Origin of the sequence: Streptomyces sp. NPDC049879, assembly GCF_044461265.1 — a bacterium.
Classification (GTDB): domain Bacteria; phylum Actinomycetota; class Actinomycetes; order Streptomycetales; family Streptomycetaceae; genus Streptomyces.
In genome coordinates, this window is the sequence record NZ_JBITKT010000003.1 from 651,019 (window position 1) to 706,129 (window position 55,111).

The 55,111-nt window shown below is 73.7% G+C and carries 57 protein-coding genes and 1 riboswitch (2 of these 58 running past the window's edge); of the genes, 34 read left to right on the forward strand and 23 right to left on the reverse strand.

The window, feature by feature from the left end; genetic code table 11:
• The 3 genes in view from ACIBPC_RS13830 to ACIBPC_RS13840 are tightly spaced (each overlapping or abutting the next) and all read right to left on the reverse strand, a layout consistent with a single transcriptional unit that may run on beyond the window.
• Positions 1-106: the 5' portion of a carbohydrate ABC transporter permease gene (locus tag ACIBPC_RS13830; protein ID WP_398843980.1), read on the reverse strand. 788 nt of this gene lie to the left of the window's left edge; only the first 106 of its 894 coding nucleotides appear in the window; the start codon lies at positions 104-106; the stop codon falls past the left edge of the window.
• A complete protein-coding gene (locus tag ACIBPC_RS13835) occupies positions 103-1,095 on the reverse strand; it encodes a sugar ABC transporter permease (RefSeq protein ID WP_362963041.1) in 993 nt (330 codons plus the stop codon). The genes ACIBPC_RS13830 and ACIBPC_RS13835 overlap by 4 nt, the downstream gene beginning before the upstream one ends.
• On the reverse strand, positions 1,092-2,471 hold the full coding sequence (locus tag ACIBPC_RS13840) for an extracellular solute-binding protein (protein ID WP_362963039.1): 1,380 nt from the start codon (positions 2,469-2,471) through the stop codon (positions 1,092-1,094). Before ACIBPC_RS13840 ends, ACIBPC_RS13835 begins: the two co-directional genes overlap by 4 nt.
• A 132-nt stretch (positions 2,472-2,603) precedes the next feature.
• On the opposite strand from ACIBPC_RS13840, the gene ACIBPC_RS13845 reads away from it, so the two are divergent.
• The 3 genes from ACIBPC_RS13845 to ACIBPC_RS13855 all read left to right on the forward strand — a co-directional run bounded on the left by ACIBPC_RS13845 (position 2,604) and on the right by ACIBPC_RS13855 (position 7,037).
• A complete protein-coding gene (locus tag ACIBPC_RS13845; protein ID WP_398843984.1) occupies positions 2,604-3,890 on the forward strand; it encodes an enolase C-terminal domain-like protein in 1,287 nt (428 codons plus the stop codon).
• 98 nt (positions 3,891-3,988) lie between these two features.
• A complete protein-coding gene (locus tag ACIBPC_RS13850; RefSeq protein WP_362963035.1) occupies positions 3,989-5,575 on the forward strand; it encodes a beta-xylosidase in 1,587 nt (528 codons plus the stop codon).
• A gap of 265 nt (positions 5,576-5,840) precedes the next feature.
• Complete coding sequence (locus ACIBPC_RS13855) at positions 5,841-7,037, forward strand: ROK family transcriptional regulator (RefSeq protein WP_362963033.1); 1,197 nt, start codon at positions 5,841-5,843, stop codon at positions 7,035-7,037.
• 18 nt (positions 7,038-7,055) lie between these two features.
• Here the strand turns inward: ACIBPC_RS13855 and ACIBPC_RS13860 are convergent, their stop codons facing one another.
• The 3 genes from ACIBPC_RS13860 to ACIBPC_RS13870 all read right to left on the reverse strand — a co-directional run bounded on the left by ACIBPC_RS13860 (position 7,056) and on the right by ACIBPC_RS13870 (position 9,525).
• Entirely contained in the window at positions 7,056-8,162 is a 1,107-nt protein-coding gene (locus ACIBPC_RS13860) for a SagB/ThcOx family dehydrogenase (protein WP_398843987.1), read from the reverse strand.
• 22 nt (positions 8,163-8,184) lie between these two features.
• The gene (locus tag ACIBPC_RS13865) at positions 8,185-9,264 is read right to left on the reverse strand and encodes a hypothetical protein (RefSeq protein WP_398843989.1); all 1,080 of its coding nucleotides are present in this window, start codon (positions 9,262-9,264) and stop codon (positions 8,185-8,187) included.
• Positions 9,265-9,378: 114 nt separating this feature from the next.
• Positions 9,379-9,525 carry a hypothetical protein gene (locus tag ACIBPC_RS13870; RefSeq protein ID WP_362963027.1) on the reverse strand — a complete coding sequence of 49 codons (147 nt, stop codon included), beginning with the start codon at positions 9,523-9,525 and terminating at the stop codon, positions 9,379-9,381.
• 368 nt (positions 9,526-9,893) lie between these two features.
• On the opposite strand from ACIBPC_RS13870, the gene ACIBPC_RS13875 reads away from it, so the two are divergent.
• The 18 genes from ACIBPC_RS13875 (at position 9,894) to mnhG (ending at position 29,177) form a co-directional block, all read left to right on the forward strand.
• The gene (locus tag ACIBPC_RS13875; protein ID WP_398843991.1) at positions 9,894-10,814 is read left to right on the forward strand and encodes a JmjC domain-containing protein; all 921 of its coding nucleotides are present in this window, start codon (positions 9,894-9,896) and stop codon (positions 10,812-10,814) included.
• Positions 10,811-12,193, forward strand: a complete 1,383-nt coding sequence (locus ACIBPC_RS13880; RefSeq protein ID WP_398843993.1) for an MFS transporter — start codon at positions 10,811-10,813, stop codon at positions 12,191-12,193. The genes ACIBPC_RS13875 and ACIBPC_RS13880 overlap by 4 nt, the downstream gene beginning before the upstream one ends.
• Positions 12,190-13,116, forward strand: coding sequence for a hypothetical protein (locus ACIBPC_RS13885; protein WP_398843995.1), 927 nt, complete (start codon positions 12,190-12,192; stop codon positions 13,114-13,116). Before ACIBPC_RS13880 ends, ACIBPC_RS13885 begins: the two co-directional genes overlap by 4 nt.
• Complete coding sequence (locus ACIBPC_RS13890; protein WP_398843997.1) at positions 13,113-14,474, forward strand: radical SAM protein; 1,362 nt, start codon at positions 13,113-13,115, stop codon at positions 14,472-14,474. The genes ACIBPC_RS13885 and ACIBPC_RS13890 overlap by 4 nt, the downstream gene beginning before the upstream one ends.
• A 1-nt stretch (position 14,475) precedes the next feature.
• Positions 14,476-15,303: a S8 family serine peptidase gene (locus ACIBPC_RS13895; protein WP_362963017.1), complete on the forward strand. Its 828-nt coding sequence runs from the start codon at positions 14,476-14,478 to the stop codon at positions 15,301-15,303.
• The gene (locus tag ACIBPC_RS13900; protein ID WP_362963015.1) at positions 15,300-15,896 is read left to right on the forward strand and encodes a GAF domain-containing protein; all 597 of its coding nucleotides are present in this window, start codon (positions 15,300-15,302) and stop codon (positions 15,894-15,896) included. Before ACIBPC_RS13895 ends, ACIBPC_RS13900 begins: the two co-directional genes overlap by 4 nt.
• A 21-nt stretch (positions 15,897-15,917) precedes the next feature.
• Positions 15,918-16,937, forward strand: coding sequence for a radical SAM protein (locus tag ACIBPC_RS13905; RefSeq protein WP_398844000.1), 1,020 nt, complete (start codon positions 15,918-15,920; stop codon positions 16,935-16,937).
• The gene (locus ACIBPC_RS13910) at positions 16,934-17,893 is read left to right on the forward strand and encodes a radical SAM protein (protein ID WP_398844003.1); all 960 of its coding nucleotides are present in this window, start codon (positions 16,934-16,936) and stop codon (positions 17,891-17,893) included. Before ACIBPC_RS13905 ends, ACIBPC_RS13910 begins: the two co-directional genes overlap by 4 nt.
• On the forward strand, positions 17,890-18,648 hold the full coding sequence (locus tag ACIBPC_RS13915; protein WP_398844006.1) for an iron-containing redox enzyme family protein: 759 nt from the start codon (positions 17,890-17,892) through the stop codon (positions 18,646-18,648). The genes ACIBPC_RS13910 and ACIBPC_RS13915 overlap by 4 nt, the downstream gene beginning before the upstream one ends.
• Positions 18,645-18,833 carry an aroma-sacti cluster domain-containing protein gene (locus tag ACIBPC_RS13920; RefSeq protein ID WP_362963007.1) on the forward strand — a complete coding sequence of 63 codons (189 nt, stop codon included), beginning with the start codon at positions 18,645-18,647 and terminating at the stop codon, positions 18,831-18,833. Before ACIBPC_RS13915 ends, ACIBPC_RS13920 begins: the two co-directional genes overlap by 4 nt.
• Positions 18,834-18,877: 44 nt before the next feature.
• Complete coding sequence (locus tag ACIBPC_RS13925; RefSeq protein ID WP_398844009.1) at positions 18,878-21,769, forward strand: AAA family ATPase; 2,892 nt, start codon at positions 18,878-18,880, stop codon at positions 21,767-21,769.
• Between the two features lie 44 nt (positions 21,770-21,813).
• Positions 21,814-22,854, forward strand: a complete 1,041-nt coding sequence (locus tag ACIBPC_RS13930) for a DNA topoisomerase IB (RefSeq protein ID WP_398844011.1) — start codon at positions 21,814-21,816, stop codon at positions 22,852-22,854.
• Positions 22,855-23,032: 178 nt separating this feature from the next.
• Positions 23,033-25,912 (forward strand): Na+/H+ antiporter subunit A, encoded by a 2,880-nt coding sequence (locus ACIBPC_RS13935; RefSeq protein ID WP_398844013.1) that lies wholly within the window; start codon positions 23,033-23,035, stop codon positions 25,910-25,912.
• Positions 25,909-26,421: a Na(+)/H(+) antiporter subunit C gene (locus ACIBPC_RS13940; protein ID WP_398844015.1), complete on the forward strand. Its 513-nt coding sequence runs from the start codon at positions 25,909-25,911 to the stop codon at positions 26,419-26,421. Before ACIBPC_RS13935 ends, ACIBPC_RS13940 begins: the two co-directional genes overlap by 4 nt.
• The gene (locus ACIBPC_RS13945; RefSeq protein WP_398844018.1) at positions 26,418-27,929 is read left to right on the forward strand and encodes a Na+/H+ antiporter subunit D; all 1,512 of its coding nucleotides are present in this window, start codon (positions 26,418-26,420) and stop codon (positions 27,927-27,929) included. Before ACIBPC_RS13940 ends, ACIBPC_RS13945 begins: the two co-directional genes overlap by 4 nt.
• A complete protein-coding gene (locus tag ACIBPC_RS13950; protein ID WP_398844021.1) occupies positions 27,926-28,531 on the forward strand; it encodes a Na+/H+ antiporter subunit E in 606 nt (201 codons plus the stop codon). Before ACIBPC_RS13945 ends, ACIBPC_RS13950 begins: the two co-directional genes overlap by 4 nt.
• A complete protein-coding gene (locus tag ACIBPC_RS13955) occupies positions 28,528-28,794 on the forward strand; it encodes a monovalent cation/H+ antiporter complex subunit F (RefSeq protein WP_362962993.1) in 267 nt (88 codons plus the stop codon). Before ACIBPC_RS13950 ends, ACIBPC_RS13955 begins: the two co-directional genes overlap by 4 nt.
• Positions 28,791-29,177 carry a monovalent cation/H(+) antiporter subunit G gene (gene mnhG, locus ACIBPC_RS13960; protein WP_398844025.1) on the forward strand — a complete coding sequence of 129 codons (387 nt, stop codon included), beginning with the start codon at positions 28,791-28,793 and terminating at the stop codon, positions 29,175-29,177. Before ACIBPC_RS13955 ends, mnhG begins: the two co-directional genes overlap by 4 nt.
• A 6-nt stretch (positions 29,178-29,183) precedes the next feature.
• On the opposite strand, the gene ACIBPC_RS13965 is transcribed toward mnhG, so the two are convergent.
• On the reverse strand, positions 29,184-30,035 hold the full coding sequence (locus ACIBPC_RS13965; protein ID WP_398844028.1) for a helix-turn-helix transcriptional regulator: 852 nt from the start codon (positions 30,033-30,035) through the stop codon (positions 29,184-29,186).
• A gap of 140 nt (positions 30,036-30,175) precedes the next feature.
• Between ACIBPC_RS13965 and ACIBPC_RS13970 the strand changes: the two genes are divergently transcribed.
• A complete protein-coding gene (locus tag ACIBPC_RS13970) occupies positions 30,176-30,760 on the forward strand; it encodes a short chain dehydrogenase (RefSeq protein ID WP_398844031.1) in 585 nt (194 codons plus the stop codon).
• An 85-nt stretch (positions 30,761-30,845) separates the two neighbouring features.
• On the opposite strand, the gene ACIBPC_RS13975 is transcribed toward ACIBPC_RS13970, so the two are convergent.
• Complete coding sequence (locus ACIBPC_RS13975; protein ID WP_398844034.1) at positions 30,846-31,718, reverse strand: alpha/beta fold hydrolase; 873 nt, start codon at positions 31,716-31,718, stop codon at positions 30,846-30,848.
• Positions 31,719-31,842: 124 nt separating this feature from the next.
• Between ACIBPC_RS13975 and ACIBPC_RS13980 the strand changes: the two genes are divergently transcribed.
• Complete coding sequence (locus tag ACIBPC_RS13980) at positions 31,843-32,262, forward strand: MarR family winged helix-turn-helix transcriptional regulator (protein WP_398844373.1); 420 nt, start codon at positions 31,843-31,845, stop codon at positions 32,260-32,262.
• A 459-nt stretch (positions 32,263-32,721) separates the two neighbouring features.
• Here the strand turns inward: ACIBPC_RS13980 and ACIBPC_RS13985 are convergent, their stop codons facing one another.
• Complete coding sequence (locus ACIBPC_RS13985) at positions 32,722-33,708, reverse strand: winged helix-turn-helix domain-containing protein (RefSeq protein ID WP_398844037.1); 987 nt, start codon at positions 33,706-33,708, stop codon at positions 32,722-32,724.
• An 89-nt stretch (positions 33,709-33,797) separates the two neighbouring features.
• Between ACIBPC_RS13985 and ACIBPC_RS13990 the strand changes: the two genes are divergently transcribed.
• The gene (locus tag ACIBPC_RS13990; protein WP_398844039.1) at positions 33,798-35,090 is read left to right on the forward strand and encodes an MFS transporter; all 1,293 of its coding nucleotides are present in this window, start codon (positions 33,798-33,800) and stop codon (positions 35,088-35,090) included.
• Between the two features lie 232 nt (positions 35,091-35,322).
• Here the strand turns inward: ACIBPC_RS13990 and ACIBPC_RS13995 are convergent, their stop codons facing one another.
• The 5 genes from ACIBPC_RS13995 to ACIBPC_RS14015 form a co-directional block, all read right to left on the reverse strand.
• Positions 35,323-36,090, reverse strand: a complete 768-nt coding sequence (locus ACIBPC_RS13995; protein WP_362962983.1) for a DeoR/GlpR family DNA-binding transcription regulator — start codon at positions 36,088-36,090, stop codon at positions 35,323-35,325.
• A gap of 48 nt (positions 36,091-36,138) precedes the next feature.
• The gene (gene pdxA, locus ACIBPC_RS14000) at positions 36,139-37,140 is read right to left on the reverse strand and encodes a 4-hydroxythreonine-4-phosphate dehydrogenase PdxA (RefSeq protein ID WP_398844043.1); all 1,002 of its coding nucleotides are present in this window, start codon (positions 37,138-37,140) and stop codon (positions 36,139-36,141) included.
• Between the two features lie 4 nt (positions 37,141-37,144).
• Positions 37,145-38,359 carry a four-carbon acid sugar kinase family protein gene (locus tag ACIBPC_RS14005; RefSeq protein WP_398844046.1) on the reverse strand — a complete coding sequence of 405 codons (1,215 nt, stop codon included), beginning with the start codon at positions 38,357-38,359 and terminating at the stop codon, positions 37,145-37,147.
• Complete coding sequence (locus tag ACIBPC_RS14010) at positions 38,356-39,456, reverse strand: 2-keto-3-deoxygluconate permease (RefSeq protein ID WP_362962977.1); 1,101 nt, start codon at positions 39,454-39,456, stop codon at positions 38,356-38,358. Before ACIBPC_RS14010 ends, ACIBPC_RS14005 begins: the two co-directional genes overlap by 4 nt.
• Before the next feature lie 519 nt (positions 39,457-39,975).
• Complete coding sequence (locus ACIBPC_RS14015; RefSeq protein WP_398844049.1) at positions 39,976-41,094, reverse strand: serine hydrolase domain-containing protein; 1,119 nt, start codon at positions 41,092-41,094, stop codon at positions 39,976-39,978.
• A gap of 201 nt (positions 41,095-41,295) precedes the next feature.
• Here ACIBPC_RS14015 and ACIBPC_RS14020 point away from each other — a divergent pair, with 201 nt between their 5' ends.
• The 4 genes from ACIBPC_RS14020 (at position 41,296) to rfbB (ending at position 44,693) form a co-directional block, all read left to right on the forward strand.
• Positions 41,296-41,715, forward strand: coding sequence for a hypothetical protein (locus tag ACIBPC_RS14020; protein ID WP_398844052.1), 420 nt, complete (start codon positions 41,296-41,298; stop codon positions 41,713-41,715).
• 143 nt (positions 41,716-41,858) lie between these two features.
• On the forward strand, positions 41,859-42,767 hold the full coding sequence (locus ACIBPC_RS14025) for a S1 family peptidase (protein WP_398844055.1): 909 nt from the start codon (positions 41,859-41,861) through the stop codon (positions 42,765-42,767).
• Between the two features lie 62 nt (positions 42,768-42,829).
• Positions 42,830-43,621, forward strand: a complete 792-nt coding sequence (locus ACIBPC_RS14030) for an Fpg/Nei family DNA glycosylase (RefSeq protein WP_398844058.1) — start codon at positions 42,830-42,832, stop codon at positions 43,619-43,621.
• A gap of 79 nt (positions 43,622-43,700) precedes the next feature.
• A complete protein-coding gene (gene rfbB / locus ACIBPC_RS14035) occupies positions 43,701-44,693 on the forward strand; it encodes a dTDP-glucose 4,6-dehydratase (protein ID WP_398844061.1) in 993 nt (330 codons plus the stop codon).
• Positions 44,694-44,702: 9 nt separating this feature from the next.
• Here rfbB and ACIBPC_RS14040 read toward each other — a convergent pair whose 3' ends face one another.
• Positions 44,703-46,001 carry an aminotransferase class V-fold PLP-dependent enzyme gene (locus ACIBPC_RS14040; protein WP_398844063.1) on the reverse strand — a complete coding sequence of 433 codons (1,299 nt, stop codon included), beginning with the start codon at positions 45,999-46,001 and terminating at the stop codon, positions 44,703-44,705.
• A gap of 148 nt (positions 46,002-46,149) precedes the next feature.
• Positions 46,150-46,266: riboswitch (SAM riboswitch) on the reverse strand.
• Between the two features lie 177 nt (positions 46,267-46,443).
• Between ACIBPC_RS14040 and ACIBPC_RS14045 the strand changes: the two genes are divergently transcribed.
• Complete coding sequence (locus tag ACIBPC_RS14045; RefSeq protein WP_362962964.1) at positions 46,444-47,013, forward strand: hypothetical protein; 570 nt, start codon at positions 46,444-46,446, stop codon at positions 47,011-47,013.
• Between the two features lie 3 nt (positions 47,014-47,016).
• Here the strand turns inward: ACIBPC_RS14045 and ACIBPC_RS14050 are convergent, their stop codons facing one another.
• From ACIBPC_RS14050 to ACIBPC_RS14085, 8 genes are all read right to left on the reverse strand, one after another.
• A complete protein-coding gene (locus ACIBPC_RS14050) occupies positions 47,017-47,517 on the reverse strand; it encodes a YbaK/EbsC family protein (RefSeq protein WP_398844066.1) in 501 nt (166 codons plus the stop codon).
• A gap of 1,085 nt (positions 47,518-48,602) precedes the next feature.
• Entirely contained in the window at positions 48,603-49,085 is a 483-nt protein-coding gene (locus ACIBPC_RS14055) for a UTRA domain-containing protein (RefSeq protein ID WP_398844068.1), read from the reverse strand.
• A complete protein-coding gene (locus ACIBPC_RS14060; RefSeq protein WP_398844071.1) occupies positions 49,082-49,312 on the reverse strand; it encodes a winged helix-turn-helix domain-containing protein in 231 nt (76 codons plus the stop codon). Before ACIBPC_RS14060 ends, ACIBPC_RS14055 begins: the two co-directional genes overlap by 4 nt.
• Before the next feature lie 130 nt (positions 49,313-49,442).
• Entirely contained in the window at positions 49,443-50,111 is a 669-nt protein-coding gene (locus tag ACIBPC_RS14065; RefSeq protein ID WP_398844075.1) for a YdcF family protein, read from the reverse strand.
• Between the two features lie 80 nt (positions 50,112-50,191).
• A complete protein-coding gene (locus ACIBPC_RS14070) occupies positions 50,192-50,542 on the reverse strand; it encodes a hypothetical protein (RefSeq protein ID WP_398844077.1) in 351 nt (116 codons plus the stop codon).
• A 90-nt stretch (positions 50,543-50,632) separates the two neighbouring features.
• The gene (locus ACIBPC_RS14075) at positions 50,633-50,938 is read right to left on the reverse strand and encodes a 4a-hydroxytetrahydrobiopterin dehydratase (RefSeq protein WP_362962953.1); all 306 of its coding nucleotides are present in this window, start codon (positions 50,936-50,938) and stop codon (positions 50,633-50,635) included.
• A 24-nt stretch (positions 50,939-50,962) separates the two neighbouring features.
• Positions 50,963-51,505, reverse strand: a complete 543-nt coding sequence (locus ACIBPC_RS14080; RefSeq protein WP_398844080.1) for a GNAT family N-acetyltransferase — start codon at positions 51,503-51,505, stop codon at positions 50,963-50,965.
• Positions 51,502-52,797 carry a hypothetical protein gene (locus tag ACIBPC_RS14085; protein WP_398844082.1) on the reverse strand — a complete coding sequence of 432 codons (1,296 nt, stop codon included), beginning with the start codon at positions 52,795-52,797 and terminating at the stop codon, positions 51,502-51,504. Before ACIBPC_RS14085 ends, ACIBPC_RS14080 begins: the two co-directional genes overlap by 4 nt.
• 328 nt (positions 52,798-53,125) lie before the next feature.
• On the opposite strand from ACIBPC_RS14085, the gene ACIBPC_RS14090 reads away from it, so the two are divergent.
• The 5 genes from ACIBPC_RS14090 to ligD all read left to right on the forward strand — a co-directional run.
• Complete coding sequence (locus ACIBPC_RS14090; protein ID WP_398844084.1) at positions 53,126-53,527, forward strand: ATP-binding protein; 402 nt, start codon at positions 53,126-53,128, stop codon at positions 53,525-53,527.
• 86 nt (positions 53,528-53,613) lie between these two features.
• Positions 53,614-53,736 carry a hypothetical protein gene (locus ACIBPC_RS14095; protein ID WP_362962943.1) on the forward strand — a complete coding sequence of 41 codons (123 nt, stop codon included), beginning with the start codon at positions 53,614-53,616 and terminating at the stop codon, positions 53,734-53,736.
• A complete protein-coding gene (locus ACIBPC_RS14100; RefSeq protein WP_398844088.1) occupies positions 53,733-53,870 on the forward strand; it encodes a hypothetical protein in 138 nt (45 codons plus the stop codon). Before ACIBPC_RS14095 ends, ACIBPC_RS14100 begins: the two co-directional genes overlap by 4 nt.
• Positions 53,867-54,760 carry an SAM-dependent methyltransferase gene (locus ACIBPC_RS14105; RefSeq protein ID WP_398844090.1) on the forward strand — a complete coding sequence of 298 codons (894 nt, stop codon included), beginning with the start codon at positions 53,867-53,869 and terminating at the stop codon, positions 54,758-54,760. The genes ACIBPC_RS14100 and ACIBPC_RS14105 overlap by 4 nt, the downstream gene beginning before the upstream one ends.
• A gap of 21 nt (positions 54,761-54,781) precedes the next feature.
• Positions 54,782-55,111: the 5' end (the start) of a non-homologous end-joining DNA ligase gene (gene ligD / locus ACIBPC_RS14110; protein ID WP_398844092.1), read on the forward strand. It continues 657 nt past the right edge of the window; only the first 330 of its 987 coding nucleotides appear in the window; it begins with the start codon at positions 54,782-54,784; the stop codon falls past the right edge of the window.

The window sequence follows — 55,111 nt, forward strand, 5'->3', positions numbered from 1 at the left end:
GGCCGACGACGCTACGGGAGACGATCGTGCGCGGGTTGCGCGGGGCCCGCTCGGCGCGGGGGGCGCCGGGTGTACGGCGCGGGGTGGTGACGACGCCGGCGCTCATCCCAGCCTCCTCATGGCTCGCTGGTTGACGAAGGCGACGATCAGCGCCACCACGAAGAGGATCCAGCCGAGTGCGCTGGCGAGACCCAGGGTGGGGGCGAGTTCGTTCAGGAAGGCGAGGCGGTAGGTCTCCAGGCCGAGGACGTTGGTGGCGTCGCCCGGACCGCCGTTGGTCATGATCAGGAAGATCTGGAAGCCCTGGAGGGAGTCCCGCACGCCCAGCAGCACGATGACCGCGGTGATCGGGCGCAGCAGGGGCCACACGACGCTGAACTGCGTGCGCCACCAGCCCGCGCCGTCCAGCTGGGCGGCTTCCAGGAGGGAGCTGTCCATGGACTGGAGGCCGGTCAGGAACAGCAGCATCGCGACCGGGACCGCCGACCAGACCATGACGACGATCAGCGTCGGCAGGGCGGTGTCCGGGTTGCCGAGGAAGCCCTGCGGCTGGGACAGGGAGCCGAGGCCGAGGCTCTTCAGCAGCAGGTTCAGCGCGCCGTTGGGCTCCAGGATGTACTGCCACGCGAAGTAGACCGCGATGCCGGTCGTGACGTAGGGCAGGAAGTAGACGGAGCGCAGGAGGCCGCGCAGCCGCTTGACCGAGTTGAGGACGACGGCGAGGGGGAACGCGATGGCGACGGTGAGCACCGGCACGGCGATCATGACCCACAGCGTGTTCCACGCGGCGTCGTGCACGATCGGCGAGTAGACGGGGCTGCGCCACAGGAGGTCGGCGTAGTTGTCGAAGCCGACCCAGTTCCAGTCGGGCCAGAAGCCGTTCCACTGGGCGAAGCTCAGCAGGAAGCCGTAGCCGACGGTGTACAGGCCCATCACCGCGAAGAGGATCAGGGCGGGGGCGACGAAGGCGAATCCCCAGAGGGCTTCCTTGCGCCGCGCGCTCCGGGCGGCCGGGGTGGACGGGGGCTTGACCTTCCGGCCCTTCCCGCCGGGCCGGCCGGTGAGCCGGGGGGTGGGTGTGACGTCGACGCTCACCTTTGCTGCTCCGACCAGTAGGATTCGATCAGGTTTGCGAGGTTGCGACCGGCGTCGGCCGGATCGCCCTCGTCGAGTGGCGTGAAGTCGGCGAGCACCTCGCCGACGCGGCCGGAGTCGTACGCGTTGGGCCGGTAGCTCGTGTCGGCGGCGTGGTAGGCGTCCTCCTCCGAGCTGAGCGAGGCGGCCATGGCGCCGAGGACGGGGCCGACGGCCTCCTCCGGGTTCGGGCCGAGGTCGTTCGGCGGCAGGTCGAGGGCGTCGCGGGCGAAGTCCTCGGCCACGTCGGTGCCGGACAGGTAGCGCACGAAGTCGATGGCGCCGTCCTTGTTGTGGCTGTCCTTGGTGACGGACAGGCCGGTCAGGGCGAACGGCGCGAGGCCCATGTCGGGGATCGCGGCGCCCTCGGGCGGCGGCACGGCGAACGTCATCGCGTTGTCCGGGTCGAAGCCGTTCGCCTCCAGGAAGGCGAGGGTGAAGGTGCCGCCGATGTCGAACGTGGACTGCCCGTGGGCGAACGAGAGGTCGGCCTCGTCGATGGTGAGGGACTGCGTGCCCGGGGTCCAGTAGGGCTGGATGCGCCCGTACTCGGTCAGCGCGGCGACGCCGTTCTCCGAGCCCCAGTTGACGGCGGGGTCGTCGGAGAAGAGGTCGCGGTAGGGCTGGTCGCCGAGCATGCCGTAGGCCATCGGCTGGAGCAGCCACTCCAGGCCGGTGGACGGGGAGCGGAAGCCGTTGGCGACGCCGCCGTCGTCGGGGCGGTCCTGGCCGACCGCGTCGAGCATCTCCATGAACTCGTCCCAGGTGGCCGGGGGTTCGGTGTAGCCCGACTCGGCGAGGCGCTCCTTGTTGGCGTAGACGATGCCGAAGGTGCCGATGGTGAGCGGGACGCTGAACCGCTGCCCCTCCTCCACGCCGAGCCACTTGGAGCCGGGGGTGAGGGAGTTCTCGTAGTACTGCTGCGTGACGATCCCCTCGTTCGCCACCGCGGGCAGGTACTGGCCGGTCCACTCGTCGTCCACGACGCCCGACAGGTCTTCGAGCAGCCCTGCGCCGCCGAAGGTGAGGTCGTCGCCGTTGGAGTGGACCTCGAGGATGTCGGGGAGGTCGTTGGTCCGCGCGGCGGCGGCGACCTTCGTCAGGAACGCGTCGTCGGGCGTGATCGCCTGAATCCTGACGGTGATCCCGGTCTCCTGGCGGAACTGCTCGGCCGCCGCTTCGAGCGCCGGGACATGGGACTGCTTGAACGTCCACATCTCCAGCTCGTCGGGCGACCCGCCGCCCGTGCCGCCACACGCGGCGAGCACCGCGGTCATGGTGACGGCGGAGGCCAGGGCCACACATCGCCGCGCCAGGCGGCGGGGGTGTCCAGTCACGTCGTTGGGCCTTTCATCCTGGCGCCGTGCACGGGGCTCCGGCGTGCCCCGGAACCTAAATCGACTTGATGTACGGTGTCAATGCTCGTCACACGCCGAAATCTCGTCGAAACCCGATGTGGAGACGTCCCCATGGCACCTGAAACGTCCGGAACCCCTGTGCCGCTTGCCCTCGCGCCCTGGTCGGGAACCGACACGTCACCCCGGGTCACCGGCGTGCGCACCTTCGTCTGCGCCCCGCAGGGCTGCCCGTACGTGATCGTCCGCGTCGAGACGGACCAGCCGGGGCTCTACGGCCTCGGCTGCGCCAGCGACCCGCAGCGCACGGTGGCGATCCGCGCCGTGATCGACTCCTACCTCGGCCCGATGCTCACCGGGCGCGGGACGGACGACATCGAGGACATCCACCGGCTGCTGCTCAACAGCGGCTACTGGCGCGGCGGTTCGATGGCCTCCAACGCGCTGGCCGCCGTCGACGTGGCGCTGTGGGACATCAAGGGCAAGGTCGCCGGGCTGCCCCTGTACTCCCTGCTCGGCGGCCGTGCCCGCGAGGCCGCCGACGCGTACACGCACGTGGACGGCGACGACGCCCAGGAGATCGCCGACAAGGTGCTCGCCGCCGTGGAGCGCGGCTACCGGCACGTCCGCGTGCAGGTGTCGGTGCCGGGCTCCGACACGTACGGCGCTGCCCCGGCCGACGAGGCCGAGGCGCGGCGGCGCCGGCTGCGCGCGGGGACGTGGGACTCGACGACGTACCTGCGGCACGTCCCGCCGGTGCTGCGGAAGGTGCGCGAACTGGTGGGCGGCGGGGTGGAGCTGCTGCACGACGTGCACGAGCGGATGACGCCCGCGCAGGCCAGGAGCCTGGTGCACGCGGTGCAGGACGCGGAGCTGTTCTTCCTGGAGGACGCGCTGGCGCCCGAGGACATCGCCTACTTCCCGCAGTTGCGGGCGGCGGGCACGACGCCGCTGGCCGTGGGCGAGCTGTACGCCGACCCGTACCAGTACCTGCCGCTGCTGGAGCGGCGGGCGATCGACTTCGCGCGGATCAGGATCCCCACCCTCGGCGGGCTGACGCCGGTGCGGAAGCTGGTCGCGGCGTGCGAGATGTTCGGCGTGCGGACGGCGCCGCACGGCCCCGGCGACGTGAGCCCGGTGGGGATGGCGGCGAACGTGGCGCTCGACGTCAGCTCGCCCGCGTTCGGCGTGCAGGAGGCGGCGCGGTTCACGGACGCGACACTGGAGGTCTTCCCGGGCGCGCACGTCCCGGAGGGCGGCGCGCTGCGGCCGACGTCCGCGCCCGGCCTCGGCGTGGACTTCGACGAGGCGGCCGCCGGGCGGTACCCGGTGACGGCGCCGCTCGAACACGACCGGTGGGCGCTGCTGCGGAACGCGGACGGCAGCGTCCAGCGTCCCTGACGGCGGTCCCCCGTTCCCCCTCCTTCAATCCATCATCTTGATTTATCCTGTTCCCCGCGCCGGGCTTCCCGGCCGGGAGGACCAGCGAAAGGAACACCGTGTCCGCACCGATCACACTCGCCGTGGACGCCGCCGCCGACGGCACGCCCCTGGACCGCTTCTGGAGCCGGGTGGTCGGCGCGGGACGCGCCAACGAGGGCCTGCGCGCCGACTGGCAGCGGCAGTTGCGCACGGCCAGGCAGGAGTGCGGCTTCGACTACGTGCGCTTCCACGGCCTGTTCCACGACGACATGTTCGTCTACACGGAGCGGGAGGACGGCACGCCCGTCTACAACTTCCAGTACGTGGACGCCCTGTTCGACGCCCTGCTGGACGCGGGCGTGCGGCCCTTCGTGGAGTTCGGCTTCAGCCCGCGCGCGATGGCCCGGGAGACGGAGACCGTCTTCTGGTGGGGCGCGCACGGCGCCCCGCCCACCGACCTGGCACGCTGGGGCGCGCTGATCGACCGGATCGTGCGCCACTGGGTGGCACGCTACGGGATCGACGAGGTCAGCCGCTGGTACTTCGAGGTGTGGAACGAGGCCAACCTCTGGGGCTTCTTCCACGGCACCCGCAGCGAGTACTTCGAGATCTACCGCGCGACGGCGACCGCCGTGAAGGCCGTCGACCCCCGGCTGCGCGTGGGCGGCCCGGCGACGTCCAACTTCGTGCCCGACGAGCGGTTCGGCGGCGAGAACGAGGACGTGGACAAGCGGATCGTCGCCGGACGGGACGACATCGACACGCTGGACTGGCGGCCGGTGTGGGTGGAGGCGTTCCTCGACTTCTGCCGGCGCGAGGACCTGCCCGTGGACTTCGTCTCCACCCACCCCTACCCCACGGACTGGGCGCTGGACGAGCACGGGCAGGGCGAGAAGCTGACGCGCGGCAAGGACGCGACGCCCAAGGACCTGGCGCTGCTGCGCGAGATCGTCGCCAAGGGCCCGTACCCGGACGCGGAGATCCACCTGACCGAGTGGAACTCCTCCTCGTCGCCCCGCGACTTCACGCACGACACGCTGCCCGCCGCCGCGTACGTCGTGCGGTCGGTGCTGCACTCGATCGGCACCGTGGACTCGCTCGCCTACTGGACGTTCACCGACGTCTTCGAGGAGGGCGGCGCGGGCGACGAGATGTTCCACGGCGGCTTCGGGATGATCACGCTGCAGGGCGTGCCGAAGCCGACGTTCCACGCGTACCGCATGCTGGCCGCGCTCGGCGACACGCTGCTGGAGCGCACCGAGGACGCCGTGGCGACGCGCGACGCGGCCACCGGCGGGATCGCCGCGCTGGTGCACCACTACCCGGCGGAGGAGCCGCTGTCGGTCCCCGCCTCGTTCGACGACCGCTCGGTGGCGGACGCGACGCAGGCCAAGGGCGAGCCCCGCGACCTGGCGCTGACGGTGCGCGGCCTGGCCTCGGGGGCGCGTTTCTCCGTGGAGGTGCTGGACGGCGCGCACGGCGACGCGCTGAGCGCCTGGCGCGCGATGGGCGCCCCCGCGGAGCCGACGCGCGCGGAGACCGAGGAGCTGGCGCGGCTGGCGCGGGCCACCGACCGGTGGAGCGCGGTGGCCGACCGGGACGGCGTGCTGCGCCTCGAACGGACGCTCGCGCCCTGGTCGCTCCTGCTGCTGCGGCAGCTCTGACCATGCCGTCGCACGGCGCCCCCGGGGCGCGGACCGGCACCGGACCCGGCGGGGACGGCGGTAGATTGGCGCCGTCCCTCCCGGGCGGCGGGCCGGTCCGCGCGCCGGCGGGCGCCGTGCCGCCCGGCCGGGGCGCGCACCCCCGGTTCGGGCCGGGCGCGGCCCGCGGCTCGGCGGGAGGCCGCCGCGCCACCGACCCGCACCACCCGGCAGGCCCTCGGGCCGACGGGCGCACCGACCTTTCCGCGGCCTGGAGGACAGCGTGATGGGCACTCGACAGACAGCGATCCGGCGCGGCACCAACCTGCCGCGCATGGGGGACTTCAACGAGTCCGTGATCCTCGACGCGATCCGGCGCGTGCCGGACGGGCTGAGCCGCGTCGAACTCGCCGAGTCCACCGGCCTGTCGGCGCAGACGGTGTCCAACATCTGCCGCCGCCTGCTGGACCACGGGCTGGCGCTGGAGACCGGCAAGAAGAGCTTCGGCAGCGGCAAGCCGCGCACGCTGCTGCGGGTGAACGCGCGGGCGCGGTTCGCCGTCGGCGTGCACCTCGACCCGGCGGTGATCACGTACGTCGTCCTCGACCTGCTGGGGAACGTGGTGGCGCACCTGCGGGTGCCCACGCCCCGGGTGGCCGATCCCGAGCAGACGCTCGCGGGGCTCAGCGCGTCGATAAGGACACTCATCGACGAGTCCGGCGTGCCCGCCGACCGGCTGCTCGGCCTCGGCATCGCCGCGCCGGGACCGGTGGACGTGGCGGCCGGGCTGGTCGTGGACCCGCCGGAGCTGGAGGGCTGGGGGCGCGTCCCGCTGCGGGACTACCTCGCCGAGGAGACCGGCCTGCCGGTGGTGATGGACAAGGACGTCATCGCGGCGGCCATCGCCGAACGGTGGGCGGGCGCCGCCGCGCACAGCGGGAACTTCCTGTTCTTCTACCTGGGCACCGGCTCCGGCATGGGCCTGGTCGTCGAGGACACGGTGCTGCGCGGCGTCTCGGGCAACGCGGGCGAGGTCGGCGGCCTCGGCGCGGCCCTGACCACGCGCGGCATGGTGGACGAGGCGATCCATCTGGGCGTGCTCAGTCACGACTTCACGCCGATCGGGCCGCGCGACGCGGAGCGCAGCCTCGCCGAGCTGTGCCGCCTCGCGGCCGAGGGGAACGGGACGGCGGGCGACATCATCGACCGGCAGGCCGTCCGTGTCGGGCGGGGCGTGTGCGCGGCGGCGACGCTGGTGGACGCCGAGCTGATCGTCTTCGGCGGCCCGATCTGGCCGCACGTGGCGGACCGGTTCCTGCGGATCGTGCCCGCGCTGGTGGAGAAGTCGCCGTTCGTGAAGAGCCTGCACCCGACGCGGGTGACGAGCACCGAGGTGGGCGACGACGTGGGCGCGGTCGGCGCGGCGTGCCTGGTGCTGGACAGGACGCTGTCGGCGCAGCCGCAGTCGCTGCTGCTGGCCTGAGGGACGTGCCGCGCACGCTCAGAACGACGGCGGCGGCTCCTGCGGCGTGCGCACGGACAGCGGCATCCCGTCGGGCCCGCGCAGCGGCACGCCGCAGGCGAGCGCGAACGTCGTGAACTCGGCAGGCTGGTCGAGCCCGAGCAGGCCGTCCGCCTCGCTGTCGCGGATGGCGCCGGTGAGGGCGGCGCCGAGGCCGAGGGCGGTCGCCGTCATGGAGAAGACCTGCGCGACGTGCCCGACGTTCTGGAGCAGCAGCTTGTACGCGCGCGGATGCCGGTACTTCCACGACATCCGGTGCGCGACGGCGGCCGTCAGCACGCCGAAGGCGGCGTGCTGGAAGAACCCCTGGCGGTATGTAAGGTGTTCGAGGTCGGCGCGGCCCGCGTCGGGGGCGACGGGTTCGAGGCCGTGCCGCACCGGGTCGTAGTGGTAGAGCCCGGGGCGCACGCCCGTGACGTTCAGGGCGAAGACGAATGCCTCCGTCTCGTGCCGCGCCCCGCCGGACGCGGCGGCGCGCAGCTGGAGCACGCCCATCGGCCCGGCGTCGGCGAAGCGCAGCGGCGCGAAGCAGTAGTGCAGCATGTCGGAGAACGCGTCGAGGGTGATCGGCTCGTCCGCGAAGTCGCGGTGGGTGCGCCGCAGTTCGAGGACGTCGCGGTAGGGGGCGTCCATGCGCGTGCGCACGCGGGGCAGCAGCAGGACGCGGTCCGAGCGTGGCGCGCGGACGGCGGACGGGCGGGGGCGTGACTCGATCTCCGCCAGCACTTCCGCGAGGTGCTCGCGGTCGTCGGAGCGCGAGCCGACGAACGGGGTGTCGCGCGTCTGGCTGTGCAGGCTCCAGGCGGTGACGCCCCAGGCGTCCCAGGGGATGCCGGGGGCGGCGGCGGTGTCCTCCTTGGGCACGAGGAAGCCGTCGCGCGCCAGCCGGGCGACGGCGCCGGCCGCCGCTCCCCCGCCGTCGGCGGGCACGCCGTCGCGGGCGGCGAGGAGCAGTTCCACGACGCGCGGCTCGACGTGCAGCCGGGTCCGCAGGCGCGGGCTGGAGACGACCAGGCCGTCCGCCGTGGACTCGATCACCAACGGGTCCACGACGAACAGCAGTTCGCCACCGGGTGTGTCGGTCATGCTCGGGTCCCTCCCGGTCGTGTCATGCGGCGGCGCGCACGCCGTCGGCGAGCCGCTCGCGTACGGTGGCGGTCAACTCCGCCGGTACGGGCGCGCGTTCGTCGGGCGGCACGGGCCTCGGCGGGCGGCCGAGGCGTTCGCGCACCACGCCGTCGAGCACCGGGTCGGCCGGGGTCTCCGCGTGCCGGGCCAGCTCGCCGAGGAGCGCGGCGGCGGCGTCGGGGAGCGCCGCGCGCCGCGCGGTGAGCGCCAGGTGGCCGAGCCAGCGCAGCGGCGTGGCGGGCGAGGCGAAAGGACCTTCCAGCGCGTCCCGCCGCTCCGCCAGGGCGGTGACGAGCAGCCGCGCGCGGTCCCGTCCGGCCGCGCCGGGCGAGGCGGCCGAGGCGGCGGCGGTGTGCAGGAGCCGGACGTACGTCAGGCGCGCCGCGGTGGGCGAGGGCGCGTGGTCGAGCGCGGCTGGGGTGAGGACGGGCTGCGCGGCGGCGTCCACGAGCCAGGGCGCCTCCTCGGCGTGCTGCACGGTCCGCTCCGCCGGGATGCCGGGCCACAGGGCGCGGAAGCGCGCGGCGGCGGCGAGGAGTTGGGCGTCCCGCCGGTGGCGCCTGAGGATCTGGAGGGTGTCCTGCACGACGATGTTGCGCACCACGGCCCGCTCCAGCAGCCCGTCCTCGGTCAGGCGGCGGACGGTGGCGGTGTCGTAGGCGAGGTCGGGGAGTTCGGCGCCGCGCCCGGAGACGAGGGGTTCGAGGGCGGCCAGGTCGCGCAGCGCCTCGTCGGCGGTGGCGGGCGCGTAGCCCTTGAGCCGGATGAGGTTGACCTGCGGCTGGAGCGCCAGGACCGTGAAGCGCGGGCCGAGGGCGGTGCCGCGGCGGGCGCGCGCGTACGCGATCTGGTCGCGGCACAGGGCGCGGGCCTCTTCCGGGGCGCCGGTGCGGAAATGCAGAAGTGCCAGGAGATTGCACGCGCGATACAGTTCTTCGGGTTCACGGCTGATGAGGAGTTCCCGTACGGTGCGCAGCGCCGTGGCCCGTCCTGACGGTGGACGTCGTGTGTCGGAGAGGAAACCGAACGGTGTTTCGCCGTGGTTCGTCGTGCCGCCCAAGGGAATTCCTCCGCAAACGGTCGCGCCACATGGGGAAAAGCACGGTGCACCGGCCGTACGGCGGACGGCGATCCGTCGTACGACCGGCCCGGAAGTGTTCTTCAGAGGCCCGTGTCAGCAGCCGAAGTTGATGTCGAGGAACGGTGCCTCGACGGGCTGCGCCTCGCGGATGCCGTGCCCCTCGACGTCGTCCTCGGCCTGCTCGACCTCGGCCTGACCGGCCTCGATCTCTTCCTTGCTGGGCTCGTTCTGTTCGGTCATGACGTCCTCCGTCGACTCGCATCTGGTGGAGACTGACATGGTGCGGGGCGGCGCCATTGCGCTGTTGCGTGCGTGTCGCGGGGATTCCGATATCCGGACATGATTTCTTCCGGCTCTCCGTGTCCCCCCACACGACCGATCGCCGCCGGATACGGCGCAGTTCAGATTCCTCCCCGGAGGAAACACTGTCAAGCGGTTCGGTGGAAAGTGTGAAGACGACATCTGAGCCGGGTTTTCTCCATAGGGGCGCGTGCGCCGCCGAGTTGCACAGGGCCGCGTTCCTGTCAATGTGCCCGTCACCGCTTGTGGGCCCGCTTCCGTGGGCGTACTCTCCGAGAGATCCCGGGCCGGCTCCTTTGAGGAGGACCATGGACTGCCTGCTCCGCCTGGTCGACGACATCGCGATTCTCGAATCGGCCTGGGAACGCGAGCCCGTACTCAGCACCGGGCTCGGCGACTTCGGCGATCTGCTGTCCCTGGCGGACGTGGACGAGATGGTGTCGCGCGGTTTCCCGGTGGATTCCGTACGGTTGATCGCGGAGGGACGGCCTGTTCCGTCGCTTTCCGTCGCGGCGGACGGGCGCTATGGCCGTTCGGCGGCCGACCGTGTGACGGACGGGGCGAAAGTGGCGGCCCGCTTACGGGCGGGCGCGACACTCATTCTGGAAAACCTCAAGGCGCACTGCCCCGCCGTGGCGGAATTCGCCGCGGCGGTGTCCGAGGCGACCGGGTACGACACGTACTGCACCGCCTTCCTCACCCCGGCCGGGCACCCCGGCGTCGCCCCGCACCACGACACGGCGAGCGTCTTCGTGCGCCAGCTGTCCGGCACGAAGCACTGGCGCGTCAGCCGCCCCGTCGAGCCGTGGCCGCTGCGCGAGCACCGGGGGCGGCGGATGGAGGGCACCGAGGCCGTCGTCGAGACGACGCTGCGGGTCGGCGACTGCCTGTACGTGCCGCGCGGTTTCGTGCACGCGGCGGCGGCCGGGACCGAGCCCTCCCTCCACCTGTCGGTGGCGCTGCGCCCGGTGACCTGGGGCTTCCTGCTGCGGCAGGCGGTCGAACGGGCCGCCGAGGAGCGCCCGGAGCTGCGCGAGGCGCTGCCGCCCGCGTTCTCCGCCGCCGACCGCGAGGCGCTGCTGCGCGAGCGCGCCGGGGTCCTGGGCGCCTACCTGGACGGACTGGCCGGCTCGGACGGCGCACGGGAGCTGATGCGGCGCGCGGTGCCCGGCGCGCCGGTGCCGGGCGCGCTGCTGTCCGCGCTGCGCGCCGGCGGGGGCGACGGGTGAGCGCGACGGCCGAGGCCGCGCCGGGGTCGGAGACAGGTCCGGGAAAGGGGACGGGGACGGGGACGCTGTGGGGCAACCGCGGCTGGCAGCGGCTGTGGTTCAGCCAGGCCGTGTCGGTGCTCGGCGACCACGTCTTCAACACGACGGTCCTGCTGTGGATCGGCACCACGGTGGCGGCCGGCGAGCCGTGGGCCCCGGCCGCCGTCAGCGGGGTGCTGATCGCGGCGGCGGTGCCGGTGCTGGTGGTCGGGCCGCTGGCGGGCGTGTACGTGGACCGCTGGGACAGGCGGCGCGTCATGATGGCGGCCGACCTGCTGCGGGCGGTGTTCGTCGGCGTCCTGCTGCTCGTCCCGCTCGCGGGCGGTGACTGGCCCGCCTGGGCGCAGCTGACACTGATCTACGGCATGGTCGCGCTCAGTTCCTCGGCCGCGCAGTTCTTCAACCCGTCGCGCTTCTCGCTGATCGCGTCGCTCGTGGACGAGGAGCACAGGACGCGCGCGTTCGGCCTGCTCACCGCGACGACGGGGACGGCCGCGATCGTCGGACCGCCGCTCGCCGCGCCGCTGCTGTTCACCACGGGCGTGGAGTGGGCGCTCGTGGTGAACGTCTGCTCGTTCCTGGTGTCGTACGCCGCCATCCGCATGCTGCGGGTCCCGGCGGGGGCGCCGGACGCGCGGTCGGGCGGCGGCGCGTTCCGCAGCGAACTGGCCGAGGGCCTGCGCTTCTTCGTGCGCAACCGGGTGCTGCTCCTGCTGGTCGGGACCGTCTTCGTCTACATGCTGGGCGTCGGCGCGCTCAACGTGCTGAACGTCTTCTTCGTCACCGAGAACCTCCACACGGACGCGAGCTGGCTCGGCACGCTGAACGCCGCGTTCGGCGTCGGGAGCATCGCCGGATCGCTGCTCGCCGCGAAGTACGCGCACCGCCTCGGGGAGACGCGGGTGTTCGCGTTCGGCATCGCGCTGACGGGCGTCGTGATCCTGGTGTATTCGCGGCAGTCGCAGTTGGGTGTCGCGCTGGCCGTTCTCGCGCTCGCCAGCATTTCCATCGCGGCCGTGAATGTAGTGGTGGGGCCGCTGGTGCTGCGGGTGACTCCACAGCATCTCCTCGGGCGCGTCAACGCCGTGCTGAATCCGGCGGTCTATCTCGCGTCCATTCTCTCCATGGCACTGACCGGATTCCTCGCGAGCACCGCGCTGCGGGATCTGGACGGCGAATTCCTCGGTGTGCACATCGGCCGGATCGACACGATCTACGGATGCGGAGCGCTGATGATGACGACCGCCGGACTCCTGGCCATCAGGCCACTCCTGCGGCACGCGGCGGAACCGGTGCAGGAGAAGGCGCCGCGGGACGGGGACACGGGCGGTGCGGCGTGAGCGCGGCCACGGGCACGCCGCCGCGGCTCCCGCTGACCGACCAGCGCCGCGCCGCGCTGCGCGGGCTGCTCGACGGCCTGCTGCGTGACCGTGGCGCCGGGCGCGTCGTGCTGTTCCTCGCCGCTCCGCGCTCCGCCGAGGCGGGCTGGCTGGCGGCGTACGCGCGGGCCGCGGGCGCGCGCGCCGAGGTGCGGGCGGCCGGGCGCTGGCCCGCCGAGCTGCTGGAGCGGCGCGCCGCCGCCGAGGCCGGTGAACGGGGCACGGCCGTCGTCGTCCTGGCGGACGGCGCGCTGCGGCTGCCGCCCGGCGTGCTCCAGCTCGCGGGCACGGAGGACCTCTCCCCGCTCGACCTGTGGCGGCCCGACGAGGAGGTCGAGGCCGCCGTGGCGGCGCTGCTCGGCGGCCTCGGGACGGCGCCCCGGGTGCGCACCGCCGGTGGCGGCGAACTGGTCTGCGCGACGGGCGAGGCGGTGCGTGGCGCACGCGCGGGAACGGTCGAGGCGCCGCTGACGGCGGCTGACGGCACGTTCACCGCGGACGGCGCGCTCTCCGTCAACCGGCGGACCGCCTGGGACGCGCGGCTCGCCGGCCGCCCCGTGACGCTCACGGTGGAGGGCGGGCTGGTGACGGCGCTCGACTGCCCGGACGGGACGCTGCTGCGCTTCCTCACACGCGCGGTCCACGTGCACCGGGCGAGGACGGCGGTCGCGCTGCTCTTCGGTACAGGGCACAGCGGTACAGGGCACAGCGGTACAGGGCACAACAGCACGGGGCACGGCGGCTTCTCGGCGGCCGACGGGCCGGTGAACGCGACCCGGCGCGGCGTCGGCCTGCGGCTCGCGGTCGGCACGCGCGACGCGTACAACCCCGCCTCGGCGGACCTGCGGATCGACCTCACTGCGGCGTCAGGGGACTGGTCATGACATGGACGCGCAGCCGGTACCTGCTGCTCGGCGAGCGGCGGTACCACGACAGGGCGGGGCGTACGGTCCGGATGGCGTACTCGGCGCGCTCCGCCGCGCTGTTCGCGCTCGACGACGCGACGGCCGGGCGCCTCGCCGGCGGCGACAGCGGCGCGATCGCGGCGATCGGCCCCGAGCTGCTCGCCGAACTCGCCGCCAGGCACGCGGTCGTGGACACCGCCGAGGACGAACTGGCGTCCGTACTGGGCGCCTACCGCGAGGGCTCGGACGCCCCCGGCTCCCGCAAGATCACCATCATGCCGACGAGCTACTGCAACATGGCCTGCGACTACTGCGGCCAGGAGCACTTCAAGGCCCCGGTGGACAACGCCAGGGTCGAACGCGTCATCCGGCGCGTGGAGGGCGTGCTCGCCGACCCGGCGACCGGCGAGGTCGTCGTCACCTGGTTCGGCGGCGAACCGCTGCTGGCGCTGCGCGTCGTCCGCGAGATGACGGCGCGCTTCACGGCGGCGGCCGGGCGGCACGGCAAGCGCTACCACGCCAGGCTGGTCACCAACGGCAGCCTCCTGACCCGCCGTACGCTGCGCGAACTGCACGACGAGCTGTGCGTACGCGCCCTGGAGGTCACCATCGACGGCCCCGAGGCCGTCCACGACCGGCGGCGCCTGAAGCGCAACGGCAGGGGCGCGTTCCACCGCACCGTCGCCTCGCTGGCCGAGGCCGTGCGCGACGGGACCGTCCCGCAGCTGCGCATCGGCATCCGCATGAACGTGGACGAGGAGAACGAGGACACCGTCCCCGACCTCCTCGTGGACCTCGCCTGCCTCGGCCTCGCGTCGCCGCAGGTGGAGATCCACCCGATGCCCGTCCACTCGTGGGGCAACGACGTGTCGGCCGTCGAGCTGGGCGCGCGGCGGTACGCGGCGCGCGAGGCCGAGTGGCTGCGCCTGGCGCGCTCGCTGGGGCTCGGCTTCCCGACGATGCCGGGCGCCGTCAAGCCCACGACCTGCGCCGCCACGTCCCGCAACCGCGAGATCCTCGACCCGTCGGGACGCGTCTTCGCCTGCTCGGAGCACCCCTTGGTGCCCGGCGCCGAGGCGGGCGGCGTCGTCGCGACCGTGGACGAGCTGATGGGCGCCGCGCCGCGCCCGGCCGGGGCGTTCGACGACTGGTACGAGCAGGTGGGCGACGGGCGGCAGCAGTGCGGCCGGTGCCCGCTGCTCCCGGTGTGCGGCGGGAGCTGCCCGAAGTTGTGGCGCGAAGGCCATGTGCCGTGTCCGAGCGTCAAGTTCAACTGGGCGGAACGGCTGGACGCGGCGGCGCTCGACCTCGGCTACCGGCCCGTCGGCGCGGTGTGAGGTGCGCACCGTACGGTTCGCGCACACGTCGGCGGGGGCGACCGTCCCGCCGGACACCCTCCCGCTGCCCGCCGCCGTGGACCGCGCGTGGGCGTGGGGCTCGGCGACGGGCCGCGGCGTGCGGGTGTGCGTGATCGACAGCGGCGTGGACCCGGCGCACCCGGCGGTCGGCGGGGACGTGCCGCTGTACGCGGCGGAGGAGGCCGGGGACGGCACGTGGCGCGTGGTGGAGGACGACGCGGGCGACGTCGCCGGGCACGGCACGGCGTGCGCGGGCATCATCCGCGGCCTCGCGCCCGACGCGGAGACGACGAGCGTGCGCGTCCTCACCAAGAACCTGCGGGGCAACGGCGAGGCGATGCTCGCGGCGCTCTCCTGGGCGGTGGACGAGGGCTTCGACCTGGTCAACATGAGCCTGTCCACGCGCAAGGAGGCGCTGAAGGAGCGGCTGCACGACCTGGCGGACCGCGCGTGGTTCAAGGGCGTGACGCTGGTGTCCGCCGCGCACAACAGCCCGGTGATCAGCTACCCGTGGCGCTTCCCCTCGGTGATCTCGGTCGGCTCGCACGCCGTGGACGACCCGGAGTACCTGGAGGTGAACCCCGACCCGCCGGTGGACGTCTTCGCGGCCGGGGTGAACGTACGGGTCCCCTGGCCGGGCGGCGGCACGAAGGTCGTCTCCGGCAACAGCTTCGCGACCCCGCATGTGGTGGGCCTGAGCGCCCGCGTCCTCCAGGAGCACCCGCGCTTCAGGACGGCCCAGCTGCGACAGGTGCTCGCCGCCGTCGCGGACAACGTCGACGGCAGACCGGCGAGGAGCAGACCATGAGCACGGACCCCGGCACGAGCACCCACGACGAGATCCTCCGCTCGACGGTGCGGCTGGCGCGGCTGTCGTTCGCCGCCGCCGCGGCGTCGGTGTGCCTGTACGACCAGGAGTCGCAGTCCCTCGTCTTCGAGGCGTCGTCCGGGCAGGGCGAGGACCGGCTGATCGGCGTGGCGATCCCGGCGGACGTCGGGATCGCGGGCTGGGTGGCCAACACGGGCGAGCCCATCGTCGTGCGCGGCGTCGCGGACGACGAGCGGTTCAACGCGGACTTCGCGCAGGGCACGGGCCTGGTGCCGGACACGATCCTCGCCGCGCCGATCGAGCACGAGGGCGAGGTGCTGGGCGTGCTCGAAGTGCTGGACCCGCGGCTCGACGGGGTCGGGGAGCTGTCGGCGATCGACCTGCTGACGGAGCTGGCCAACCAGAGCTGCGCGGCGCTGGCGCTGATGCTCCAGGACCGCAGGGCGCGGGCACGGCGGACCGACCCGTCGGGCGCCGTCACGCAGTTCGCGGCGCTGCTCGACCGGGTGGGCCCGGAGAAGGAGGACGCGCTGCAGGACCTCGTGAACGCGCTGACGAAGCTGCTGAGCTGACGGGAAGGAGGGCGGGACGCCGTGCATCTGGCCGAGATCGTGCGTCTGCGGGCGCGGCCCGGGGCGGGGGCGCTGCTGGCGCTGACCGAGCGGTGCCCGCTGTCGTGCGCGCACTGCTCGACCCGTTCGGGCCCGGACGGGCCGCAGTACGGCGCGGAACCGTTCCTGCGCTTCGTCTCCACGTTCACCCCGGACGACCGCCCCCAGGTGCTGTTCCTCTCCGGCGGCGAGCCGCTGCTGCGCCCGGCGCTGGTCGCCGAACTGGCCGCGCGCGGCAGGGCGGCGGGCGTGCGGAGCGCGGCGCTCACCGGCATGTTCTTCGCGCGCGGCGGCCGGGTCCCGGCCCGGGTGCGGCGCGCGGTCGGCGGGCTCGACCACCTGTCGGCCAGCCTGGACGTCTTCCACGAGCGCGAGATGCCGCGCGCGGACGTGCTCGCGGCGCTCGGCGTGCTGCTCGACCTGGTGCCGTCGGTGAGCGTGCACGTGACGTCGGACGACGACGCGTACGTGGGCACGGTGCTCGGCGAGCTGCGGCGGGCGTTCGGGGAACGGGTGCCCGCCCTCGTCGCGCGGCTGCGGGCGACCGGGCGGGCGCGGGCGTTCGTACGGGAGCGCGCCGGGCCGCCGGAACGGGCCGTGGAGCCGTGCGGCTTCGCGCTGTGGCCGCTGGTGGACGTGGACGGCACGGTGCTCGCCTGCTCGCGGCAGAGCCTGGTGCGGCGCCACCGGCCGCCGCACCTGGTCCTCGGGCACGCGTCGCGCGACGGGTGGCCCGAGGTGCGGCGCCGCTCCATGGAGGACGGGGTGCTGCGCGCCGTGCGGGTGTTCGGCCCGCAGGAGACGGCGCGCAGAACCGGCGCCCCCGTGTGCGGCGGTTACTGCGAGACGTGTGTGACGCTGCGGCGCGGCCCGGAGGTGACGCCCGGGATGGCGCTGGCCGTGGAGCGGATGGTGGCGGCGCAGCGTCCGGCGGACCTGGCGCGCCGGTGGGGCGCGGGACGGTGGGCGGAAGCCGTCGAGGCGGGCTGGAGCGGCGGATGAGAAGGCTGACGCACGCGGAGGCGACGCGCCTGCGGGAGGTGCCGGGGGCGACGGCGGTGCTGTTCCTCACCGACCGCTGCCCGGTGGGCTGCGCGCACTGCTCGGTCGGGTCGCTGCCGCGCAGCCCGACGATCGGGGACTGGCCGCTGTTCGGGCGGCTGGTGGCGGGCCTTGCGGCGCTGCCGTCGCTGCGGGCGGTGGCGGTCACGGGCGGCGAGCCGTTCGCCGAGCGCCGGGGCCTGCGGCGGGCGGTCGGGGAACTGGGGGACGCGGGCAAGGCCGTGGTGGTCTTCACCAGCGGCTCGTGGGCGCGGCGGGTGGTGCCCGCGTGGGTGCGGGAGGTCCTGGCGGGGGTCGGCACGGTCTACCTGAGCACCGACACGTTCCACGCCGCGCGCCCGGGGATGGGCGGCGCGGCGTTCGGGCGGGCGGCGGACGCGGTGCTCGCGGCAGGGTGCCGCCTGGTGGTGCAGGTGCTGGCGGAGCCGGGCGCCGGTGCGGGGGTGCGGGAGCGGTGGCCGGACGCGGAGGTGAGCGTGGTCCGTCCCGTACGGGCGGGCAGGGGCGCCGGGGCGTTCCCCGCCGCACGGGCGTACCGGCCGCTGGACGCGTACGGACCCTGCGGGCTGCTGACAGCGCCGACCGTGCGGTACGACGGCGTGGTCACGGCCTGCTGCGACGAGGCGGTGATCATGGGCGCGGGCCCCGCGCCCCTGCGGGCGCGGGTGCGGGAAGGTGCGGGACTCGCCGCCGCCCTGGCTGGCTTCCGCGCCGACCCGGTGCTGCGGCTGATGGGCGGTGTGGGCCCTGTGGGGCTGGCCGGGGTGGTGCGGGAGGAACAGCGCTCGGTGTGCGGCGCGTGCTGGGCGGGGGCCCGGCGCGCGGCGGCCGACCCGGCGGCACGGGCGGCGCTGGAGCGGCGCGCGGCGTTCACCGAGGCGGTGAGCGGGCCGTGACCCCGGCGGAGACGGCACAGGGAGAGGCGACGCTGCGCGGGCTGCTGGACCTGGTGCGCCCCGACCTGGCGCGGGCGGCCACCGCGATGTGGCGCTCGGTGCGGACGGCCGACGCGTACCGGCGCTGGCTGCTCACCTCGTACGACCTCGTCGTGGCCACCGCCCCCCTGCTGGCGGACGCCCTCGCCGAGTCGGTGCGCCGGGGCGAGACAGAGTTGGCGCGCTACTTCGCCGAGCAGGTCACCGAGGAGGCGGGCCACGACGTCTGGCTGGCGGAGGACTACGCCGCCGCCGGTGGCGACCCGCGCGACCTGGCGGGGCGGGTGCCGGGCGCGGCCGTGGCGCGGCTGGCGGGCGCGCAGTACTACTACGTGCGGCACGCGCACCCCGTCGCGCTCCTCGGGCACATCGCCGTCCTGGAGTGGAACCCGCCGCTGCCCGGGGCGGCCGCGCGGCTGGCGGAACGCGTCGGCCTGCCGCCGGAGGCGTTCCGCACGCTGGCGGCCCACGCCGAGCTGGACCTCGGCCACGGGGCGGCGCTCGAACGGCTGCTGGCCGGACTGCCCCTGGACGCCGGGCGGCGGCGGCTCGTCACCACGAGCGCGCTGGCCAGCGTGCGCGGCCTCGTCGAACTGCTCGCGGAACTGACGGCACCCCCGGCACCCCCGGCCGCCACAGCGGCCGGGGAGACCGGACCCGACCGGACACGGCCCGACCGGGCCGCGCCGGACCCGACCCTGGGAGCGGCCCCATGACCGACCGATCGCGCCTGTCCCTGCTCGGCCTCGACCCCGACGGGCTGAGCCCCGACCAGATGGCGGCGTTCGACGCGCTCACCGACGAGGAGATCGAGGTGCTCGCCAGGATCAAGCGGAAGATCGACGACGTGGCCGGTGACGTGGAGGGCCACGGCATGGAGGGCGGGGGCGTCGTGTGGTGACCGCCGACCTCGCGTGCCCGTCGTGCCATGCGGTGAACCCGTCCATGGCGATGTTCTGCATGTACTGCGGCGGCGGCCTGGCACAGGCGCGGGAGCCGTCGCGCCTGCGGCTGGTGACGGTCGTCTTCTGCGACATCTCGGGCTCGACGCAGCTGGCCGAGCGCTTCGACCCGCAGGTGTGGCACGGCATCCTGGAGGCCTACTTCGCCGAGGTCGGCGGGGCGCTGACGGCCGCGGGGGGCCGTCTGGAGAAGTTCATCGGCGACGCCGTGGTGGGCGTCTTCGGCGCCGACCTGGCGGGCGAGGACGACGCGGTGCGGGCGGTGGAGGGCGCGTTCGCGGCCCTGGAGCGGCTGGCCGGGCGGAACGCGGACCTGGCGGGGCGGCACGGCGTGCGGCTCTCGGTGCGCTTCGGGATCGCGTCGGGCCGCGCCGTCACGACGGACCGCGAGTCGTCGTTCGCCGTCGGCTCGGTGATGAACCGGGCCGCGCGCCTGCAGGGCGCCGCGCCCGCGGACGGCGTGGTCGTGGACGTGCGCACCTGGCTGCTGGTGCGCGACAGGGTGCGGTGCGAGGCGGTGCCGCCGGTGGCGGCCAAGGGCTTCGACCGGCCGCTGCGCGCCTGGGTGACGACGCGGCGCCGCGCGGCGGACGGGGCGCAGGGCGTGTTCGTCAACCAGACGGCGCTGATGACGCGGCTGCGCAGCGATGTCCTGGCCGCGGGCACGGGGGAAGGCGTGACGGTGCTCGCGCTGCTCGGCGAGATGGGCAGCGGCAAGAGCCGGGTCCTCGACCGCCTCGCGGACGAGCTGGCGCGGCGGCCCGGCGGGCGGACCGTGCGCGTCGGGTGCCGTCCCGACGACCGCGACCACGAGCTGGCGCGGCTCGACCAGCTGCGCCGCGAGCTGGCCGGTCCCGGGGCGCAGCGCCGGGGCGGCGCGGTGCCCTCGGTGCGGGAGCTGGTGTGGCAGGTCGGCAGGAGCCTGGCGGCGGTGAGCGCGGGCGAGGGGCCGGTCGTCGTGCTCGTGGACGACTTCCAGCACGCCTCGCCCGCGTTCCGCGAGCTGCTGCGGCCGGTGCCGGGCGGCGGGCCGCGCGTCTTCGTCCTCGCGGGCCGCGACGCCGGGGACGGCGGGGGCGCCGGGGACGCGACCGGCTGGGGCGCGGACCGCACGTACCGCGTGCCGCCGCTCACGGACGCGGACGCGCAGACGCTGCTCGAAGTGATCGGCGGCGACGTCGCGCTGCACTCGGCGACAGGGGCCGCGCCGCTGGTGCGGCGCGGCGGCGGCAACCCGCTGTTCCTCGAACAGCTGGCGGCCCTCGCGGGCGACGGGATCACGGACGAGATCGCCCCCTCGGCCGAGGCCGTGCTCGGGGCGCGCATCGAGCCGCTGTCCGCGTCCGCCCGGCACGTCCTCGCCTGCCTGGGCGCGGGCGGGCAGGGCGTCGCGCCCGGCGATCTCGACGCGGTGTGCGACCTGCGGGAGGCGGAGCTGCACGCGGCGCTTGAGGAGCTGGACTCGGCCGGCCTCCTCGGGAACCGCATCGCGGCCGAGGTGGCGTACGCGCAGATGGTCCTCGGCGACCGGGCGAAGGTGCACGTCGCCCTGGCGGAGGGGCTGCTGCGGGCGGTGCAGGACGATCCGACCGTGCTCGACCTCGCCGTGCTGCACGCGGTGCGCGGGCTGGGGTTCTGGCGGGAGTTCGACCCGGGGTCGGCGGGGACGCGGGCGGCCGGGGAGCTGACGGCGCGCTCGCTCGTCGCCGCCGCGCGGCAGGCCATCGCCAGGTCGGAGGTCGCGCGCGCCGTGGAGCTGTGCGGGCGGGCGCTGGCGCTGGCGGGCGGGGACGCGGCGCTGACGCTGGAGATCGCGGCGCTGGACACGTACGCGCTGGTGGCGACCGGCAGGCCGGACGCGGCGCTGGCGCGGATCGCGGAGGTGTCCGGCGGAGCGGCCACCGTGTCGGCCGATGTGTCGGCCAATGTGTCGGCGGCGTTCCACCTGCTCGTCACCGAGACGGTGCTGCGCGACCGGGAGAGCCCCCGGCTGCGGGCGCTCGCGGCGTCGGTCGACGACCCCACGGCGCTGGCCAGGCTGGAGACGTGGGACGGGCTGCGGGCGGCCCGCGCGGGCGACTACCCGCGGGCGGAGGAGCTGCTGGAGTCGGCCCACGGGCGGATGCGGCGCTTCGGCATGGGCCTGGGGACGGCGGAGGTGTACGGGAACCTGTCGCTGTTCCTCGTCTACGGGGACACGCCCGTCACCGCGGCGCTCGGACGGTGCCTGGCCCTGCGCGACGAGGTGGCGGACGCGCCGCTGCTGCACGCGGTGGTGAGCTGCTCGGCGGCGATGCTCGTGCAGCTGTCGGGCGACGCGGAGGGCGCGCGGGCGATGGCCGCCGAGGCGTACGGCGTGTTCGACGGGATGGGGCACGAGGCGGGCAGGGCGGGCGCCCTGGAGTTCCGGGGCCATGTGGCGGAGCTGGCGGGCGACCTGCCGGGGGCGGCCGGGCACGCGCGGGCGGCGGCGCGCGCGTACGAGGAGCTGGGCGCGGACCGGACGGCGGCGCACTGCGCGATGCGGGCGTACGTGCTGGACGGCGGCGAGCCGCCGCGGCGGCGCCCTGACGGGCAGGACAGCTGGGAGACGCGGGTGCTCCAGGAGCAGGTCGCGGCGCTGCGCGCGCACGCGGCCGGGGAGGCGGAGACCGCCGGGGCGCGTCTGGACCGGGCGTTCGAGGAGATCGGCCGGATACGGGGCGACGGGGTACGGCTGCTGCCGCTGCTCGGCTGCCTGCGGGTCGCCGGGCGGATCGGGGACGAGGTGCGGTACCGGCGCATGCGCAGGGCGGTGGACGAGGCGTGGCGGCGCAGGGACGCCGGGAGTGGCGGCAGTTTCCCCGGCGGCCTGTGGGGAACCCGGGGGGCGTGAACCGTCCCGCGTCCCGGTCCGGGCCAGGGCCCTCCGCCGGGGCCGTGGCCCGCACACGCCTGCGCCACACGCGGCCGACCGACCCCGGGTACCTGCGCAAGCGCCATGGGCGCGGCTTCCGCTACCTGGACGTGGACGGCCGCCCGCTGCGCGACGAGGCGGCGCTGGAACGGATCGGCGGCCTGGTGATCCCGCCCGCGTGGCGTGACGTGTGGATCTGCGTGCATCCGGAGGGGCATCTCCAGGCAGTGGGGACCGACGCGGCGGGCAGACGGCAGTACCGATACCACGAGGAGTTCAGGGCGCAGCGGGAAACGGCGAAGCACAAGAACGTGCTGGAGGTCGCGGAAGCACTCCCCCGCATACGGTCGGGCGCAGCGGTTCATCTCGCGCAGCGCGGGCTGACGCAGGAACGGGTGCTGGGCATGGCGGCCCGCCTGCTCGACATGGGGTTCTTCCGGGTGGGCAGCGAGCGGTACACGGACCAGCACAACACGTACGGCCTGACGACGCTGCTGCGCGAGCACGTGCGGTGCGGCGACGGGCGGGCGACGTTCGTCTACCCGGGCAAGCACGGGAAGCAGCAGGTGCAGGCCGTGGTGGCGCCGGAGGTGTGCCGGGTGGTGACGGCGCTGCGCCGCAGGCGCGGTGACGGGGACCGGCTGCTGGCGTACTGGGCGGACGGCGCGTGGCACGACGTGACGGGCGAGGACCTCAACGCGTACCTGAAGGACCTCGGCGGGGTGGGCGTCACGGCCAAGGACTTCAGGACCTGGCACGGCACCGTGCTGGCGTCCGTCGGCCTGGCCGTGTCGCGCAACGCCGCCCGTACCGAGGCGGCGCGCAAGCGCGCCGTCGCGCGGACGGTGCGCGAGGTGGCGGACTACCTGGGGAACACCCCGGCGGTCTGCCGCGCGTCGTACATCAACCCCCGGGTGATCGAGCTGTACGAGCGCGGGGTGACCGTGGAGTCCGCGCTGCAGCGTCTCGGCGCGGGCGCGGGCGACGGGAGCCCGGCGACGCAGGGCGCCGTGGAGGACGCGGTGCTGCGGATGCTGCGCACGGGCCGCTCCCCGCGCGGCTGAGCGGGCGGCGCCGCCGGGGCGGCGGACGGGCGACCTGACGGCGAGTCACCGCACCCGTTCTTCCTGATCTGCGCGGGTATCGACACAATGACCCCGTTTGCTGGCGCGGATGCGGGGAAACCAACCGTGGGTCATGCCCGCGGGCGGGGGCCTGTCGATCACACGAGGGAGCAACTGCATGCTGGTGCTGGTGGCCGCCCATCTGGTGTGCGCCGCCGTCCTCCCCCTGCTCCCGGTCCGCACCGGCCGCGCCGTGTGGGTGATCGCCGCCGTACCGCCGCTCGCGACGTTCTGGTGGGCGCTGCTGTGGGCGCGCCGGGTCCTCGACGGGGAGGTCCTGCGCCAGGAGCTGTCGTGGGCGCCGTCGCTGGGCCTCGGACTGGACTTCAGGCTCGACCCGCTGGCGCTGCTGCTCGTCCTGGTGGTGAGCGGCATCGGCGTGCTCGTCATCGCGTACGCGTCCGCCTACGACTCCGAGGACGCGGGCAGGCAGGCCGGGCTGCTGACCGGCTTCGCGGGGCTGATGCTCGGGCTGGTCACGGCGGACAACCTCTTCGTGCTGTACGTCTTCTGGGAGCTGACGACGATCGCGTCGTTCCTGCTCATCGCGGGGCGGCGGCCGTCCACCGAGCGCCGCAGGGCGGCCGAGCAGTCGCTGCTGACGACCGTGGCGGGCGGCCTGGCCATGCTGCTCGGCCTGGTGATGCTCGGTCAGGCGGGCGGCACCTACCGGATCTCGGCGCTGATCGCCGATCCCCCGAGCGGCGGGGTCGTCCCGGCCGCGCTGGTGCTGCTGCTGGTGGGCGCCTTCACGAAGTCGGCGCAGTACCCGTTCCACTCCTGGCTGCCCGCCGCGATGGTCGCGCCGACGCCGGTGAGCGCCTACCTGCACGCCGCCGCGATGGTGAAGGCGGGCGTGTACCTGGTCGCGCGTTTCGCGCCCGGCTTCGCCGACGAGGCGGTCTGGCGGCCCCTGGTGCTGGGCGTGGGGCTCGGCAGCATGGTGTTCGGGGCGTGGCACGCGCTGCGGGAGAACGACCTCAAGCGCATCCTGGCGTTCGCCACGGTCAGCGAACTGGGCATGCTGATCGCGCTGTTCGGGGCGGGCACGCGGACGGCCGTCCTGGGCGGCGCGGTGATGCTGCTGGCGCACGCGCTGTTCAAGTCGTCCCTGTTCATGGTGACGGGCCTGATCGACCACGAGACCGGGACGCGCGACCTGCGGCGGCTGTCGGGCCTGGGACGGCGGATGCCCGTCGTCCTGGTGGTGGCGGTGCTGGCCGCCGCGTCGATGGCGGGGCTGCCGCCGTTCATCGGCTACGTGGGCGAGGACGCCGCGTTCGACGGCTACCTGAACGACCATCTGCCGGGCGGCGCGTGGGCGCTGCTGTGGTTCTTCGTCGCCTCGACCCTGACGGTGACGCTGGCCGCGCGGTTCGTGTGGGGCGCCTTCGCGTGCAAGCCGGGCGTGCCCGACCGCGAGCCGGGGCCGACGCCGTGGGGGCTGCTGTGGCCGGCCGCCGTGCCCGCCGTATTGGGGCTGCTGCTCGGCGTGTGGCCGTCCCTGACGGGGCATCTGACCGAACCGTGGGCCGATGTGTTCCACGGCACGGCCCACGAGTCGTACCACGTCACGCTGTGGCACGGCCTGTCGTTCACGCTGCTGCTCGCGCTGGCCACGTTCGCCCTGGGCGGCGCGCTGCACGCGGTGCGCGGCAGGGTGATCGCCCTGCAGCGGCGACTGCCCCGCCCCCCTGACGGCCAGTTCGTGTACCGCCAGACCGTGCGCGGTACGGTCGGGCTCGCCGTGCGGGTGACGCGTTTCCTCCAGGTCGGTTCCCTGCCCGCGTACCTCACCGTCGTGCTCGCCACGGTGGTGCTGCTGACGGCGGGGGCGCTGTTCGTGGGGGCGTCGCCGATCGGCGATGTGCCGCTGTGGCAGTCGGTGTCCGAGGTGCCGCCCGCGCTGATCGTGCTGGCGTGCGCGGTGGCGGTGGCGATGACGCGCCAGCGGCTGGCGGCCGTGCTGCTCACCGGCGCCGTGGGCTACGGCGTCGCGGTGCTGTTCGTCGTGCGGGGCGCGCCGGACCTGGCGCTCACGCAGTTCCTCGTCGAGACGCTGACGCTGGTCGTCACGGCGCTGGTGCTGCGGCGGCTGCCCCCGCGCTTCACGCCCGAGCCGCAGCGCCTCAACTCCCGCTGGACGCGCGGCGTCGTCGCGGTGGCGACCGGCGCGGTGGTGACGGTGCTGGCGCTGGTGGCGACGCACGCGCGGGCGCCGTCGTCCCGGCGCCCCGACTACACGGGCCGCGTGCACGAGACCGGCGCGGAGAACGCGGTGAACGCCATCATCGTCGAGTTCAGGGCGCTGGACACCATCGGGGAGATCTCCGTGCTGATGATCACCACGGTGGGCGTGCTGAGCCTGGTCCGCGTGTGGGGCGGCGCGGGCGCCGAGCCGAAGGGCTCCCGCGCCGCGGCCGGTCCCGGCGGCCCCCCGCCCGCCGCCCGTGAGCCGTCCGCCGAACGCTCCCCCGCCGCCCGCTGGGACGCCCCGCGCGAGCAGTGGCTGCCGGGCGCCGGGGAACGCCCGGGCACCGAACGGTCGGTGCTCCTTGAGGTGATGACGCGGGCGCTGTTCTCGTCGATCGTCGTGCTGTCGCTCTTCCTGCTGTTCTCGGGGCACTACGGTCCCGGCGGCGGGTTCGCGGGCGGGCTGGTGGCGGGGCAGGCGTTCGTGCTGCGGTACCTCGTCGGCGGGCAGGCGGACCTGGGGCTCGCGACGCCGACCGACCCGAACCGCGTGCTGGGCGGCGGCCTGGTGATCGCGGCCGTCGTCGCGCTGGTGCCCGTCGCGTTCGGGCACGCGCCGCTGACGGCGTCGGTGTGGCACCTGACGGCGCCGGTGCTCGGCGAGGTCCACATGAGCACCAGCGTGTTCTTCGACATCGGCGTGTACCTGCTGGTCGTCGGCGTCATCCTCAAGCTGCTCGGCGCGGCGAGCGTGGTGGCGGGCGACCAGGACCGCGCCCCGGCCGGGGAGGGCGCCGCCCTGTGAGGACCCTCGACGTGACGATGGCGCTGGTGGTCGGCGGACTGTTCGCCACCGGCGTGTACCTGATGCTCCAGCGGTCCCTGATGCGGACGCTGCTCGGCTTCATCCTGCTGGGCCACGGCACGAACCTGCTGCTGCTCGTGTCGGGCGGCGCGCCCGGCGACGCGCCGGTGGTGCCGGAGGGCGAGCCGGGCGACAGCGGCCGGTTCGCGGACCCGCTGCCGCAGGCGATGGCGCTGACGGCGATCGTCATCACCTTCGGCATCACGACGTTCCTGCTGGCGCTCGCGTACCGCTCCTGGCGGCTCGCCGGGCACGACGAGGTGCGCGACGACATCGAGGACCGGCGCATCGGCACGGTCGGCGAGCGCGCCGACGCGGAGCCGGCCGCCCTGCCGTCCGGCGAGGCGGACTGGCCCGACTCGGACTGGTACGAGACGGGCGGCCGCGACACGAGCCGGCGCGAGCGGGGCGGCGGCCCGGACGCGGGCGGGGACGGGGGCGCGCGATGACGACATGGCTGGTCGTCCTGCCCGTGCTCCTGCCGCTGCTCGCGGCCGGTGTCTCCCTCACCCTGGCCCGCCGCGCGGCGGCGCAGCGCCTGTTCACGGTCGTCGTGCTGACGGTGGTGCTGGCGGACGCGGTGGCGCTGCTGCTGCGCGTGGACCGCGACGGCACGGCGGTGGTGGCGGCGGGCGGGTGGGCGCCGCCGCTGGGCATCGCGCTGGTCGCCGACCTGCTGGCCGCACTGTTGCTGACGGTGGCGGTGCTGGTGGCGCTGGCCGTCCTGGTGTTCGCGGTGGGGCAGGGCACGGCGGGCGACTCGTCGGAGACGGCGGTGCCGTTCCACCCGGCCTACCTGCTGCTGGTCGGCGGGATCGGGCTCGCGTTCCTGTCGGGCGACCTGTTCAACCTGTTCGTCGCCTTCGAGGTGATGCTCGCGTCGTCCTACGTGCTGATCACGCTGAACGCGGGCGAGGCCAGGGTGCAGGCGGGGATGACGTACACGATGACGAGCCTCACGTCGTCGCTGCTCTTCCTCACCGCCATCGCGCTGCTGTACGCGGCGACGGGCACGGTGAGCTTCGCCGAGCTGGCGGAGCGCACGGCCGGGCTGCCGGGCGGTGTACGGACGGCGCTGGCGTCGTTCCTGCTGGTGGTCTTCGGCATCAAGGCGGCCGTGGTGCCGCTGCACTTCTGGCTGCCGGACTCGTACCCGACCGCGCCCGCGCCGATCACCGCCGTGTTCGCGGCGCTGCTGACGAAGGTCGGCGTGTACGCGATGGTGCGCACGCAGACGCTGCTGTTCCCGCGCGACGACGTGTGGTGGCTGCTGGTGGGCGCGTCGGTCGTCACGATGCTGATCGGCATCCTCGGCGCGATCGCCCAGGACAACATCAACCGCCTGCTGTCCTTCACGCTGGTCAGCCACATCGGCTTCATGCTGTTCGGCCTCGCCCTGTCGGACGCGGCCGGGCTCAACGGGACGATCCTGTACGTCGTCCACCACATCATCGTGCAGGCGTCGCTGTTCCTGGTGACCGGTCTCGTGGTGGCCCGCACGGGGACGTCCGCGCTGCACCGCATGGAGAGCGGCGAGGACGAGGGCGGCGCGTCGCCCCTGGTGACGGTGCTGTTCATACTGCCCGCGCTGTCGCTGGCGGGACTGCCGCCGTTCTCCGGGTTCATCGCGAAGTTCGCGCTGCTGCGCGCCGCGGCGGCGGACGGCGGCTCCGCGGCGTGGCTGCTCTCCGGCGCGGCGCTGGTGACGAGCCTGCTGACGCTGTACGCGATGATCCGCGTCTGGCGCGCGGTGTCGGCCCCGGCGGCGCGCAGGACCGAGGCGGTGGGCGCGGGCGGCAGGACGCTGACGGTCGGGGCGACCTCGGGCATGGTGCTGGCCGGGCTCGCCGTCGCCGTGTTCGCGGGCCCCCTGTCGCGCGTCACCGAACGGGCGGCGGACGACCTGAACCGGCCCGAGACGTACCGCCACGCCGTGACGGCCGAGGAGCACGGATGACGGCACACCCCGGGGGCCGCTCCCCCGCACGCCGGCTGCTGCGGCGGCTGCCCATGCTCGTGTGGCTGCTCGCGCTGTGGGTCGTCCTGTGGGCGTCGGTCAGTGCGGTCGTGGTGCTGGGCGGCCTGCTGGTGGGCGTGGTGGTGCTGGCGGCGTTCCCCATGCCGGAGGTCGCCTCGCGGGTACGGGCGCGCCCGGCGCGGATGCTGGAGCTGGCCGCGCGCATGCCGGGCAGCCTGGTGGTGTCGGCGGTGCGCGTCGGGTGGGCGGCGGTGCGCCTGGGGCCGCGCGTACCGGCGGCGGTCGTGGAGGTGCGGCTGGCGGCGGACAGCGATCTGCTGATCACCGCGACGGCCGTGCTGACGACGATCTCGCCCGGGAGTCTCGTCCTGGAGATCGACCGGGGGCGGCAGCAGTTGTATGTGCACGTCCTGCCGATGGAGGGCCCGCGCGCGGTCGCGGACGGGCGGCGGATGGTGCGGCAGCACGAACGGGCGGTGGTGCGCGCGCTGGGCCCCTCGTCCCAGGTGCGCGCGGTCGTCCGCGCGGCGCGGGCGGAGCAGGAACGGGCGCGGCGGGAGCGACGGGAGGAGACCGGGTGAACGTGGTGTACGCCGTGGCGCTGACCCTCGTGTCAGTGGCGGCGGGCCTGACGGCCGTGCGGCTGCTGCGGGGGCCGAGCACGCTGGACCGCATCGTGGCGCTCGACGTGCTGGTGACGCTGATCGTGACGGGCATCGCGATCGACGTGGCGGCGCGGGACGACCTGGCGGCCATCCCGCTGCTGCTGGTGCTGGCCCTGCTCGGCTTCATCGGGTCGATCACGGCGGCGCACCTCGTCGAGCAGCGGGAGGACCTGCGGTGAGCGTGGTCCTGAACCTGCTGACGGGCGTGTTCGTGATCACCGGGGCGAGCTTCAGCGTGCTGGCGGCGATCGGCGTGCTGCGGTTCCCCGATCCGATCAGCAGGCTGCACGCGGCGGCGAAGGCGCAGACGCTCGGGGTGCTGCTGGTGATGCTGGGCGTGGCCTTCCAGACACCGGCGAAGGAGGCGGTGGTGCTGGCGCTGGTGGTGGTGTTCCAGCTGATCACCGTGCCGGTGCTCGGGCAGGTGATGGGGCGCACGGCGTACCGGACGGGCGTCGTGCACCGCGAGTCGCTGTCGCCCGACGAGCTGGCGGAGCGGCTCGCGGCCGACGAGGAGGCGGAGGGGGAGGCGGAACGGGACGGCGGGCGCCCGGCGTCCTGACGCCCGTCAGGGCCGCGTGAGGTCGGCGAGCAGCGCCAGCGCGGCGGCCGAGGGGGAGCCGGGCTCGGCCGTGAACACGGCGATCCGCTGCCCCTCGTCCCGCGGCAGCGCCATGAACTCGGCGGCGAGGTCCATCGTCCCGACCAGCGGATGGCGGTACGTCCGGACGTCCGTCCCGCAGTCCCCCACCGTGTGCGCCGCCCACATGCGCGCGAAGTCCTGGCTGCCGACCGTCAGTTCGCCGATGAGCCGGTTCAGCTCCGGGTCGCCGGGGTGGCGGCCCGCGATGATGCGCAGGTCGGCGACCGTCGCCCGCGCCTTGCGCGTCCAGTCCGCGTACAGCTCCCGTGTGTGCGGGTCGAGGAACAGGAGCCGGGCGATGTTGGGCCGGTCGCGGAGCCGTTCGGGGGCGGCCGGGTCGGCGTGCCCGGCGAGCAGGGCGTGGCCCATGGGGTTCCAGGCGAGGACGTCGAGGAAGCGGCCCATCAGCACCACGGGCACGTCGCCGAGCGCGTCGATCATGGTGCGGACGCCCGGCCTGACGCGTTCGGGGCGCGCCGGGCGGCGCTGCTCGGGGGGCTTGGGGCGGGCGAGCGCGAAGAGGTGCCCGCGCTCCACGTCGTCCAGGCGCAGCACGCGGGCCACGGCGTCGAGGACGGCGTCGGACGCGTTGGGGCTCTGGCCCTGTTCGAGCCGCGTGTAGTAGCCGACGCTCACCCCCGCGAGCTGGGCCAGCTCCTCACGGCGCAGGCCAGGGACGCGGCGGCGCCCGCCGTACAGCGTCAGCCCGGTGTCCTCGGGCCGCAGGCGCGCGCGGCGCGACCGCAGGAATTCGCCCAGTTCGGCCTGTGTGCTCATGCGGGCCAGTCTCCCCCACGCGCGGCGCGCCAGCCTGCCCCTGCCAGAGGTACCCCTGGCGGGGGGCTGGGTACGCCGGGCGGGCCGTACGAGGGTGGCAGTGCAAGCACAGCAGCACAGCAGGCACGGAGGAGTACGACATGAGGATCGTCGTCATAGGGGCGAGAGGCACCATCGGCGGCGCAGTGGCGGACGCCCTGGCGCAGCGGCACGAGGTCGTACGGGCGTCGCGCGGCGGCGACGTACGGGTGGACGTGGCGGACGCGGCGTCGGTGGAGGCCTTGTTCGAGGGGATCGGCCCGGTGGACGCGGTGGTGTGCGCGGCGGCGAACGGGGCAATGGCGCCGCTGGAGGGGAGCAAGGACGAGGAGTACTGGCGGGGGCTCGACGCGAAGCTCGTCGGGCAGGTGAACCTGGTGCGGCGCGCCCTGCCGTGGGTGCGGGACGGCGGGTCGGTGACGCTGACGGCGGGCCGTATCCCGGAGGGGATGCGGGACATGACGCTCGGGCACCTGGTGAACGCGGGTCTGGCGGCGTTCGTCCACGGCGCGGCGGCGGAGATGCCGCGCGGCGTCAGGCTGAACGTGGTCAGTCCCGGCTGGGTGAGCGAGACACTGTCCGCGCTGGCCATGGACCCGGCCGGGGGCACCCCGGCGGCGGTGGTCGCCCGCGCGTACGCCGAGGCGGTCGAGGGGACGGCGCACGGCCGGACGCTGGAGCCCTGACCTGGGCCGTGTAGCGGAAGTGCGCGTGGCGCAGCTCGACGCGTATTGGTTCTGCGGGTGCGGTGCCCCGGGGGTGGGCCGAGCGTCAGCCACCGGGCCGTTCCAGGAAGTCGGAGAGATGACGGTTGGCCCCGGGCGGGACGGCGTGCGGTAGCGCGTGATGGGACACCCCCTCCAGCACGGTCGTCGTGACGCGTGGGAGCAGTGCTGCGGCACGAGCTGCCGCCTTGGAGGAGTTGTGGGTCCTGCTGTTTCCGGCGAGGAGCAACAGGACCGGCAGGCTCAGGCCGCGCAGGGCGTCCGGTGCCGGGCGCGGCCCGGTGACGGGCCGGAGAGCGGGGAACCCGGCGGCCGCCTCCTGCAGGGCGAGCCAGTCGGGGTCGAGGGTGCAGCCTCTGGTCTCCCACTCCAGGAAGGCGCGGACCCGGCGGGGTGTGGGCCGCAACAGCGACGGGAGTGCGTGCATCAGGTAGGCCGGACTGAACCCGGTGAAGCACTGGGTCGGGTCCAGAAGAACCAGGCGGCGTACCCGGTCGGGTGCGCGTAGGGCGTGGTGCAGTGCGATCCAGGCTCCGTACGAATGTCCGCCCAGGTTGGTCTCGGTCACTCCGAGGCCGTCGAGGAGCGTGTCCAGCCAGGCCGACAGGTCGGCGACCGTACGGGGGCGGCGGTGCCGGTCGGGGACGCTGCGTCCTGGGGCGCCGATCAGGTCGACGGCGAACACCCGGTGGGTGCGGGACAGTGCCGCGGCCTGGGCGTACCAGGACGCGGAGGTCGCGCCCCCTCCGCCGGGCAGGAGGACGAGCGAGGGTCCGTCGGCCGGACCGCACACGTTCACGTGGGTCGTGCCGAAGGGTGTGGGAACGGTCGCCGTCTCGCGAGCGGCGGGCCATTTGGCCATGACCTTGTCGTAGGCCATGCGGAAGTTGTCGGCGTCGTATGCACCGCGGGCGTTCATGAACGGCAACCCCTCTAGTATCTCGCTCAGCAAGATATCTGCTGAGCGAGACACTACGTGGAGGTGGTCCGTGCCCGGCCTGGAGGGTGAGGAACTCGTCGAACGAGCCGCGCCGGGACCCGAGATGGAGATCGTCCACCTGCTCCGCGCGGTGGCCGTCGGCCTGGGCGGACACAGTGCGCGGTTCGCCCAGCGCAACGGCATGCACCCCACGGACGTGCGGGCGCTGATCGCCCTGATGGACGCCGCCCGCGCCGGCGAGCGGACCACAGCGGGGCAGCTCGGCTCGCTGCTCGGTCTCAACTCGGCGGGAAGCACAGCGCTGGTCGACCGGCTGGAGCGGGCCGGGCATGTGCGGCGGGTGCGCGATGCGCAGGACCGCCGCAAGGTCACCATCGAAGTGGAGGAACGGGCGGTCGTCCTGGGCCGGACCCACTTCGGACCGCTCATCGAGCGGGCGTTGGGCCTGTTGCGGGGGTACGACGAGCGGGAGCTTGCCGCGGTCAGGAACTTTCTGACCGGGATGCGGGACGCAGCCGATTAGGACATGTCCGGGACGTTCCGGTCACAGCCACTCGTCGACGGCCGCGACGACGACGGTTGCCTCATGACGAACGGCTTTTGGGGAGTATCGGAACGGAATTCAGCGATAGTCGCTGATTACCCCGCTGACTGCGCGGGGCGGGGCAGAGCCGGCGTACTGTCCGTTTCGCCGAGCGTGGCCCGGCAGCCTTTCAGTTCGGGTACGTACTTGTAGATCGTGTTGCGGGTGACGCCGAGGAACTTGGCGATCGAGGTGACGGTGTTCTCTGGGCGGGTGAGCGCTTGAGTTGGCGGGGATGAGCGTGGGAGGTGGCGAGGTTCTGCTCCGTGAGCTTGGGTTGGGCGGGTGGTCTCGCGGGCTGACAAGAGCGCAGATGGTCAGTCCCGAGTGTTGTTGAACCAACGGAAGAACTCTTCGAGGCCCGACGTGGACACAGAGCCTCAGTGCTGATCCGATCCCTCAGCCCGTACCGGCGACGAGTGCCTCGCCGAGCGGGGTGCGGCGGTAGAGCACGGACCGTCCGGACCGGGCGCGGACGAGCAGTCCCGCGCCTCGCAGGATGGCGAGGTGGTCTCCTACCGCGCCGGGTGTCATGGCGAGGCTTCGGGCGAGGTGGCTGGTACTGGCCGGGGCGTCCAGCGCCAACAGCAGCCGGGCTCGGGACCGGCCGATCAGAGCGGTCAGCGCGTCCGGTCGGGGGACGGTCTCCTGCTCGCCCCACAGGGCGGCGGTGCCGCGGGCACGATAGACCAAGGTCCTGGGCCAGGGCCAGGGGTCTGCCAGGTGGGCGGCGATGTTCGCGACGAAGACCGAGGGGATCAGCAGGAGTCCGTCGCCGGCGAGGCGGACTGGTTCGACGTGGGAGAAGTGGCCGATCTCGATACCGCCGGCTTGCCAGGTGATGCTCGGGTGCAGGCTCTCGATGGTCGTGACCCATCCGTGTTCGCCGATCGTACCCACCCGGTGCACGACGTCGCGCTCACAGATCGCGCGCAGTTGCGGCCAGTCCGCGGCGAGCAGCTCGTGCCAGGCCCGGTCCATCGCCTCGGCGATCCTGGAGACGGCGTCCGTCGAGTCCAGCACCGCGCGTACGCGGGGATCACCGGCGGACGGGCCGGTCGCGTGGGTGGCGATTTCGAGGCGGGCCGCTTCCAGCGGTGTGGCCCGGATCATGGCCAGGTCGTCTGCCCAGGTCTGGTTGAGGCCGCGAGGGGGCGGGGCGACGAAGCTCGGCCCGGATCGCGGGTTGTGCAGCGCGAGGGCGGCGTTCAGTCCACTCTCGCGGCGAAGCCGTTCGAAGGCCGGGAGGAGCCGGGTGGCCCAGGCGCGCGGCAGCGGTCTGTCCTGGCCGGCGAGTGAGCGCAGCAGGAGGCAGAGGTCCAGCGCGGGCGACAGCGCGAAGCGGCTGCGCAGCAGGTCCTCGACGGAGACTTCGAAGCGGAGCACCGCGCCATGCTACCGAGGGACGTCTGTTCCGATTCGTCCAGCGACGAATCATTGGTGTCGGGCGCGGGAGCACGGCGAGGTTGGGCGTCATGACCCCAACCGCCGAGCCCGCGCAGGGCGATCACCGTGCCACCTACCGGGAGGTGCTGGCCGAGCCGCGATTCCGGCTGCTCTTCGCCACACGCGCCGTCGCGATCACGGCGGACATCCTGCGGATCACCACGTTCTCCGTGCTGGTCTTCTCGGCCACCGGCTCCGCGTCGCTGAGCGCGGCAGCCTTCGGTATCGGCTTCATCCCGCAGCTGTTCGGCTCGCTGTTGCTGGGGTCACTTGCCGACCAACTGCCGCCCCGCGCGCTCATCACCGGCGGCTACGCCTTGACGTGCGCCGCCGCCCTGCTGCTCGCCCTGGTGCGGATGCCGGTCCCGGCAAGCCTCGGTGTCGTGGCGCTGGTCTCTCTCGCCACACCGGTGTTTCACGGCGCGTCAAGTCGGCTGGTCGCCGAGTCGCTGGAGGGTGACGCCTATGTACTGGGCCGTTCACTGAACAACATCGCCGGTGCCGGCGCGCAATTGCTCGGTCTGGCGCTAGGCGGTGCAACTGTCGCGGCACTCGGCCCACGCCGGGCGCTCGCGGCCAGCGCCGTCCTCTACCTCGGCTGCGCGCTGGCCATCCGCATCCGGCTGCCCCGGCTGCAACCGGGAGAGTCCGGCGGCACACCCGGCAGCGCCGGGAGCGACAGCGGGGCCGTCCGTGCAAGCCTGCGAGGTGCAGGCCTGCTGCTGCGCCGACGCACGGTGCGACGGCTGATGCTGGCCCAGTGGCTACCTGTCGCGTTCGTAGCGGGCTCGCAAGGCCTCCTCGTCGCCTACTCGGGAGAACGCCATTTCGCGCCCGGCTGGTACGCGGTGCTGATGGGCTGTCTTCCGGTCGGCATGCTTGTCGGTGACCTGCTGGTGGGCCGACTGCTACGGCCGCCCACCCGGGAGCGACTGGTAGTGCCGTTGATCGCGCTGACGGGACTACCGCTGGTCGGCTTTGCTGCCCAGCCCGGGGTAGGCGTGTCGTCCTGTCTGCTGCTGCTCAGTGGCCTCGGATACGCCTACCAACTCGGCCTGCAACGCCCGTTCCTCAACGCCCTGCCGCAGGATGGCCGGGGCCAGGCCTTCAGCCTGCTCGGCGCCGGCAGCATCACGCTACAGGGCGTCGGGGCGGTCTGCCTGGGCGCGGTGGCCGCGGCCATCGGAACAGGCGGCGCAATCGCCCTGGCAGGCGGCGTGGTGGCGCTTTCCGCCGGCTGGATTCTCACCTGGCACCCGCCCCGTCCGAAGGCGTCTGCACCCGCGAGATCGTACAGAAAACGGCGCCTCTCAAAATGCTGAGCACGTCAGCTCTTTGACACCGTTTCTTGCGCACGATCCGGCACCGGCCCGACTGGGGTCCTCGGTCAGGAAGGTACCGGGCATCCGCACCGTGCCCCGGACGCGGAGCCGCACGCCGTCGGTCAACCGCCCCGGCGGCCAGACGGGCGGCCGCCGGCTGTTCACCTGTGAGATCTCCTCGCCCCGCGAGACGCGAGTCTCCGCAGTCCAAGATCCGCTGTCGGCACACGGCCTAGACGGCGGCCGTCTCCACGGTGCACAGCGGGTCGTCGTGGAACGGGCGCAGCTGTGCGGCGGTCGCGCCCGCGTCGGTGATCAGGGTCCACGGGCGGTCCAGCGTGGCCCACCAGTGCGAGTCCGCGCGGCCGAGCTTGCCCGCGTCGGCCAGGACGTAGAGGTCGCGCGAGCGGTCGATCATCAGCTGCTTGAGCGCCGTCTGCTCCGGCCGCGCCTCGCAGATGCCCCGGCCCGCGACCACGCCGTCCGCGCCGAGGAACACGGCGTCGGCCGTCAGCCGGGCGACGGCGGCCTCGGCCAGCGGGCCGACCATGCCGAGGCTGAGCGGGCGGACCGTGCCGCCGAGCACGACCAGTTCGACGCCGGGCACGCCGGCCAGCACGTTGATCGAGGTCAGTCCCGGCGTGGCGACCGTGAGGCCGCCCCGCGCGGCGAGCCGGACGGCGAGGGCGCCGACCGTCGTCCCCGCGTCGAGGAGGACGAGGCGGCAGCCCGCCGCGTGCCGGTCGGCGTGCCGGGCGATGGCGGCCTTCTGCGGCCCGGCGAGCCGCTCGCGCTCCTGCAGCGACTGCTCGTCCTCGCCGCCGGGCGACAGGGCGCCGCCGTACGTCCTGACGATCCCGCCCGTCTCGGAGAGGCGGGCCAGGTCGCGGCGGATGGTGGACTCGGAGACGGCGTACCGCTCCGCCAGTTCGGCGACCGCGATGGGCCGCGCCTGGAGGAGGCCGCGGATCTCCTCGCGCCTCGCCGCCCCGTTGAGCATGGTCCGCCGTTCCCTTCCCCGCGCCGCCGTCCCGGCACTGCGAGAACCCTACGCAGCGCCGTCCTTCGGGGCCAGTTCGACGGCCTGGCGCAGCGCCTCGACCATGCTGGCCTCGTCGGCCCTGCCGGTGCCCGCGATGTCGAAGGCGGTGCCGTGGTCCACGCTGGTGCGGATCACGGGCAGGCCGACGGTGATGTTGACGCCCGCGTCGAGGCCGAGGACCTTGACCGGCCCGTGGCCCTGGTCGTGGTACATGGCGACGACGAGGTCGAAGTCGCCGCGCACCGCGCGGAAGAACACGGTGTCGGCGGGCAGCGGGCCCTGCGCGTCGATGCCGTCGGCGCGGACCGCCTCGACGCCCGGCACGACCTTGGCCTCCTCCTCGCCGTGGCCGAACAGCCCGTTCTCGCCCGCGTGCGGGTTGATGCCGCACACGGCGATCCGCGGGTGCTCGACACCGGCGGCGGTCAAGGTGGCGTGGCCGCGCCTGATGGTGCGTTCGACCAGGCCGGGCTCGATGCGCGCGACGGCGTCCACGAGGCCGATGTGCGTCGTCACGTGGATGACGCGCAGGCTGGGCGCCGACAGGAGCATGGACACCTCGTCGGTGCCGGTGAGTTCGGCGAGCAGCTCGGTGTGGCCGGGGTACTTGTGCCCGGCGGCGTGCAGCGCCTCCTTGTTGAGCGGCGCGGTGCAGATGGCGGCGACGCGGCGCTCGGACGCGAGCCGCGTGGCGGCGGCGACGTACTGGTACGCGCCCTCGCCCGCGACCGGGGAGAGGCGGCCGAACGGCAGGTCGGCCGGGATGTTGCGCAGGTCGACGCAGTCGACGGTGCCGGGCTCCCAGGCGGCCTCCTCGGGGCTGTCCACGGCCCGGACGCCGAGCCGTACGCCGGTCAGCTCGACGGCGCGGCGCAGCCGGGCGGCGTCGCCGACCACCAGCGGCCGGAACGGCAGCGCGGCGGCCTCACCGGCAAGGGCCTTCACGACGACCTCGGGGCCGACGCCCGCGGCGTCTCCCATGGTGATGGCGACTACGGGGTGGGACATGGGGTCAGCTCTCCTGGGTTGCGGTGGGACGGACGACGGGACGGGGGGCGTCGGGCAGGGCGCGGACGACGCGCAGCAGTGTGCCCGCGTCGCCGAACGCGCCCGCCTTCGTGACGACGGGCAGGCCGTCGGGGGTGCGCAGCAGCACCACGCCCGGTTCGGCCTCGCCGTGGACGGTGAGGGCGCGTACGCCCGCGGCCAGCAGGACGGCGCGCGCCGTCTCGCCGCCGGTGACGACGAGCGTGCCCGCGGCGGGCAGTGCCGGGCGTACGGCCGCCGCGAGGCCCGCGGCGACGTCGGCGGCGCGCTCGGGGCGGAGGGGCTCGTCGGGGTCGGGGAAGACGATGGCGGGCCGTCCGGCGCGCAGGGCCTCGGTGATGCGGGCGGTGGTCGCGGCGGCCGGTGCGTCGAGCCGTACGGGTACGGGCGTGGCGGGCAGGCCGGTGACGAGCGCGTCGCGCTGGGCGTGGGCGAGGTCGCTGCGGCTGCCGACGCAGACGAGGGCCGGGCGGTGGGCACCGGCCGCCGTGACGTCGGTGGCGGTGTCGGCGGGGGTGGCGCGGGGCGCGGCGGCGGTGAGGTGCTGCGCGAGGCCGCCGGAGCCGACGAGCAGCACGGGCAGCCCGGCGCAGGCGCGTACGAGGCGGGCGAGGTCGTCGTCGGTCTCCGCGTCCACGACGAGGGCGTCGGCGTCGGCGGCCGCGAGCGTACGAGCCGGGTCGCCGGTGCGTAGTTCGCGCAGGCCGAGGGCGGCGACGGTCAGGCCCGCCGCCGTGAGCTGGGCGGCGAGCGGCGTGCGGCCGGGGTGCCGCGTCTCGACGGGCTCGCCGTCCACGAGGACGCGGCCGTCGCGGACGGTGCGCCCGGTGGCGGGGAACGCGGGGGTGACGACCGCGATGTGCCGCCGCCCGGTGCGGCGGGCCAGCGCGGCGAGGCAGGCGGCCGTCTCGGGGCCGATGTTGCCGCGCAGGGTGGAGTCGATCTTCTTGTAGACGAGGGTGCCGGGGGCGGCGCGGTCCAGGACGGCCGCGGCGCGGCGCGCGGCGGCCTCGCCCGGCAGGTAGCGGCTGTCGGTGTCCACGGCGACGGCGGTGGCGTCCGGCCAGGGGGCCCCGGGGTCCAGGACGACGCCGGTGCGGGCGCGGGCGGCGAAGGCGACGGCGCTGTCCGCGGCGCCCGAGAGGTCGTCCGCGACGATCAGGACGGCCGGGGCGGTCATGGCCGCCGCCCCCGGGCGGCGTGGTGCGTGTCGGTCTCCGGCTCCACGGCGGTCTCCGGCTCCACGGCGGGCTGCGCGTTCTGCGCAACGGGCGGCGGCGCCTCGGCCTCGGCGGCGGCGGGATCGGGCGCGACGGCGTCCGGGTCGCGGCGCTGGAGGCGCTTGTAGTAGGCGAGGGTGATCACCGGGACGAGCAGCGACGTCACGACGACCGACGCGGCGACCAGGACGGTGGCCTCGGCGGCGGCCTCCTCGTACGCCGGGTTGGCGGCGGCGACGAGGGCGGGGACGGCCGCCGCGTTGCCCGCCGTGCTGGCCGCGGCGAGACCGGCGAGCCCGTTGCCGCCCACCAGCCGGTCGGCGGCGAAGAGCGTGCTGCCGCTGACGACCAGGACGAACAGGCCCAGCCCGATGCCCAGCAGCCCGGCGGTCCACACCGTGCCCAGGTCGATGCCGGTGCCGAGCGCGAAGCCGAAGAAGGGGATGCACACCGGCACGGCGGGGGCGAGGAACTTCCGCATCTGCGGGTCGAGGTTGCCGAGGATCATGCCGACGAGCAGCGGCATGATCGCGCCGAGCATCGTCTGCCAGGGGAACGCCGACAGACCGGCCACGCCCAGCGTCACCATGGTCAGGAACGGGCCGGACTCCAGGCTCATCAGGGAGTACGCGGCGGCGTCCTTCGAGCGGCCGAACTGCCCCATCAGCGCCATGTACAGGCCGCCGTTGGTGTCGTTCAGCGCGGCGACCACGGCCAGCGTCGAGATGCCCGCGAAGGCCCCGCCGTCCACCGGCGTCTCGCCGATGAAGTGCCCGAGGACCACGCCGACGATGATCGCGACGACGGCCTTGGTCGCGAGCAGCGCGCCGCCCTTGCGCAGGATGTAGGGCGTCGTGCGCACGTCGATCGTGGCGCCCATGCACACGTAGAAGACGGCGAGGATCGTCAGCGACCCGGAGAAGAGTGCTCCGGTGAACGAGCCGAAGTACTCCCCCGTGCCGGAGTGCGCGGTGTTGATCACGGCGCCGAGCAGCAGCGGGACGAGCATCATCCCGCCGGGGACGCGCTCGATTCCTGCCTTGATCGGTAGAGACATGTGCGGGCCTGCCTTCCATCCACCTCTTCGTGGGCCGGCCACCCTCCGGGCGGCCGGCACGTCGGCGACCCTACGACCGCTTGCGCGTTTTGCGCAACCTGCTCACTTCGCGCATCCGGAAAAGCGCGGGGGACGCCCCCACCATGGACCCGAGGGCGAAAGCAGGGCAAATATCGCGTACATGATCATGCCGACCACACCGGACAGCCGCGGGGGCGGAACGCGCCGCCCCACGCCCACACGCTGCCGACGCTCCGGGGCCGTGATCGGCCCGGCAGACCCGTATCGGGCCCCTTGCCACGCGGCTCCGACCAGTCGGGGAAGGAGCCGAGGCCGGGACGCCGCCACCCGCCCCATCCCCCGGCCGCCGACGCCCTGGGCCGTCATCGGGCGCGCGGCAGCCCGTAAGCAGTCAACTGACCTGTAAATGCGCGCGCTTGAGAGGAGCCGTACGCCCGAAGGGCGCTTGGCAGGAGGAGCCCCGCCCGCTCCGGAGCGCGTCGGGCGGGCCGGTGGCCGTCAGGCTCCCGGCAGGGGGAGGCCGAGGGCTTCCCTGATGGCTGCGGCCAGCGCGTACGTCGTGGAGGCCGGGGTCCAGTCGTCCGTCAGGCGGTTCTTCGCGACGGCGAGGGAGAAGCGGTGCGCGGGGTCCGCGAAGCCGATGCTCTCGCCCACCCCGTCGTGCCCGAAGACGCGCGCGTGCCCCATCGGCGTGCCGGGCCTGCCGAGGACGTAGCCGAGGCCGCGCCGCATCGGTTTGCCGAGAGTGGCGTCGATGCCGTGCACGGCGGTGGCCGTCGCGGTGGTGATCCGGTCCGGTGACAGCAGGCGTACGCCGTCGAGTTCGCCGCCGCGCGCGAGCGCCGCGTACAGCCTGGCGAGGCCGCGCGCCGTGCCCACGGCGGACGACGGGACGCAGGCGCCGAGCCGCAGCGGATGGTTGGCCTGCGCGGCGGACGACAGCGTGCGCAGCGGGGTGTCCGCCGGGGCGTGCCGCGCGGGAACGGCGCCGGTGTCGGCGGCCTCCGCGTGGTGCGCCACGCGCGGCAGCGCCTCACCGGGTATGCCGAAGTCGAGGGAGCCGTCGATGCCGAGGGGCCCGGTGATCTCCTCGCGGACGAAGCGGTCCGGCCGCCTGCCGTCGGCGCGGCGTATCGTCTCGCCGAGCAGCCAGCCGAAGACCACCGGGTGGTACCCCGAGCGCGTGCCCGGCTCCCCCACGGGCGTCATGTCGGCCACCACGGCGCAGGCGCGGTCCCAGTCCGCCATGTCGCCCAGCGTGAAGTCGTCGGGCAGGTGCGGTATCCCGGCCCGGTGGGTCAGGGCGTGCCGGACGGTGATCCGGTCCTTGCCGTGGACGCCGAACTCCGGCCAGTACGCGGCGACGGGCGCGTCGTAGTCCAGCACGCCCCGGTCGGCCAGCAGGTGGACCGCCGTGGCGGTCAGCCCCTTGCCGCAGGAGTACAGCTGGAACAGCGTGTCGCCGTCCACCGCGCGGCCCGTCGCCGGGTCGGCGGTCCCGGCCCAGGCGTCGACGACGAGCGCGCCGTCCAGCCAGGCCGCGACCTGGAGGCCGGTCTCCCGGCCCGACGCGACGTACGCGTGCAGCAGTTCCTCGGCCCTCGCCTGCGCGTCCATGCTGCGCCTCCCGCTTTCGTCCCCGCGCGATCGTCCGCCCCGCGCGGACCGCATGTCAACGGCCTTTCGCCGCCGGGCACCTCCGCGTTTTCGGCCAGTTGTGGCGCCGTTGTGTACCGATCGCGTTTGCTTCGCCCGGTTTCGCTCACCCGGTTCAGCGGGGCCGGCAGGGCGCCGGCCGCGCGGTGGACGGAGGACACCATGGCGATCCGCTGGGACAAGGAACGGGTCAGGGCGCAGGCGGCGGAGGAGATCGCGCGCAGCGATCCGGGCGAACGGGCGCTCGTGACGTTCCACGCGTTCGGCGCCTGGCGCCCGTGGAAGGTGCTCGACGCGGTCAACCACCTGCTGTCCAAGGACTGCTTCGTGACGCTGACGGAGCGGACGGTCGTCGTGCACGACACCGGCGGCTTCCGCTGGCCGGGGCCGCGCAAGCGGCGGTGGACGCTGCCGAGGGACGGCGGCTTCCTGGTCGAGGACTCGGGCCGTGGGTCGCTCGCCAGCCATGTGCGGCTGCGGCTGCCCGACGGCGCCGGGACGCTGCACTGCGACGTCGCGCACTTCTGGCAGCCCGAACTGGACCGCTTCGTGGACGAGTTGACCGGCGTGCCCGTGGGCTGATCCCGCTCCGGGCCGGGTGGCCGAAACGCCCCTTGGCAGCGCGCAGGGCGATGGGACAATCCGAACGCGCCACGTACCGACGCGTACCGCCCCGCACCGCCTGTCAGGAGCACGCCCCGCAGCCGGCCGCCCGGGAGGACCGGATGAGCATCCAGCGCACGCCCTTCGTCAAACGCATCGCCGCCACGGTGGCGACCCTGATCGCCGCGGCCCTCTTCGCACCGGCACCCGCCGGAGCGACGGCCGCGCCCCGCACGTACGGCGCCGCCGAGCTGGCGGACGCCCGCGCCGCCGTCGAGGCGGCCGACATCACCGGCACCGCCTGGTACACCGACACCGCGTCGGGGACCGTCCGCGTCCTCGCCGACACGACCGTCTCCGACCGCGACCTCGCCCGCCTGCGCGAGCGCGCGGACGACCTGGCGGGCGCGCTGGCGGTCGAACGGACCGGCGGCGTCTTCCGCCCGCACCTGCGCGGCGGCGAGCAGATCTTCAGCGGCGGCGGGAGCTGCGTCGCCGGGTTCAACGTGCGGGGCGGCGGCGTGGACTACGTCGCGACCGCCGGGCACTGCACGTCGCTCGGCGGCACCTGGTACACCAACCCGGCGCTGAGCGTCCCCATCGGCCCCGTCACCGGGTCGAGCTTCCCCGGCAACGACTACGGGATCATCCGCTACGCGAACTCCGCCGTCCCCCGGCCGGGGACCGTGATCTGCAACGGCCAGGAGATCGACATCACCGGCCCCGTCTCCCCGGCCGTCGGCCAGCGGGTGTGGCACTCGGGCCCGTCCGGCTGCCGCCCGGGCAACGTCACCGCCGTCAACGTCACCGTCAACTACGCGAACGGCATCGTCTCCGGCCTCACCGCCACCAACATCTGCTCCCAGCCGGGCGAAAGCGGCAGCCCCCTGTTCACGATCGACCCGTCCGGCACGACCGGCCGCGCGGTCGGCATCCTCTCCGGCGGCCAGGGCAACTGCACGAGCGGCGGCATGTCGTTCTACCAGCCGATCGCCGAGATCCTCGCCGTCTACGGCCTCACCCTCCTCTGACCCCACCCGACGCCGGGCCCCGCCGACGCGCGGGCACGCGGGCGCCGACCTACGCTGGCGCCATGCCGGAACTGCCCGACGTCGAGGCTTTCCGCCGGGTCCTCGACGCGTGCGGCACGGGCCACCGTGTCGTACGCGTCGAGGTCGCCGACGCGGGCGTCCTGCGGGACGTGAGCACCGCCCGGCTGCGGCGCGGCCTGGAGGGCCGCCGCTTCCGGGCCGCCGAGCGGCGCGGCAAGTGGCTCCTCGGCCGCACCGACGGCCCGACCGTCCTGTTCCACTTCGGCATGACGGGCCGCCTGGTGCCCGCCGACGCGGGCGCGCCGCGCGAGCGCTGGGACCGGGTGGCGTTCCGCCTGGACGACGGGCGCGAGCTGCGCTTCCGCGACCAGCGCAAGCTGCGCGGCATCTGGCTCGCGCCCACCGACGAGGACGCCGAACGGGTCATCGGCGACCAGGGCCCCGACGCGCTGGCGGTCGGCGACGCCGACTTCGCCCGGCGCCTCGCCGGACGGCGCGGCGGCCTGAAGGGCGCCCTGCTCGACCAGTCCGTGGTGGCCGGGCTCGGCAACCTGCTGTCCGACGAGATCCTGTGGCAGGCCCGGCTGCACCCGGCCGCCCGCGCCGACCGCCTCACGGACGCGGAGCGCCGCCGCCTCGTCGGGGCGACCCACCACGTGCTCGCCGACGCGGTGCCCGCCGGCCACGTCCCGGCGGACACCGACGGGCTGACGGGCCACCGCCGCGACCGCGACGGCACCTGCCCGCGCTGCGGCGGCCCCCTCGCCCACGGCAGGATCGCCGGGCGCTCCACCGTCTGGTGCCCGCACTGCCAGCCCGACCCCCGGGCGTGAGGAACGTGCGGGATACGGTCGGGACCGGACAGGCCAGGACAGGCAGGACACAGCGGCGCGGAAGGCTCCCCGACGACCCATGACGACCCGGATTCTCGTGACCGGCGGCGCCGGTTTCATCGGCTCCGCCTACGTCCGCGCGCTCCTCGGCCCGAGCGGCCCCGGCGGCCCCGGCGGCGTGGCCGTCACCGTGCTCGACGCCCTCACCTACGCCGGGCACCGCGCGAACCTCGCGCCGGTGCGCGACCACCCCGCGTTCCGCTTCGTGCACGGCGACATCAGGGACGCCGCGCTGGCGGCGCGCCTGATGACGGAGCACGACGAGGTGGTCCACTTCGCGGCCGAGTCGCACGTGGACCGGTCGATCCGGGACGGCGGCCTGTTCGCTTCGACCAACGTGCTGGGCACACAGGTGCTGCTCGACGCGGCGCGCCTCGGCGGCGTACGCGTGTTCGTGCACATCTCGACGGACGAGGTGTACGGGTCCCTGGCGGACGGCTCGTGGCCGGAGACGCATCCGGTGGACCCGACGTCGCCGTACGCCGCGTCCAAGGCCGCCGCCGACCTGCTGGCCCTGGCGCAGCACCGCACGCACGGCCTGGACGTGCGGATCACGCGCTGCTCGAACAACTTCGGGCCGTACCAGTTCCCCGAGAAGCTCATCCCGTCGTTCGTCATCCGGCTGCTGGAGGGCGGCACGGTCCCGCTGTACGGCGACGGGCTGCACGTCAGGGACTGGCTGCACGTGGACGACCACGTGCGCGCCGTCGAACTGGTCCGCACCCGGGGCGCGGCGGGCGAGGTCTACAACGTCGGCGGCGGCACCGAGCTGACCAACCTCGCCCTCACCCGCCTGATCCTGGAGGCCTGCGGCGCGGGCCCCGACCGGATCAGGCACGTCGCCGACCGCAAGGGCCACGACCGCCGCTACTCGGTCGACTGGACCAAGATCCGCACCCGCCTCGGCTACGCGCCCCGCGCCGACTTCCCCGCCGCGCTCGCCGCGACCGTCGCCTGGTACCGGGACCACCCGGACTGGTGGCGGCCGCTGCGCGACCGCGCCGCGCGCTGAGCCGAGCCGTCAGGCGCCCGCCAGTTCACGCAGGGCCGCGACCAGGCGCGTGACGTGCTCGTCCGGTGTGCCCGCGCCGAAGCTGGCGCGTACGGCCTGCACGGGCCCGTCGCAGTCGCCGTCCGTCGCCGACGCGCCGAGCAGCGCGCGCACCAGCGGCTGGGCGCAGAACAGCCCGGAGCGCACCCCGATGCCGTACCGGTCGGACAGCGTGCGCGCGAGGTCGGCGCTGTCCCATCCGGCGACGGTGAACGAGACGACGGGCACGCGGTCGGCGTCCGCGCCGAAGAGCGACAGCTCCCGGACGGCGGGGATCGCGGCGAGCCCTTCGCGGAGGATGCCGAGCAGCCGCCGTTCGTGGGCGAGGAGCGCGTCGGGACCGGCCTCGGTGAGGGCGCGGCAGGCGGCGGCGACGGCGAGCGCGCCGACGACGTTGGGCGACCCGGCCTCGTGGCGCGCCTCGTCGGTGTTCCACTCGACCGCGACCCCGCCGTCCGCGCTGCGGCTGACGACGCGGGTGGCGCCGCCGCCCGCGAGGTAGGGCGGGGCGGCGTCGAGCCAGTCGGAGCGGCCCGCGAGGACACCGGAGCCGAACGGCGCGTACAGCTTGTGCCCGGAGAACGCGACCCAGTCCACGTCCAGCGCGGTCACGTCGATCCGCCGGTGCGGGGCGAGCTGCGCGGCGTCCAGGACGATGCGGGCGCCGTGGCGGTGGGCGGCGGCGGCCAGTTCGCGTACGGGCCACAGCTCGCCGGTGACGTTGGACGCGCCCGTGACGCACAGCAGCGCCTCGCCCTCCGGCAGCGCGGCGAGGGCGGCCTCGGCGGTGGCGACGGCCTCGGCCGGGCCGGCGGGCGCGTCGAGGTACGTGACGTCGTGGCCGTGGTGGGCCCAGGGCAGCAGGGCGGCGTGGTGCTCGGTCTCGAAGACGAGGACGTGCGTCCCGGCGGGAAGCGCGGCGGCCAGCAGATTGAGCGAGTCGGTCGTGGAGCGGGTGAAGAGGACCTGGTCGCCGGGGCGCGCGCCGAGGAACGCGGCGACCGTCTCGCGGCTCGCCTCGAACAGCTCGGTGGACAGCCGGGAGAGGTGGCCCGTGCCGCGGTGGACGCTGCCGTACAGCGGCGCGTAGGCGGCGACCTCGTTCCAGACGCGGCGCAGGACGGGGGCGCTGGCGGCGTAGTCGAGCGCGGCGTACGTGACCTCGCCGCCGGTGGCGAGGGGAACGGTGACGTCCGAGCTGAGGACGGCGAGCGCGTCGTCCTGCCGCGGCGGGGTGACGTCGGTGGCGGGGATACCGGAAACGGTCATGGCGTGGCCTCCCGAAGGCATGGCGCGGCGACGGCGCCGGGAACGGGATGAAGGTCGAGAAGGGCAACGGCCGGGTCACGGCCGGTGGGACGGGAAGGGGGAGCGCCCGGCGCTCTACCGCATTCGCATTCGCATGGAGTACTCCTCGAAGCCGCACTTGCCGCGGGACGTCTGTCCCACCGCCCGGTCATCACCCGGGGCACCCCGCCACGACGGAGGGTTGCCGGACAGCGGGCCGGGGCCCATGGCGCTGTCACTCGTGACCTCGCCGAGGATTCTGGCACAGCGCCCGAACGGCCCGTAAGCCCGTCTCAGCCAGCGGACGCGCGGACGGCCGCCCCCGTCAACTTCCCGTTGACCGACCGACCTTGGGCGGCTCCCCGCCGGGTATCCGGACAGCGAGGACACGCGGAGGCGACCGGCGGAAGGGACGGCGAGGACGGTGGACGCAGTGGGTGACAGCGCGGGTGGCGACATCGACTGGGAGGCGGAACGGCGCCCCATGGACAAGCCCTGGGTGTTCCTCGGGGCCCTCGCCGCCGCCGGGGCGGTGGCCGCTGTGCTGATCGCGTGGCTGGCGGACGCGCCGCGCGCGCTGGGCCTGGGCGCCGCCTGGGTGGTGTGGACGGGGCTGACGGCCGCGATGAGCCGGTTCGCACGGCGGACGTACGCCTCGCAGGTCGGCGTGCCGCCCGCACGCCTGCCCGTCCTGCTCCGGCGCATCAGGCAGGAACGCATCCCGCGCGACCCGACGGCGCGCCGCGAGATGGCGCTCCTCGTCCGGCAGCAGCGCAAGCAGCTCGGCCGCCGCCGGTGGTTCTGGCCGCTGCTGACCGGCATGTTCCTGGTGACGAGCGCGGCGCAGTGGCTGGCCGGGCGCGACGCCGCCGCGCTGATGTGGGTGGTACTGGCGGCGCTGCTGATCCCCAGCTATCTCATGAGCCGCCGCATGCTCCTCCACGCACAGCGCGTCGGCGTGCGCCTCGGCCAGGAGCGGGACGCCTGGTCCTGACGCTCAGGCCGTGACGACCAGCGCGGTCCCTTCGGTGAGAGCGAGCAACTCGGCGTACGTGGTGGGAAAGACCGTATGCGGCGTCCCGCCCGCCGCCCAGACCTTCGGGTGGTCGGCGAGCGCGGTGTCCACGACGGTGCGCAGCGGCGCGGGGTGCCCGACCGGCGCGACACCACCGATGGCCTGTCCGGTCGCCTCCCGCACCTGGGCGGCGGTGGCGCGTTCAAGGCCGGCGAGCCCCATCCGCGCGGCGAGGGCGGCGGTGTCGACACGGTGGCTGCCACTGGTGAGCACGAGCACGGGCTCGGCATCCGCGCCACTGACGAAGACGAGGCTGTTGGCGATGGCCCCCACCTCACACCCGAGCGCGGCAGCGGCCTCGGCAGCCGTACGCGCGGGCACCTCCAACTCCCGCACAGCCCCGGCGACACCGGCCGCCGCAAGCACCTGCGCGACAACCCGGCTCCGCACGGGCAGATGATCGAACGCGGCAGTGGCAGTCATGGACAACTCCTCGCTCACACGACAACAACCAGCGCGCCGGAGCGTATCCCCACCCCACGACGCGCGTCGCCCCGTTTCCCCAGCACCCGAGGTGTCCATAACGGACCCATGCGAGGAGGAGGTCATCCGACTGGCGGCCGATACTGCAGGAGCCCGGATGCCCGTCCTTGCCTGTCGTGGGCGATGAGCCGGGCGAACGTGAAGGCTCGAGCGCAAAGTTGGAGCCTCCTATTCGATCGCTTGGAAGATGTCGCTGCCGGTCTCACACTGCCATTCAGGAGGAGAGTCCCAGTCGGTGACGTAGCTAGGCTTCGAAGTTTCGAAGTACCTGTAGATCTGCGTAACCTAGCAGATCGCCACAGACCTATTTCCCTGTTTCCAGGTTAGCTTCAAAGCGTTTTCAGCACCGATTTCTGCGAGCTGCCGGATCTGCTCGTACACGGGGACGATGAAAATCCATCCCTCCTGCTTGCCCGTAGTGGAGAAGAGATCGACCCGCATGCAGAAGCAATCTGCCGAGGATTCCACGGGAAAGAGACAGGCAGGGTAATAGCGCCTAGCGGGAAGTGAACCACGCTGTCAGTCCGCTACCCACACTTGTGGCGGCAGCGACCACTAACCATGTCGGGAAACGTTGGACAACCACATGCACCACTCCGCAGCGAAGTTCGAAAGCATGCTGGTGATGTCTATTCGGCTCGCTCATGCCGAAGATGCTGCACCGTGGTTGGGCAGTTAATCAAGTGAGACAGGTGAACTGTCCGCATGACCGGCGGACTGTCCGCATGTCCCACTCGGGTAGACCTGCGGAATCATCCCTGAAAGACGACCGCCCATGCGGACAGTCCTACTTGTCCGTATGGGCGGTCGTTCATCCAAAGATGGCGGACTGTGCCTTGAAGACTCCGCGACGCCGCGACCGCGAAGCATCAGCCGGTTCGATCAGCCCGAACATGCAGCTCCCTGTCTCGCGGGACATCTCCTCCCGAACGGGCGTGGTCATCCATCCCCACCAGCGGGAGCACGGAGAAGGGCCGCACCCCTCGCTCGCGCCAGGAGGGGGTGCGGGCCCGTGTTGCGCCGGATCAGCGCAGCGGGGTGGACCAACTCTGCAGCGTCGTGCCGCTAACCACCTTCACGGCCACTTCCACGATCCGTCCGTCTTCGAGGTAGACCGTGCGCACGACCTGCGTCACGATCACGATTGGCCCGCGCAGGCCGAGAGCGTCCTTCTCCGGATCGGTCGCCAGACGTGAGGTCACCTCTTCGAGCACTCGGTCCTGCGGAGACCCCAGCCGCTCCGCTGCCAGCTCGCGGCTTCCCCCGGTGGAGACTTGCTCGGCCAGTTCAGGGACCGCCGCGATCACGTCGGCGGTGTAGAACGAGGACGACATGTGCACCGGCACGCCCTCCCGGGTGACCACACGCCGCCGCACATGCACCGGTGTTCCCTGCTCCACGCCCAGCCGGGGCGCGACCGTCTCATCGGCTCCCGTGATGCCGACCTCGGTGATGCGCGACTCCTCGCCCCTGTCCAGGGCACGGCCGGTGACCGCGTGTGTGCTCACCCGCGTCGCGATCGTGGGGCGGCCAGTGGCCACCACTGTCCCAGCCCCGGTGCTGGCATGGTCAGCCCTTCGGCGCGAAGCACCTTGTAGGCCCTCGTCGCCGTGGCGATCGATACGTCCCAGGTCCCCATGACCTCTTGCACAGTCGGCAACTGCTGCCCCGGCCGCAGCTCCCCAGCACTGATCAACTGGCGGAAGTGACCCGCGATCTCCGCGTAACCAGCCATGACGCTCCCTTCGTCGCTCTACCGTGCATCGCGGAGCCAGGCAGTACAAGGTGGCCCAACTCGGCCTTTGAGCAGGGGTGGTCAGGCGTTCGACTGATGAATGGGACACAACCCGCCCGGCTCGGGCAGTTCAGGGGTTGACGAGGCGGCTGGTGAAGCCATCGCGAACAAGGAACTCGTACGCTGCGTGCACGTCCTCCGGGACTTCCTGCTCGATGGCGAATCCGAGTTTTGGATACTCGATGACCCGCTGGAGGTCGCCGACGAGCATGTCCAGGACGAGTTTCTCGTCGCCGATCGACTTCAGATAGTCGTCGAACTCCAGCGGCTCCGACGCGCAGAGGATCTCGGCGTCGGGCCACAGCTTGCGGGCGGTCGCGAACGACCGCCGCTCCATATAAGGCTTGGAGACGAGCAGCACCGACGTCGGGGTGATCCCTGCGGCGGCGAGCACCTCGCGCGAAAGGGTGATGTTCTGACCGGTGTTGCCTGCGTTCGGTTCCAGCAGGATCGCCTCGGCGGGGACGCCGAGGCCGATGGCGTGCTCGCGGTAATGGACGGCCTCCCCGCGCGGAAAGACGTTGGCGGTGGTGGGACTGTTGCCGCCGCTGAACACCAGGGTCGGGAAGAGGCCGGAGCGGTACAGCTCGGCGGAGTGGGTCGCGACGCCGAGGTCGTGGCTGCCCAGCCCGATCGCCACGTCAACGGGCCGCAGCTCGTGCCGCATCAAGTGGTGGTCCCACACCAGCTTGGCCTGGCGCCACTGATCCTCGGTGATGCCCTGCTGGTCGTTCCTCACGCGTTCTCCCTGGTCGAGGACGAGGAGTCCATCATCCCGGGTCGCCGCGCGTCAGAGCCGGGCAGACGGTGGTGGCTACTTCACTCGATCGCTTCGAAGATGTCGCTGTCGGTCTCACGCTGCCAGTCCGGGAGTGCATTCCAGTCGGCGACATAGCTCGGCTTGGGGTCCTCGAAGTGCTTGTGGATCTGCGCAATCCAGCAGATCGCCACGAACCTGCCCTTCTGCTCCCGGGACAGCTTCGACGTGTTCTCGCCACTGATCTCCGCGAACTGCCGGATCTGCTGGTACACAGCGGCGGCGGCCTCCCTCTCCCACTCCGCCGTCTCCTCCCACGGCGCGACATAGCCGGGTTTCGGCTCGCCGGGGTAGTGCTTCCTGACTCCGGCGATCCACGCCTCTCGAAAGACACGGCCTGCTTCTTCGGTCATATGAGTTCCCCTTCAAGTACGGCGATCTCTTCGCCTGGCTGAGAGTCACGCGGGCCGCGATGGTCTGTCACCGGAGCGGTCTGTGGCGGGTCAGGCGGGTTCGGCTCCGTGGGCCTGGGCCAAGGCGTCGATCTGGCCGGCGAGGGCGGTGTCCCGCTCGGTGATCGCACCACCCGCGTCATGCGTGTTCAGGGCGAATGTCACCGAGGAGTACAACACCGTGATCCGCGCATGATGATTCGCCGCGTCCTCCGCGGCCGCCACCGCGGCGTAGAAGGCAGGCAGCCGATCACGGGCAACGCGGAACTCGGCAGTGAGATCCCCCTCCTCAACGCGCCAGCCGGGAAGACCCGTCAAGGCAGCGCTGAGCTGGTCACCGGTCAGAGCAGTAGTCATCTCGTCCTTCAGATCGTGTCGTGGTCAGGCGGAGTGCAGTTCTCGGAGCATCACGTCATGCAGGGCGGCGCCGTCCCAAGGGTGGGCCTGACCGACGACCCGGTAGCCCCAGGAACGGTAGGCGGCCTGCGCGGGCAGGGCGTCAGGTCTCGCGTTGAGCAGGACGCGTTCCTCAGGGCCGTCGAGAAGCGCGTCGTGCAGGCAGCGGGCGACGCCCTGTCGCCGCCATGGCGCCCGCACGGCCAGCTCGATCAGCCCGAACGTGCGGCTCCCCGTCTCGCGGGACATCTCCTTGGGAACGGGCGTGATCAGACGCGCCCACCAGCCGGTTGCGGGGCTCAGCGGAAAGCCGTACGCGATGCCCACCGGCTCGCCCTCGGCACTCGTCGCCATGGCGGCCCGGAACGTCGGCTTCCGGGTCTGGGAGCGGAACCGCCGCCGGTTCGCCGCGACATCAGCCGCCGTCTTGAGGTAGGGCGGCTCGGCGAACGCCTCGGCGTAAACCGCGATCACGGCGTTCTCGGCCGCAGCAGCACCCGGCCCATCGAGCAACACGACCTGCGTCATACGGCGCGCTCCAACAGATCCTGGATACGCGACACGGGCTCTGCGGCGGCTAGGGAGCCGGTGGTTCCGACGGCCCTGGCCCACGCGGCGAGACGGCCCCTGAGACGACGGCTGGCGACCTGGCCGCAGCCATCGAGCACAGCGTGCATCTCGGCGCATGCCTCCTCCACCTCGCGGGCTTCCACGAGCGCCTGGGCGAGCCGTGCGCGGTACCACGAGGTGTTCCGCGCCGATGCGGTTCCGAGCCCGCGCACGGCCGAGCGCAGGAACGGGACAGCTTGTGCGGGTCGTCCGGCGCGGCGGTGCCAGGCGCCCGTCGCGTAGTCCACCTCGACCTGTCCGGCGTAACGCGCCCAGCGCGGCACCTCCTGGTCCCGGTCCATGCGGCCCACCAGCGTGGCCGCACGGCTCAACGCTCGGCGGGCGAGCAGCAGATCCCCGGTGTGGACCGCTGCGTTGCTTTCTCGCAACGACACGACCAGTCGGATCGTCGCCCCGGCCCCGGTGGTCTCGGCCAGCGACCATGCCCGTTCTACCGCGGAACGGGCCTCCCAGCTCCGCCCCGCCTCCACGGCAATCAGTGACAGCGAGGCCAACGCACGAATCTGCAGGAGGGGGTCATCCACAAGGCAAGCCGCGGTGATCGCCCCGTCCGCGGCCGCTCGTGCCCCGCCCAGTCCGTGCCCGCCACCGGTCGCGGCGTCATAGGCGAACCACGCACGGTGCGCGGCGATCTCGGCCAGCATGATCTGGAGGTCACGACCGACCGCCGCTGTGTACACCGTCCCGTTCAAAGCATGCGTAATGCGGTCTTCCAAAGCGCGGGCGCGGGCCTGCGCCGGGATGCCGCCACGCCGGTGGTCCAGTTCGTACAGCGTGCCCAGCGCGCGCCGGAGCCGGCCCACGTCCGCTGCTGCCAGCCATGTCCCGGCCTGCGGCAGGTCGGGCAGGAGCGCTCCAGCAGCGATGCCACCCGTAGCGGCTACAAGGGTTCGGCGCCTCATGTCCTCATCGTCACCGATTCCCGGACCAGGCGCCGAATGCCGACGTGTCTCCGGGACGACGAAGCCCATCTCGGGCAGGGGCATCCCGAGCATCGCCTCCAACACGGCGCGTTGCCCCGGATACGGCAGTGGCGGCGGCGCCTCTGTCTCCCATCGGCGCAATGTCCGCACCGTCAGCGTCGCGGTGATCCCCAGCCGCCGCGACTCAGCCAGGAAGGCCGCGACGAATGATGTCTGTGTGTGCCCGGCCGAGCGCCGCAGCGCCGCGAGCCGACTGGTCCCCGCCATGGACCCAACTCCCCGTGTGGTCGTTACTACTCCACGGTATCGATTTGGGCCCTCGCCGAGAGGCGAGATGTCCGCCTAGATGTCCGCCTCCAACGGAACGGGAGTCCAACCGGCCGCAGTGGACTTGGAACCACTCGTCAAAGGAGGTGTCCGTGCAACGCCAAGCCGTGCCAGCGTTTCCAGGTCCTGTGACGGAGTGTCGGAGCAGCTGTCCCGGGGCGGCCGCGCACCCCGTCAGGCGTGCCGTGCGCCCGATCCGGTCTCACCCGGAGGTGGGGGTGTGCTGAGTGGGGCTGGGGAGCAGGGGTGTCTGTTGCGGCAGGTGTCCGTGCCGTATCGCGTCGAGAGTGTGCCGGTGTTGCGGCGGCAGGTCCAAGTGATCCTGGGTGGCTGGGAGATGGCTGCGGTGACCGTCTCGGATGCCGCTGTCGTCGTCTCCGAGTTGGCAGCGAATGCCGTGCGTCATGCCCGGCCCGTGCGTGGTGGGTTGATCGTTGCGCAGGTGTCCTGTGTCAGGGGTGACGCGGTGTTGCGGGTGCTGGTCGTGGATGGGGCGCCCGCTGTGCTGCCGCCGTCTTGTCCTGCGCGTTCCGTATCGGCTGTCGCGGAGTGTGGGCGTGGGCTGGCGCTGGTGACCGGGTTGAGCCTTGCGTGGGGCGTGGATGTCGGGGAGACGACCAAAAGTGTGTGGGCGCTGCTTCCCGTCGCTTCGCGGGCGGAGGCGGGGTGAGCGGGTCGTGGGTTTCGGGGCCGGAGGTGGTCCGGGACGTGGCGAGGGCGCTTGCCGCCGCGCGGCGGTGCTGGCGGTGCGGTGCCGTGGACGGTGGCCTCGCGGTGCACGGCGAACTCGTCGGCGATGCGGGGCCGGTGCCGTTGTGGCTCTGCCGGGCGCGGTGCGCGGGAGAGCTGGAGGCGCTGTACCGGGACGCGGTGCGGTGAGGCGGCGGTGGCGGGTCGGCGCCTGGTGGACGGTTGGGGCGCTGGCCGGGGTAGGGCTGGTGGCGATGACGGCCGGGATGGTCCTGGTCGTGCTGTTCGTGCGGGCCCTCGTCCGTGCGGAGGAGGAACGGTGACGACAGACGCCTGGAAGGCAGCCCTCGACGCGCTGCTCGGCGGCGGTGGCGTGCGGCGGGGCGGAACCGCTGTGACGGCGGCCGACCGTGCCCGTCTGGAGGACGCGCTCGCCGCCCTTCCTCCCGGCGAGCCGTGCGAGGGGCCGACCGTACGGGAAGTTCTGGCGGCCCCGTCCCGCGCGCGGGTCCGCGACCTGTTCCTCGGCGGCAAGGACCACTACGCGGTGGACCGCCTCGCCGCCGCCGAAGTGACCGCCGCCTGGCCGGACATCGCCCGCGCCACCGCCGCCCTGCGCGCGGCCGTCCACACCACCGCCCGGCATGCCGTGGGCGGACTCGGCATCCGTCAGGTCCTCGTCGCCGACTACGGCTACCCGACCGCCGGCATGTCGGGTCCTGACCTGCACACCACCGTCCACCAGGCTTCCCCGGACGCGGCCGTGCTGTACCTGGAGCCCGATCCCATCGCCGCCGCCGCGCTGCGCGCGCTGTGCGGGCACGGCTCCGTCGCCGTCCTGCGTGACGACCCCGCCGCCGATCCCGGCGGAGCATTCGCGCGCGCGGTGCGCGACGGCGGCCTCGACCTGGGCCGGCCGGTGTGCGTGCTGCTGCCGGAGGCGATGGCCCGTACGGGCGCCCCCGGCCGGACCGCCCGTGTCCTCGCCCGCGCGCTCGCCCCCGGCTCCGTGGTGATGGCCGCCGGTCCCGACGACATCCCGGACGTCCGGCGTGCCGCCGAGGCCGCCGCCCGCCACCTCCTGCCCTTCCACCCCCGCACCGCCGCCGGACTGCGGGACCTCCTCGGCGCCGCCGGGCTCACCTGCCTGGAGCACGGGCCGCTCCTGGCGCGGACGGGCCACGCCTGCGCGGTGGGCGTGCGCCGCGCGTGAGCCCCGCGTGTACTGGTAGGCATGGCACACATGCCGCAGGTGGTGCCGCCCATGCTGGCGGTGGAGGGTGAGCCGCCCACCGGGGCGTGGGGTTACGAGTACAAGTGGGACGGTTACCGCTGCTGCCTGCGTGTGGCCGACACCGGTGAGGTGCGGCTGACCAGCCGGAACGGGAACGACTTCACCGGCGCGTACCCCGAGATCACGGGGGCCGCCGGGGGCGCCCTGGGCGGGCGGGCCGCCGTGCTCGACGGTGAGCTGGTCGCGCTCGGGGAGGGCGGCCGTCCCGACTTCGGGCAGTTGCAGCGGCGGCACCGCGACCGGCCGGGGCCCCGGCTCCTGGCGGAGGTG

What these genes read in the sequence shown, in the direction of transcription:
- ACIBPC_RS13965 (WP_398844028.1), bottom strand. Translation starts at nt 30,035, where the DNA reads ATGAGCACACAGGCCGAACTGGGCGAATTCCTGCGGTCGCGCCGCGCG.
- ACIBPC_RS13870 (WP_362963027.1), bottom strand. Translation starts at nt 9,525, where the DNA reads ATGACCGAACAGAACGAGCCCAGCAAGGAAGAGATCGAGGCCGGTCAG.
- ACIBPC_RS13975 (WP_398844034.1), bottom strand. Translation starts at nt 31,718, where the DNA reads ATGAACGCCCGCGGTGCATACGACGCCGACAACTTCCGCATGGCCTAC.
- ACIBPC_RS13935 (WP_398844013.1), top strand. Translation starts at nt 23,033, where the DNA reads ATGCTGGTGCTGGTGGCCGCCCATCTGGTGTGCGCCGCCGTCCTCCCC.
- ACIBPC_RS13920 (WP_362963007.1), top strand. Translation starts at nt 18,645, where the DNA reads ATGACCGACCGATCGCGCCTGTCCCTGCTCGGCCTCGACCCCGACGGG.
- ACIBPC_RS13845 (WP_398843984.1), top strand. Translation starts at nt 2,604, where the DNA reads ATGGCACCTGAAACGTCCGGAACCCCTGTGCCGCTTGCCCTCGCGCCC.
- ACIBPC_RS13970 (WP_398844031.1), top strand. Translation starts at nt 30,176, where the DNA reads ATGAGGATCGTCGTCATAGGGGCGAGAGGCACCATCGGCGGCGCAGTG.
- ACIBPC_RS13945 (WP_398844018.1), top strand. Translation starts at nt 26,418, where the DNA reads ATGACGACATGGCTGGTCGTCCTGCCCGTGCTCCTGCCGCTGCTCGCG.
- ACIBPC_RS14020 (WP_398844052.1), top strand. Translation starts at nt 41,296, where the DNA reads ATGGCGATCCGCTGGGACAAGGAACGGGTCAGGGCGCAGGCGGCGGAG.
- ACIBPC_RS14085 (WP_398844082.1), bottom strand. Translation starts at nt 52,797, where the DNA reads ATGGCGGGGACCAGTCGGCTCGCGGCGCTGCGGCGCTCGGCCGGGCAC.
- ACIBPC_RS14005 (WP_398844046.1), bottom strand. Translation starts at nt 38,359, where the DNA reads ATGACCGCCCCGGCCGTCCTGATCGTCGCGGACGACCTCTCGGGCGCC.
- ACIBPC_RS14050 (WP_398844066.1), bottom strand. Translation starts at nt 47,517, where the DNA reads ATGACTGCCACTGCCGCGTTCGATCATCTGCCCGTGCGGAGCCGGGTT.
- ACIBPC_RS13950 (WP_398844021.1), top strand. Translation starts at nt 27,926, where the DNA reads ATGACGGCACACCCCGGGGGCCGCTCCCCCGCACGCCGGCTGCTGCGG.
- ACIBPC_RS14040 (WP_398844063.1), bottom strand. Translation starts at nt 46,001, where the DNA reads ATGACCGTTTCCGGTATCCCCGCCACCGACGTCACCCCGCCGCGGCAG.
- ACIBPC_RS13875 (WP_398843991.1), top strand. Translation starts at nt 9,894, where the DNA reads ATGGACTGCCTGCTCCGCCTGGTCGACGACATCGCGATTCTCGAATCG.
- ACIBPC_RS14075 (WP_362962953.1), bottom strand. Translation starts at nt 50,938, where the DNA reads ATGACTACTGCTCTGACCGGTGACCAGCTCAGCGCTGCCTTGACGGGT.
- ACIBPC_RS13925 (WP_398844009.1), top strand. Translation starts at nt 18,878, where the DNA reads ATGGCGATGTTCTGCATGTACTGCGGCGGCGGCCTGGCACAGGCGCGG.
- ACIBPC_RS14010 (WP_362962977.1), bottom strand. Translation starts at nt 39,456, where the DNA reads ATGTCTCTACCGATCAAGGCAGGAATCGAGCGCGTCCCCGGCGGGATG.
- ACIBPC_RS13980 (WP_398844373.1), top strand. Translation starts at nt 31,843, where the DNA reads ATGGAGATCGTCCACCTGCTCCGCGCGGTGGCCGTCGGCCTGGGCGGA.
- ACIBPC_RS14030 (WP_398844058.1), top strand. Translation starts at nt 42,830, where the DNA reads ATGCCGGAACTGCCCGACGTCGAGGCTTTCCGCCGGGTCCTCGACGCG.
- ACIBPC_RS13990 (WP_398844039.1), top strand. Translation starts at nt 33,798, where the DNA reads ATGACCCCAACCGCCGAGCCCGCGCAGGGCGATCACCGTGCCACCTAC.
- pdxA (WP_398844043.1), bottom strand. Translation starts at nt 37,140, where the DNA reads ATGTCCCACCCCGTAGTCGCCATCACCATGGGAGACGCCGCGGGCGTC.
- rfbB (WP_398844061.1), top strand. Translation starts at nt 43,701, where the DNA reads ATGACGACCCGGATTCTCGTGACCGGCGGCGCCGGTTTCATCGGCTCC.
- ACIBPC_RS14025 (WP_398844055.1), top strand. Translation starts at nt 41,859, where the DNA reads ATGAGCATCCAGCGCACGCCCTTCGTCAAACGCATCGCCGCCACGGTG.
- ACIBPC_RS13995 (WP_362962983.1), bottom strand. Translation starts at nt 36,090, where the DNA reads ATGCTCAACGGGGCGGCGAGGCGCGAGGAGATCCGCGGCCTCCTCCAG.
- ACIBPC_RS14070 (WP_398844077.1), bottom strand. Translation starts at nt 50,542, where the DNA reads ATGACCGAAGAAGCAGGCCGTGTCTTTCGAGAGGCGTGGATCGCCGGA.
- ACIBPC_RS13910 (WP_398844003.1), top strand. Translation starts at nt 16,934, where the DNA reads ATGAGAAGGCTGACGCACGCGGAGGCGACGCGCCTGCGGGAGGTGCCG.
- ACIBPC_RS14060 (WP_398844071.1), bottom strand. Translation starts at nt 49,312, where the DNA reads ATGGCTGGTTACGCGGAGATCGCGGGTCACTTCCGCCAGTTGATCAGT.
- ACIBPC_RS13890 (WP_398843997.1), top strand. Translation starts at nt 13,113, where the DNA reads ATGACATGGACGCGCAGCCGGTACCTGCTGCTCGGCGAGCGGCGGTAC.
- ACIBPC_RS13855 (WP_362963033.1), top strand. Translation starts at nt 5,841, where the DNA reads ATGGGCACTCGACAGACAGCGATCCGGCGCGGCACCAACCTGCCGCGC.
- ACIBPC_RS13860 (WP_398843987.1), bottom strand. Translation starts at nt 8,162, where the DNA reads ATGACCGACACACCCGGTGGCGAACTGCTGTTCGTCGTGGACCCGTTG.
- ACIBPC_RS14080 (WP_398844080.1), bottom strand. Translation starts at nt 51,505, where the DNA reads ATGACGCAGGTCGTGTTGCTCGATGGGCCGGGTGCTGCTGCGGCCGAG.
- ACIBPC_RS14015 (WP_398844049.1), bottom strand. Translation starts at nt 41,094, where the DNA reads ATGGACGCGCAGGCGAGGGCCGAGGAACTGCTGCACGCGTACGTCGCG.
- ACIBPC_RS13900 (WP_362963015.1), top strand. Translation starts at nt 15,300, where the DNA reads ATGAGCACGGACCCCGGCACGAGCACCCACGACGAGATCCTCCGCTCG.